A 55,910-nucleotide genomic window follows, 5' to 3' on the forward strand; every position below is an offset into this window, starting at 1 on the left:
GCTATGGACCTACAACAACGAACGTCCCAATATGGGCATCGGCGGCGTAACGCCCGCACAGAAACTGAAAATGGCCGCGTGAATTCTACTGACGAGCCCCGTTAAAAACGGGGGGATTACCGTATCTGTTTCGTTTGGACCGATGCTGGCGCTGAACAAATCGAAATTGTTGACTATCATTGAAGGAAAGAAGCCCTGACCAGTATATTGCCCCCGGTCCATCCCGGCGAAATCCTTCGGGAAGAATTTCTCATCCCACTCGGGATGAGTGCAGGCGCGCTTGCCAGGAATCTGAATGTCCCTCGCACTCGCATTGAGCGACTGGCGACAGAACAGATCGCCGTTACACCTGATACGGCTCTGCGCCTTGCAAAGTTCTTCCGCACCACGCCCGAATTCTGGATGAATACGCAGTCAAGTTACGACCTTAAAACGGAGGCAGTAGCCATTCAGGATCAACTATTAGCTATCCATGAACTGAAAGCGGCCTGCTTTACTATACATTTGATGCAGATCAGGCGATTGTTTTCCAGAAAGTCCCAATGTTTCACGCTAACAACGAAACCGCTCGGCATGATACGCGACAGGTTCTTTTGGTAGCCTGTGGTTCCCTCTTGTCAGGGAAGGGGCACCCCTCACCAGTGGATTGTTCGACTATATCCTGAAGGAGAGAACCACGGGCTACAGATTTCCCTTGAATTTGGTCGAGCGGCCGCAAACGTCGTGCTTAAGTTAATGTATTGGTGCCTGAATGAAGAATAGAACGTTCATTGCGATCATCATCGCTGTTGCACTTGCCGGAATTAATGTCCCAGTGCGGGCCGACGGTTTCAAAATCCACGAGCTGACGCCCATCAAGCAAGAGTTCTGGTCAATATTTGATGCCTCCGCGCATCATGCGGAAGAACCGACTAACTTCCGGATGTCCTGCTGCGGAACAGATGACGACCAGCATTTGATGATCGCGATCGATCGCCATGTTGACGAGCAAGGGCACGAAAATAGAACGGACGAAGGTTATCTCAAAGAGTTGGACGTCAGTTCCGAAAAGATCGGGTTCAAGGTCGAGAAAATTAATGTCTCCCCTGCAGTTGGACGACTTATCCGCCTTCCGAATGTAGGTGGCCTGAAGGGGGTAAATATTTTTGTCGTGGAGGGCGGAGACAGGCTCACAATTCAGTCTGTCGCGCCGACCGAGGAGACAGCTGAGAACAATGCGCGGAAGGCCTTGGGAATAGCAAAGAAGTCCATCATTGGGCGATGACCCGGTCTATAGGCCAGGCGTATTCTTCTATTGTCTTGTGTTAAGTTTTGGCCCAGCGGTCCGTATGCTGTGTCATCCTGCGCCTGAGCAATCACAGCGCTTGCAAACGATAGGCAGCTGCGAAAGCGGATAGGTCGTAGTGTACTTCCGTTACATTGCCGGCAGATCGCAGTTCGATGCGATCATCAGGGTGGGTGCAAACATCAATGATTACCTCACCGTGGACGAATGCATCAAAGGAAGCGTTAAGTAGCTGGCCGCCCCCTTCATTCAGGGCTTTTATCGCTTTGTAGAGTGCCTCGGCCCGAGCGGGATCCAAAATCATGATGTGACTCCAGCTTGGTATTGGCAGTCAGCAAAATCCTGCCCGTGACGCTTGGTGGTCGTCATGCACTAATCCAGACCAAAAGTTGTGCGGAATGGTAACCCTCGCTCTTGGCTTTATTACAGAGCCATTGGAAGGAGAGAACAAAAGCTTCGAATTTTCATCATCGAAAGGCGAACAGATGACTTACACGTGCAAAGTCATCTGTTTTGACAGCTCCCTGGTGCAGATGCTCGGAGCAATTCGCCTCAGGTTCGACCCAGACGTCTACGCAACTCTTCATTCTCAGCACGCAGCTTTGCAGCAAGTTCTTGGCGTAGCTTGAGGTTCTCTGCTTCCAATGCAACCAAGCTGGAAAGATCATCGCTGGAAGACCCCGCCGCTGGCGCGGACGCTTTCTTTGTAGCAGCGTTCTTCCAGTTATAGTAGGTCTGCTCACTCACTTTAGATTGCTGCAATGCAGCCTTGAGAGTGGTCTTGCCATCTTTTGTTGCTTTTTCGATCGAAGCAAGGATGGAGGCGCGCTGGGCCGGCGTATACTTGTTGCGCTTGCTTTCTACCGGTGGTGTTGCAGCGGGTGCTGCTTTTGAAGCAACTTTGGCTGCTTTCACTGGTCCAGATGCGGCCCGGGTGGTTTTAGCGGCAGGCGCTGCAGCCGCCTTCGCGGGCCTTGGCTCAGCTTTTTTGCGTGGCACACGGGCTGTCTTCGGGATGTCTACAGGCTCTGCGGTTCTAGCCTCAACTGGTGTCTCATTTACTGCTGCAATGGTTTCGTCTGCCATGGTCTGCTTCTCCAGATCGATGTTTGGAAATTCATTTAGGCGTCAAAAATACAGGTCAATGGTTGATGTAACAATAAGGCCGCGTACATCATGTGCCCAAGATGAGATAGACTTGCTTTCAGGGCATACCGATCAGGTCGGACATTCTGTTGGGCGTTGAAAATCCACCGCATAATATGTAGCTACTGCTAAAGCCCTTTGACGCGCGCGGAGCGCACCTTTAAATCTTCTCTGGAAAGCTACTCACGGATGAAAAATCCAAACCGTAATATTGTCGTTGAATATAAGAACAAGCGTGCTCGCAAGGGCTCGTCATCTTTGTGGGGAAATCTGGATCTGAAGTCGATTGCCCGGCAAGTGGAGGCCGATGCGTCCCAATCTCCCGTGGAGGTTCGGGCCCAGCCTGATCTGCCCAAGCCGATCGAGCATAGAACTAAGAACGCCACTACAAAAGTTGTGGCGCAAGCCGAGCCGGTCATCGAGCAGGTTGAAGAGGCACTGAGCGAGCCAGAACTTTCCAACATGGGCGCCTCGAAACCGGAAGAAGCATCCCTTGCAACGGAAGGGCTGCAAACGGCAAACATGGAGGAAAATTCTGTTGTCAGGGAGAAAAAGCCGTCTGTTCGACGTGGTATGAAAAAAACAGCTCCGCAGAAACAACAAGCGGCAATTCGGGTGTTTGCCGAGCCTGATATTCAGGCTGAATTGTCAGCTCTGGAAATCGAAAATGCCGAACTGAAACGTGAATTGGCCGCCAGATTGGCCACGGAGAACAGGCAGTTGCTTAAAATGCTCCAACGATTGGAAAAGCAATAGAGAAATGGTCGCTAAGACTGCCCTGCCAGCCTCGATAACTGATATGTTTAAGCGTTCTGGTGACATGCGTAAGGACCCAATGGTTGCCAAAAACAACTGTATTTTCACGCTTAAGCTGACAGCATTTCTGTGTACTGTTGCGGCAGGTAAAGGGAGGTCGATTACTATGAAGTCACTGGGGGAACGTCTCGTTGCGGGGTTGAAGAGTTGGCGATCGCGGAAGAAGCCGGCTTTGCCGGAGGAAATGCCGGATGCTGGACCTGAAGCCAGCGAAACTCCTGAACAGCCTGATCCTATATTGCCAACGCGATTATCCATCAAAGTTACGACCAAAGATCCCGATGAAGTGAGTGACAAGGCAACCCGGCAGGCTGAACGGGCACCTCTTCAGGAGGTGGTATCGCCTACCGAAGATCCGCCGGCGCATGAAGAACCGTCAGTGGTTGTGAAATCTGAGAGGAAGGAGGAGCGAGCGGATGAAGCCATTACTCTACCTCCCGTTCCCAAATCGCCGCAAAAGCAACGGCGCGTGAGAAAGCCGGGTCCAAAGACCGAAGACGGCCCGGTGACAGACGAAGAACTGGAAGAGCTGGAAGCGGAAAATGCCCGGCTTAAGCTCTTATTAAATGAGCAGTTGAAAGCGAAGCAGGTTGGTTCCGAAAACTGACAAGCTGCTAGACTTCGGATGATTAGGATTAAGACACAGGGAGTAGCGATGGCTGTTACATTGTTGCATGGAAGTGGAAATCTCATTTGCGACGGCGTTGATGTGGGCGGGTCGAATTCAGCATCGCGAGCCCTGAAGATGGTCCGGATGTGACCAGGCGCGGAAAAGTGTGGGGAAATAAAAAGGCAGTTGCAGCAGCCATGAACGCCAGCAAGACAGAACTCGCCCTGCCTGAATCCGGTGGCTTGCTTCTCCTGGACCTTCAGGACCTGGATCGCGACGGTGGGGCGCTGTTCACTGTTTTGCAACCCGCGACCGTCTGATGACTGCCCAGTCGTAAACCTCTATCGATCAACGAAAGTCAAAGATGATCGAAATTTGACTTTATGGTAAATACCGCTCCGAATATGCAGGAGCGGGGTCATGCATGGTCGTCTCGAATATCATAAATCAAAAGCGTTAAACGCGCTTCTGACCACTGAAGCCAATGAACAGGCGAGATCAGCGCGGGATCACCGTTTCCACGATTGGTTCGGCGAACTGTTTTCCGTACGATACGTCATTGTGGTGTGCACGTGCTGTTTTGCGACGTTCATCTTCATCGCTGAAATCATCTAAATCCCCGGCGCTCTTCCCGGACCGCCGCGCTATGCCGCGCAATGTTCAGGCCGGGAGTCCGTTTCTGATCAAGAATATTACCTACCCACGATAGGGACAACGAGTGGAATGATAAAACCAATGGTAAGTTCCTGACGGGGCAGGAATGATGCGTGAAGCGAGGAGCGGTGATTCCGAACAGCGCTAAACCTGCCATCTTTGCTTGGGAGTAGAGTAGGGGTAGCTCTCGCGAAAATCGATACTCGTCAGCTTTTTTGAATGATAGGTTTCAATCAGATGGTTGATCGACAAGCCGACCTTCGTAATCCTGACCACCATAGTAAATACCAAGAATGCGAACCGTCTGACTTGTGCGATCAGCGGTGTAGGCGATCAGGACACGACGGCGGAAGCCGAGCGTGCGCAAACCTGGCAGCAGGTCGTCACGCGCTGCACCACGCTCAGGAAAACTTTCCAGAGCGTCGCAATGGGAAACGATTTCATCAACAAAACGTTGACCAGCTTCCGGCGAACCCGTCTCTGCGATATAGGATTCTATGGCCGCCAATTGATCAAGCGCCTCGGGGGCGTATTCGACAGCGAAACGTTTCACGGGGTGGCGGTTTTTCTGCTGGCGCGCCTGACAGCTAGCTGGGTACGCAGTTGCACAGAACTAAGTGCCCGACCCGGATCAGCGTCGAGGGCGGCAGCAGCCGGAACGACTTCGTTGCGCAGCCAGGCTTCAACGGCCTTGTCGCGTGCAGCAAGTGTGCGCAACCCGTCACGGAACACTTCGCTTTCGGTGGCATACTCGCCTGCTGCAACTTTGGCCTTGACCATTTCGGCCATTTCATTGGGCAGGGTAATGCTGAATTGTTGTGTGGAGCGGCGCATGGTGCATACCTCCTTTGTAGGATTTAATCCTACAGACATCGATTAGATGAATCAAGACGAACCGAAGTCAAAACTGCAGTAGCAAACCAGACAGTGTCATGAACCTGCTTTTACAGCACAGAATGTGGAGCGGCTCACCACATTGGGCGTTTTGCTCCGATGCCAACCAAAAAAATTGGAGCTTCGACCAGATTTCTGATTTGGTCCGCTATTGTCAGCACGTGATTGATGGATGACCGGTGCAGCTTTGCGATTGACCTGCAGAAATGTCGCCCAACGCTGATGCTCGTGTAGCATCGATTTTTGTTTTAGCCCGAATTATTGAATCGCCTACGAGGTAGTTCCAATGCGAGGACTTCATTTGCGAAGAGAGCGTAGCGAACGGAGCAGGCCGGAGGAACCCGCGCTTTTAAATCGCGCTGTAGGGTTGCCGGAGGCCTCTTTCGGGTGGCGGCGGTTTTTTCGACTGCTAAGCGCTCATAACTAACCGAAATGGTAAAATGGAAACCGGGGCAAGATGCCCGTTTACGGATACGAAGGCCGTTAAACGCCGCTTAGAATGCAGTAATACCCTCGATATTGCACTGATATCGTGATGACACCGAGAATGAACGAAAAATTTAGGGTTGTCGGACGAAACCAAATCGGTAACATGGCGCCGAAGTGATGCTTGACCTTTTCAAGGAGATTTCTGTCCGGACCATAAAAGAAAAACCGCTCCCGAAAAAATCCGGAAGCGGGGTGCAAATTACAAACATTCAGTTTCTCATAAATCGCACTCCCAACTTCCAAAGTCAAACAAAAACGCTTTTCGGCGAACGGGAAAGCTTTGCCTGGTCCTCAATAAGGAGACGAGGAGGATGGGGGAAACCCTACAAACCACGCGGCAGGTTGGCCGCAAACAGACACCACAACGAACCGAGTTTCGACGGCTAGCCCAGTCCACGGAAATCGGATCGGTGACACGTGGCCAACTGATCGGCCTTGCGCAGTCTCTTCCTTGCCTTGGCCTCATCAATGGCGTCGAAGCGCACTTGCTTGTGACCCTGATCAATACTGCTCCAGCCGAGAGCTATGACAAAGGCGGACGACCGATCGTGTTCAAATCCAATGCAGCACTTGCCTTCGAGGTCGGCCGATCCGAGGGCCGCGTCAGCCGAATGTTGTCTCGACTGTTTGACGCCGGTGTCATCACCATGCAGGACAGCGGCAACTACAAGCGCTATCCGGTCCGAAATGCGGACGGCAGTATTGCCGACGCTTGCGGTATTGATCTACGCGTTCTGATTGCGCGCTTCGCGGAGCTTGACGGAATGGTCCGGCAAGCAAAGGCGGAAAAGAACGCACTCACTGCAAACCTGCGTCGCTATCGCGGCGCCGTTCGCAATTTGCGTTACGCGCTCGCCTCCGTCGAGGACTTGCCTGTGCGGCTGCGCGCCATGATCGAGAAACGTTTTGCGCGTGTTCTCGAAGCAGTAGGCATCGCGAGCAAGGCATCAAGCGCTGTTTTGCGACGCGCGACAAGCTTGATTGAATGGATCGTCGAGCGGGTGATGCAGCTGCCTCGCCGTCATCAGTCTTCAGATAGAAACGAAGATTCGACATGCCGATATGCCGAAAACGACATGCACAAACAGATTACAAACCCCTATTCCCTTGAAGATAGTAGTGATGAAATGCGTTCGGCTTATGCCGAACAACTCGGTATCTTAAAAACCGACTTCGCCAGTAAGAGGGCTTTCGAAAAAAGCCTGGGAGGCAAATCGAGCCTAGTCAATCAACCGCAACACCCGCCACAAACGTTAGTGGCCCTGCAGGATCTGTTACGGGCAATACCGGCGCTGAACACCTATGGAATATCGCGCCCCCGCACCTGGACTGATTTGGCCCGTCTCGCCCCGCAAATCTGCCGCATGGCCGGGATTTCCGAAGATGCACGCCGCCGTGCGGTCGATCAGATGGGGGAACAGGCCGCCGCGATTGCTATCGCAATCACGCTGCAGAAGTTCGACGAGAGGCAAGTGAAGTCGCCGGGCGGCTATTTGCGGGCCATGACAGAGCGCGCCGCTGCCGGCGAATTGCATCTTGCCCGCTCGGTTTTCGGGCTTGCTGCCCGACATGGAATGGAGGGTATGCAGTGAACTTTCGTTGCATTTTCTCCGCCGCGATAGCCCTGCTACTGACTGTCGGGCTAGCTGCCGCTGATCAATGGTCGGGTTCCGTTGCCGGAACAGCCCGCGTCATCGATGGCGATACGATCAGCATACGACAACAGCGCGTGCGGATTGCCGCAATCGACGCTTGCGAAAAGAAGCAAAGCGGCTTTTTGAACGGCAAGACGTGGCCGTGCGGCTTGGTTGCGCGCAGCTACCTTCGCAAAATGATCGACGGCAAGCATGTGTCCTGCTGGATCATTGACGTCGATCGCTATCACCGTTCCGTCGGTCAGTGCTTTCTGGGGAACACGGATATCGGCCTTGCAATGGTGCGCGCGGGTCAGGCTGAAGCGACGTTGCGCTACTTGCCGCGAAACCACGGCATCGACATTGCCAAATATGGGTATGCCGAGAACGAAGCACGCGAACGTTTGCTTGGAATATGGGCGGCCGACGTAGAGAGCCCGCATCTATATCGACGGACCCATGCTTCCAGATAAGCCTTCCAGCATAGCCAAATTGGCGAGGTCGAATAATCAGCGCGGACAACCGTTCTGGTTATTAGTATTTGCCGTTATTACACAAAACCCGTTGAGAATGCGCTCTATCCGGCTATCATGCGTTGCACAATCGGTACCGTGTCAACGGTCTATGCCAACGAGACGAGTTGCCATATTGGCGCATAGAGCACACCTCTAATTCGGTTGCTTTTGACGCTCGTTCGCACGTCGACGCAGTTGCCGCAAACCCGGAAGCCTGAAAAATTTCCCCGCCTGCGGCTCCTCGCGCGACAAATTTTTCGGCCCTCGGCTTCCTTCGCTGCGCTCCGGCCCAAGGGTGCAACACCGCTTACCGCCGTGCCTTGGAACGATCATCGCAACCACATAGAGGAGTGAATACCATGGCCAACGAAATCACCAACTTCATCCAGTTCGATAGCGAAGACCTCGACACCGCATCCGGCAAAGGTCGCATCTCCACCCTGACTGACGACATCGACATCGAGGTCGTGCCTTTCAATTCGGACAACCCGGACGCCCCTACGCATCGCGTTTTCGCCAAGTCCCCGCGTGGCTTCAATATTGAGGTCGGTGGTATCTGGAGAAAGGCTAAGGCCGATGGCGAAGGTTTCAAACGGAACCTCTCGATCCGCCGCCTGAACTACAACGCCAACCTGGGCCGCTTCGGGGGGCAGGACGACCCAAGCCTTCAGGCCGTTCTCGAATGGGAACCGCGTAATTGATAGCGCAACAGCGCCCGGCTGAGTGCCGGGCGCACTATACCGAAAGTCGCGGAAATCCCTTTGTTTTCTGGATTTTGTGCGCATTTTGTGCTAAGGGTTGTCACAACAGGAGTTTTGAAGATGAACTTTCATGCCCCCCGTCCGGATCGATCTCCAGAAGCTGTTGCCAAGCGCAAAAAGGCTACGGATCAGGCGCGTGCTGCAAACATGCGGCAGGGCTATGTCCACGACCCACTGTTGGAAGTAGCGACGGCGGCCTACGTCGCGGGCGATATCACACGCGACGAATACAGAGAGCGTGTTGTCCGCAAACCGCAATAGCTCACGCTTATCCTTTTTAATTTGATGCCGCCTGCCTTGGGCAGGCGGCTTTTTATTGGTCTTCGTCATGGCTGAAACGGAACCCAAAGGCTCCTATACCTATCCAAACACATCTGACGATCCCGACCGCAGGGACGTGCTGCGTAATAAACTTGGAATCCGGTCTTATAAGGAACTACGCGTCGAAGAATATCGCGCGACAGCTTTCCGGATGGCTGAAATTGCCGAAGGAGACGGCCCGAAAGGCGCGTTCGACGCCCAACATCTGAAGGCCATTCATGGTCATATTTTCCAAGATGTTTATGAATGGGCCGGTCATACGCGCAATGAAAGCCCTGTTGTCGATGGCCAGAGGGTGGAGCCGATTGGCAATTTGTCGAAAGATGGGAGCTCATTTCTTCACGGTTCGCGCATCGAGATGGGCTTGGACGAAGCCTTTAGACCGATCAGGAATCCGGAAATATTGCGTGGATCGTCGGTCGAGCAGTTCGCCGAAATCGCCGGTAAAGTTTTGGCAGAGTTGAATTATGTGCACCCCTTCCGAGAAGGAAACGGACGGGCCCAGGAGGCACTGTTAGCATCCCTTGGTCGCGAATATGGTCATGATGTTGACTTCACCGTCATCACCAAGCCGCGCATGATCGAAGCGTCGATCGCGACGACCAACGACCCCTCCAGTCCGGCTATGAAACATGTCTTTGAAGACGCGATCGATCCAAACCGGCAGGAAGCCTTAAGAGCTGCTTTCGTCGATCTGGAAATGCGCGGTGAGAATGCTTTCGAGCACAACGTGCGCAGCGCCAGGCCGGGCGAACAGATTTCAGGTCAGGTTCTCGGTCACGATATCCGCGTTGCCAGCGTTGTTACCGACCACGGGATTGTCGCAGTCGATCGCGCCGACCTTCCAGAGCGGTTGCCCGATGACAATAGCGAAATCACATTCACCGCTCGTTCTGACTTCTCCCGCCTGTCGCGTCCGGATCAGGTCAGAAATGCAGATGGTCCGGCAGTCGAACGAATGCCACCAGAGCAGAAAAGCGCAGCGGTCCCATCCCGGCTTTCAGAGCTGTCGACGCACAAGCAGCCCGAGCGGGATTCCGACGACCGCGAACGATAAACGGTACATCTTCCGCGCAGAGATCTGGTCCGTTTGCTTCGGTGGGTGACATTTGGGCCGCCCCACCCGTTGGCTGGTTGACGGACAAGCTGCGATAGCCCCTCCCCAATGCAACCGCTTCGCGGTCCTCCACTTCCGTTGCGGCCAATAGGTGCATGGGCTCGTCTCGGCTATCTCCGTTTTTTGCCGTCAACCAACGAATGGAGACGGCCATGAACAACGTCATCGACACCTATCAGCGCATTACCGACCTCATCATCGAGCAGCTGGAAGCCGGCACCAAGCCTTGGGTTCGCCCGTGGCACGGAAATACCCGCCCGAGCTCCGTCATCCCCCGCCGATCCAGCGGCGAAGCCTATCGCGGCATCAATGTTCTCATGCTCTGGATCGCGGCGCAGATGAACGGCTACGAACAGACCACCTGGATCACCTATCGTCAGGCGAAGGATCTCGGCGGTCAAGTCCGGAAGGGCGAACGTGGATCGCTTGTCGTCAAATTCGGCACCTTTACCCCGAAGGATCAGGACGCCGATGACGACCGTTCGATCCCTTATCTCAAGGGCTACACGGTATTCAACGTAGAGCAGATCGAGAACCTTCCTACCGATTATTACAGCCCAGCCGAACCGATGCCGATGGCGCTCGTGCCTCACAATGAAACCGTCGACATGTTTGTTCGCCAGACCGGAGCCGTCATTCGCTACGGCGGCACGAGGGCTTGCTATCGTCCTGGACCTGACGACATTCTGATGCCCGACCGGGAGCGTTTTTTAAGCGATGTCCACCTGTACTCGTCGCTTCTGCACGAAATTGGTCATTGGTCAGGCGCAAAGCATCGCCTTGATCGCGATCTGGTTGGCCGCTTCGGCACAAACGCTTATGCACTCGAAGAACTCGTGACCGAACTCTCCGCAGCTTTCCTTTGCGCTGACCTAGGCGTGGCCCATGATCCTCGCGAAAACACAGCCGCTTATATCGAAAACTGGCTGGCCGTCCTGAAGGCCGACAAACGCGCCATTATCACTGCAGCAGCCAAAGCACAGTCGGTTGCCGATTATCTCCATGAGATTGCAAGCGGGTGATCATGTGAGGCCGTTTACGCGGTCATCTATTTCTCAGCCAGGCTCGAGCTCTTGGAGCTTGCATCAACTTGGTTCTGAAGTTCCGCCATTTTTTTTACCAACGACAGCAGATCGCGTGTCGTACTATGTGGAAGATCGCTGACAAGTTTTGCTAGTTCGACACGATCTCTGGCTTCTTGCTCGTTTTCACCCCAGAGATGAGGCGCTGCCGCGAAGAGCATATCGATTGGCATGAAACCCAATACTTCGCAGATGTGTATCATGCGCGTAACGTGCAGTTTTGAGAATGCACGTTCGTAACGACCATATACCGGTGTAGACAGGCCCATGAGTGGCGCAAAATCAGCCTGTTTGAGACCAGCCTGTTCACGCGCTTCTCTTAAATATTTTGCAAGTCGTTGGTCTATTTCTTCAAACGTGCTGATACCATCAAAGCCGCGACGTCTGTAGATGGGCTTATCGATTTCCGGATCATTGGTTTTCTCCAATGAATGTTCTTTTGCGAAATCAGTAGATTCGTTATTCACCGTTTAAACCCCTTAAACTCCATGCCACCTAATTGAATATTATGAATTATTCTCGTTGGTTTGGCACTGTAGAGTTTGATGAAACGGAATTCATCACCAAACTTTTCTGCCCCACGGATGCAGAAAGCGACCTCTTACGGAAAAAAATGAACTAGAATATGTTGACTAACGTGTTTTCGCCGCGGCCATTCGCCAGTTTCCTGGTTTTCCCTCAAAGACTGCTTCGATCAACGCTGTGTCCTTCAGCCAACTGAGTGTAGCTGACAGTTCGCAAGCCATAGTTTGCTGTTTGATATGAATGCAGCGGATAACATTAGTGATGGAATCTTTGCCGTAGGCGGCATAATTCCAGTTGGAAAAGCGAAACAGTTCTTCTTTGGCAATCTGGTTGGTTGGCCATTCGACTGAAATGGCGGGCGTGCTAACTTGACTGTTAATGGATGAGTTGATTGGCTCAATCGTGTGGCCAAAGCCGTTAGCAGCTAGATAAGGCGCTAAATATAGACCGACTCCGATCCCGACAGCCAAGCCTAGAAGAAAGCTGCGACCAAACACGGTCAGTATCCGTTTTCTGTTAGATACTGGTCGATGGCGTCTCTAAGGATAACCGACATCTTAAGTCCGTTGTCGTGGGCTGCCTTTTCAAGTCGCCTTTTGGTGTCGTAATCAAGTGAGACATTTACAAAATGCTTACTTTCTCGTTCACGGTTTCTACGAAGTTCACGTAAGCGATTTCGGGAATCTTCCCGCTGGTTTGCCTGTTGGGTATCGTTCGCCCTTCTTTCATCTGGCGTGACGAATTGTGATTTAGGACGAGCCCTTCGCGTTTCCAGTTCTGTTGACGGCCCTGTAGTTTGCTTTTGTGCGTTTTCCGCCGCTGGGAGCGCAGCAGCATTGGGGCCATTCTCCTCTTCTGCTGATGGGCGTCTGCGGGATGCGACGGGGAAGTCCGACAGTGTGACCTTGCTTTTAGCCATTCACCGTCTCCATTACATTCTGGTCCCTTAAATAGTCGAGCTCAGAAACAAACGCGTTGACTTCGGTTCTGGCCTTACAGATAGCATCCGTTAATTCCAACATTTGCAGTGTTCCCAAGCCGCTGCGGATCTCGCGATAACAGTTGCGCTCGATTAGCTCAGTTTCGAGCAGCGTCGTATTGTAACCATGTTGGCTTAAATTCTCTACGAATGGACGAATGATACGATATTCTTCAAGGTGGCGATTAACGATGTTGATGCGTGTCCGCACAACCGTCTGAGGAATGACACGTTGGTTGTGATCTGTTCGCGTGGCAATGGTTTCCGCGGCTTCGCCTGCTGCCTTTATTTCATCCTGTGCAGGCTGAATGGGCGTAATCACGATATCAGAATGATCTATTATCGTATCCATGACCACGCTATCGACGCCGGGAGCATCGATAAGTACGGCGTCGTACTTTTCCGCCTGTGAAGACATAATCTGTTCGATTGAGTTCTGGCGAAGTGCGGTCGTCAGAGAAATCGATTCAGGTAAGTTGCCCTTCGCTTCACAGCGCTTCCACCACTCGGCCAGGTTCTGGCGGGGATCTGCATCGATGAGAAGGACTCGTCGACCTTGGAGTGCGAATTCACCTGCTGTCAAAATGACGGTGGTCGTTTTACCCGCACCGCCTTTGCCACTAACTGCTGAAAATCGAGCTGTCATGAATTCTCCTTCAAACGAACAGAGCATGAACGTTTACCCACGTCCGGTTCAGGCCATATCAGACTAACGAGCATTTGGATCGAGTGGTGATCGTTAGTTATATTGAGTGAGGAACAGACTATGATATTTTCACACGATGTGGCAACACACTATGACCAATGGATCACACGGTGTGTTCACACCGCTTAACCACATGACATCGTCGTGTGGTTTATTTCCCTAGTTCCTTTCTCGCTGATGATGAACCCCGGAGCCGCGCAAGAGCCGTCTGTGCCGCTCGCACGCAGTCCGGCAAGGGCGAAGAGCGTAGCGTCCCTTGCTGGCGAGTACGAGGGGTACACAAAGGCGAATAAAGCGGTCTGGAGGTGAACCCTGGTGAGCGTAGTTCCTTTTGAAACGCCGGGGCGCAGCCTCGGCGTAAAGGTGAGCGAAGCGAGACCAATTTGGACGATCTTTATTGATTTCCTATTTATTATGTTAGGCAGGATACGGAAAAATGTGCTACATTTTATCCAGTTAATCACGAAACACGTCCGCGATTGATTATTGCTACTCTGTGCTGGAGCTGTTGAAGCTTATGGATGAGGGAATTACCGATGGTGGGGCGGCAGTGAAAGCCAAGCCGCAAACCATTCATAGCCGCGTTTCGGCGGACGAATATGATGCAATCGATGCAGCCGCAAAGGCGGCTGACATGACGATGAGTGCATTTTTTAAAGCTGTATTCCTGCAAGGGGCAGGAGTGAAGCCAGTCTTTAATGACGAAGACCGGGCGCTTTTGTCTCTCATGCTAGAAGACATGCGTATGATTGGCGTCAATCTCAATCAGGTAGCCCGAGCTCTGAATAGTGGAAAATTGGTATCTGATAGCGAAATCCGCATGGTGGTCGGGGATGTGCAGAAGATGCAGGTCGGCGTCCTCAGCGAGTTGCGGCGCGTTACCAAGCGATCCGGATACAGGCATCGCAGCAAGGAATAGCAGTCGATGGAGTTTTTTCTCGGAGCCTTTGAGAGTGAATGGGAGCAGCATCGCGCGGCGCTGTTGCATGAGCTTTCTTTGGGTTCGAGTGCTGCGAGTGGCGCGGAAGAAGAAATGCGCCGGAGGCTGCGCGAACTGCAAATCGCAGGAGGTGCCGCTGCAGCAGGTAGTGCTTCAGTGCCGAAAATGCGCACGGGATCCTCAAGGGCACAGAGTTTCCAGTTCTTTGGAAGTACGGCAAACAAGCCAATTGCGGCAGCTAGGCCGATGGAAGCGCGTCTGGCCGCGGTTGCAGCAGGCAGTCAACCGTCCGTGGTAAAAATGGCATCGTACGGTGGCGGTGCGCGGTTCGGCGCGATGGTCAATTACGTATCTCGCAGCGGGGAAATACACGTCGAAAAGGAAAATGGTGAGCGCCTTCATGGTCGCGAGGAGCTTGCCCGATTGCGTGGCGAATGGGAGCCATTGTTTCAAAATCGTGCTGAGAGCAGGGATATTGGAACTTTCCATGTGACGATCGAAGCTACTGGTTTCGAAACAGAAGAAGCTTTGCACCAACTCATACGCGACAGCCTGGCGAGCGGATTAAGTAATCGCAGCTTCGCTTATGCAGTTTCGCAGCCATCACATGGAGTTTTGAAAGTTGATGGTCTGGTGGTCTTGCGCAGCGCGGAAGGGGAGCGGTTGACCGGCGACCCGAAGGCGGCTGACATTATTCAGAGACGTTACAACGTAAGCGCGGTGTCCGAGCTGGCGAGGGCGCGGTTCCGTTTTACGGGGTATGGTAATGGCGTGGAATATGGCGCTGCCAAGCTGCGAAATCTGGTCGAGGAACATAAGGGAGAAGTTCGCGATGATAAGGGGCGGGTGATCTCCGATGCGCGTTCCGCCGGCGACCTGGTGCAAAAGCAGTGGCGTCGGGAGTTGCATAGCCGCAAGGGCAGGGATGTGATGCATGTCATCATGTCTGCCAAAGCTGGCACCAATGTTCAGGCTTTCGAAGGCGCTGTTCGGGATTTTCTGGCCGCTCAGTTCGAAGGACACCGCTATATATTTGCGATGCATGATCCGTTCAGTGATCCGAAGGAGATGGGGCAGGGCGGAAAGCGACCGCATATCCATGCCCATGCCATTATCGCTATGCGTTCGGATGCCGGTGATCGGGTAGAAACCTCGCCACAGGTTTTTCGCCAATGGCGCGAACTTATGGCTGAAAAGGCGCGTCAGCACGGAATCGCTATGGAAATGACGGACAGGCGCGAGTTTGCAAATGCTCCAGCCTACACGCGCAATCAGGTGCGGCCGGTTAATCGCGAGGGACGAACGGAACATGAGGGGACGAGTGCGGCGGCTCAGTCGCGTTATGATGCCAAGCGGTCAGGTCGGCGGAGCGTGGCGCGAAGCGTGCGCAGCCGTGAATATACCGTAAAGGTAACTCAGAGTTGGGAGAAAATCGCAATGGCAAGCGGCAATCATCAGATTGCTCATACGCCATGAAGCAACGAGATGTAGTTGTATCAACAAGTTTGCATCAATGGGAAGCCAAAACTTCTAACATCGTTCATGCAGAATTCGGGTCACATTACCGCACCAATTTGGTAAAGTTGCAAAACATCATTTTGGAGGGTGAAAAAGTGCGCGAAATGTCGAGAAGCGATTTTGAGGCATATGAGAAAGAAGTTGAAACAGCTTTGTTCCGGCTTGGCCGCAATCTCGGACCGGAAGAGAAAGACGATCTGGATCAGGTAGCGCAGTATACGCGCGAGCATGTCAATCTAATGCGCGAGCATATGGAATTGACTGAACAGCGTGGATTGACCGTTGAAACCCCATCTCGTGAAAGCGAGCAAGATAGCTCGTCAATGCAGATCGCTCGCGAAGCCGATTCCGAAATTGCCAAGCCAGCGCATGTTATCGTGGAAGCAGAGCAGGGTCGGCCATCGGCAGATAATGCCAACGAACCTCGTTCAAGCATTGATGACGAGGAGAAAGCAGCTGCAGCATCCTATCAGGCCGAAATGGATCGTTCATTCCCGGATGAGATCACGAGCCGATATTATATTCGTGAGGATCACGGGGGGACGCAGCGAGTCTTTGCCGATTCAAAGGGTGAGCGCGAAGTGTTCCAGGACAATGGAGAGAAGCTGCGCGCTAAATCGTTCGATGCTCAGGGGGTTCGGTTGATGATCGAAACAGCAGCGCATCGAGGCTGGACGAGCATCGAAATAACGGGGAGCAAGGAGTTCCGCCGAGAAACTTGGCTGGAGGGCCAGGCGCACGGTATTTCGGTCAAGGGCTATCAGCCGACGGAACTGGATTGGCAAGATCTGGCGCGTCGCGAGCAGTCCTACTTGCGCAATGAAATTGTTCCGATCGAGGGCAGGGCGCTGGATGCGGCTCACCGGGATCAGGAGCAATCTGCAGGATCGGATCAGTCGAGCAAGGTCGATAGAGAGCCTCAGAATGCAGATAATTCTGGAACGTCCCACTCCAAGACCGTCGACTATAAGGAGGGTGTGCAGGGCATCCTCGTTGATACAGGCGAAAAGCCTTATCAGGATAATGAAAAAAATGAGCCTTCGCCATTTGTCGTTATTGAAACGGCCAATGGCAATCGCACTGTATGGGGTGTCGGATTACCGGATGCGTTGCATCGCGCCGGCGCTGAAATCGGCGATGAAATTCATTTGCGGTCCACTGGGACGGAACGCGTTTTGAAAACCGTCATTCAGGAAGTCGACGGTCAGAAGCAGCGTGTCGAGCAAATGGTCGATCGCCGGGCATGGGAAGCGAACGTGCTTGAAGAGAGGGATCGGACAGATGGAAAAGTTGAAGGTTCCAAACAGCTCGACAATCAGGTTAATATGGAAGTGAAGGGCGTTGCTCGCGATGGAGAAACCATGCGCACCGATCGACCTCAGCAACAAGTTCCGCGATTGCAGGAACTAGAACAAGAGCAGCAGCAAAAGAAGGAACGCGACGAACACGAGCGTTAAACGACCATGCGACACGATTACATCTACAATTCACCTCCCGATCCGAAGGCCGACGATGCTTTTGCAAAATTCTTTGCAATCTTGTTTTGGCTCGTGCTTGGACTGGTTGCAATCGTGTATGTTGCTACTGTCATTCAAGGTTGGTTTAATGCCGCCTTCGCATGGATTACTGATACCATCAGTTTCCTTGGAGGATTCTTGCCGTTTTGACGGCAAGGAGAATTAAAAATCAGCCGGGCGCTTTTGCGCCCCGGCTTTTTCGTAAGGGTTAGGCCATCAGACTCATAAACAAGGAGCGAGGCGCGTTGCACCATAGCGAGAAAGTTGGCGGCGAGCAGACCGATCCGGATCGGGAGTCCTTGCGCGTCAACGACGCCGTATATCTTGGTTGTCAGCCCGCCGCGCGATCGTCAAATGGGTAGCGGCGGCTCGATTACGCGGCATTCAAAGTCTGTCAGGTCATATCGGCTCATGCTGAGCCCTGAATCAGAATCGGGCGCGATATGCAAGCATCAAAGCAGTCAGTCAGCAGACGACCTCTTCTCTGTCGTTCCAAGATTACCGACGGCATCCCGGAAGCTGCCGTTCCTTGGCGCATCCAAACTTTTGCTTGCTCGGACCCGTCAGCCAACAATCACCTTGTGCAGAGGCGGTTATTAGAGGGTGCCACGCTTAGTTGAAACGGATCTTATTGAAACTCATGGCACTTGATGTCCGTCATGGTCTGGAAAAAGTTTCAATCGCCCTTGCCACACCAGCCACACCGTCGCTTGGGTTTGAATACCGGACCAGCGCGAAAATCGCCGGTAGGCCGAGCGCCATTAACGTCACAAAGCCCTCGCCGATCTGAAGATTGTGGGTAGTCCTGTCCGGGTTCTCATAAGTAACCTCGCCTGCAGGCTGACCGCGTCGGTCGCTGAAGCAAGCTACGATCGGGATGTTTGCAGCTTGGGCAACTTGGAGTTCGATCCCCAATCCCGTTGATGGATAGGTAAGTTCCGCAATAACGAGATCAGCTTCTTCAACCATTTCGCGATCCCACAAGTAGCAGAGCCGAGCCCTGTCGCTGAATGGCTTAGCTGCGAGTTGAGGGTCGCTGTCGACTAACGCATATTTAACCTGTGAAACGCTTTCAACGCTTTTGGCAGCATTCGCCAGGCGATGGATGAACGAGGCGTATTCTTGAAAGCTATCACGTGGAACGTGTGTCAGGGCACATGCGATATAGATTTTCATCTCAGCTCGGGCTCCGAACATTTGGAGCCTGAAATTCGTGTCCAGTAAGCTCCGCTGCGATTTCGTCAATGAACTGTGACGGCGACATCTGGATGAACTCGCTCAGCAGCCAGTTGTATTTTCCCGCCAAATGTGAAGCAAGCTGCAGTGGACGGTACCTGCATAGTTCACTCAGGTGGTGCATGGCGGCGAGCACTAGTGTTGGCACCTGCCGCTCGATACGAGCAGGCCCAGCGGCCCGGGCTTTTGCATACCAGAGGGTCTCAGCGCCGTTGATATAAAATAGGTTCCAACTCAGAGTTCTACGAAGGGCTGCAATGTTGTTGAGGTCCGCCGCACTTGGCCTGCTTGCACTTGCAACTGCAATATCATTCGCGGAACGTATGAACCCAGGCTGTGCAGGATCAGGTACAAATGTGGGCGCCAAGCGGTTGATCGTGAGTCGCGTTTGATGGTCCTTCGACATGCGAAATCTAAGAAACGAACGGTGCGTTACTGCGTCAAACGTGAATCTAGGATCCAGCATGGGCATAAACATCTGTACCTGCCGCGGATATGACAGACAGTAAGTCCGGTGAATGAACGGCAAGTTGAAGAAAATCTCTTGCAACGTGTGTGTTTTGGACATCTCCGGTTCTTGATAATAACTTGACAGGGAGGGCAGCACTCCTGCGCCGAGTATCCGGACCCCCTCGGTTGCGATTGATTTCCGTTGGTTTGGAGTGGCTCTGGAATAGCCGCCAACCCCATGACGCTCGATAAACGGCAAATTCTTCGCGGCCAAAAGCGCCTTCGCGGCATTCATATAGCAGTAGTATAGTAGCAAGGGCGCAGATTGGAGTGGCAACCCTTCCGAAACTCGATGAAACTCCCTGGCCTGCTCCCAGTAAAATGCCGCGGCTTCCTTTTTCTCGCGCTTGAGCCATAGGGCAACGAAGGTCCATGGTGACTTGGTTAGGACGGTCCTTGACCCAATGATTTGGTTTATTGACGCCTTGTGAGGGGCAAGCTCCCGTCCCTTGTACTTTACATTTGGCATAAATAGCCCCTCTCAATCTCCATGCGGAACCCATTAAAGAGAACCCCAATTATTCCAAAGATGCTTGAGCGCATTAAGGTAGGTTTGGCAGTCGGCAGCATTCCAATGAACGGACGTGGCGCCGAACAGATTGTGGATACCGTTCGCACACTTGAAGGCTGATCGATCCGAGCTATTGATGTAATTGAAAGTCTCGACGAACGAGTCACCACAGCTCCTGCCGAATTTGCCGGCCGGGACGTTACAAAGCATACCTTCGATGAAATACGACGGAGCGACGCCGTCTTTCAGCAGGTTTCGGTCGATGAGATAGTTCCGCATGTTTTTGTAAATGCGGACGGTCGGCTTGAACCAGTTCGCGGTAGACTTGTGTTTCGATGTGCAGTTGTCGCTGTGTTGGGCCGGAAAATTTACGACCCGCGTTCCGTCTTTCAGGAAAAAGCATATACCGTCAGCGAAGCTGTCCTCTGAGGTCGTGTAGCGGTAATAGTATTTGAACCGAGCGCACGGAAGCACGTCGCAATCGCGACGCGTACCATTGCCTGGAATGAAGATGGCCTTCGAGCCTACTTTCACACCGCCTCCGTAGTTTTTGACCAGCCAAGCAGCGACCTCCGCTTTGAAGTCATGCCAGCCGTACTGCGCAGTCCCTGGGTGCATCTTCTGAAATAGCGCGTGCTGATCAACCGCGAGCGTGTGGGCATCGTGGTAGAAGGTCGAGTCCAACCGGATGATGATATCTACGTCGCTGTCGCGGTAGATGTTCGTATCGTTGGAGTAGCTGCCTTGTAGCCGCGTCTCGAACGCCTTGAGGTAGTACGGCGAGCTGCTATTTTCGAGCACGCCCTTGACGCTCGCATACGTTGACGCGGATTGCGTGACCGACCCTTGTTTCGACCAGGTATCAAGCTGACTTTCCGGCACTGCCACAGACGGCCTCCCTACAGCATCTTTTTCAAGGCCGGTTCAAATTCCCGGTACGATTCACGGCCACGCTGATAGAGCTGGTCGAGCTTGTTGAGGTCCGCCTCGAACAAGTCGGTAGCCATCTTCGGCTCGGTGTAGCTTTTGCTGATACGGACCGTTTCGACTTCATCGAACAGCACTTGGCGGAGCTGGTTCATCGACTTGGTGTTGATCTCCAACACCTTCTGCAGAAGTCGCACGGTGAAGAGGTAGCCAAACCAATGCGCGAGCGTGAAGTAGCGCTTTGGCACCGGATACTCACCGACGCCGATGCTCACAACCTTGATATGATCGCGAGGCACCTTGAACGCTTCAGCAGCGTCAGCGATGGCGTACAGCGTCGGATTGTTCGCGCAGAAGCCGCCATCGGCGAGCAATATCCTTTGCCCGTCGTGCGTCTCGACTTTTTTTCGACAGAAGAACGGATACGCGGAACACGACGCCTGTACCGCATCACCGACCTTGCACCCGAAACCGGCGACGAAGTTTCCGTGGTCGCCGTGCGCCTGATTAACCGATGTTTTGAAGATCATGGGCGTCTCAAACGCCCATCTCGTCGCGACAATGCCGATATCAGTTTTCACATCGGCGAAGGTGCCTTCCTTGAAAACATCTTCAGCGAGTTCGCGTAGCGCTTTCGACTTGGTCCAGGGAAACCACTTACCCATCACGTTGACGACGTGACCTTTATATAGCTCGTGGATTTCATCGACCGGCTTCCCGAGAGCGAGCAGCGCCGCAATGATCGAGCCGGTGCTGGTACCGAAAATGATGTCGAAGCGTTCGTGGATCGGGCCGATCAGCCCTTCGATGCCTTTGAGCACCCCGAGCGTATAGAAGCCTTTGGCCCCACCGCCGTCCAAGCTCAATATTCGACATGGCTTCTCGGCCGAAAAATCTGCCATGGGCCGTTCCTGTACTACTGAAATTGCGAGCAATGTGACACGAAATCGCTTCTGCAACTAGTGATTCACGACAATCCGCGCCGCTACCCACTGAATCTGTGGAGCCCCGCGATCAGCTTTGCAGCAATGGGAGGATGAGCAAAGCGGGACAAACAGAGTTACGAAGACTGAAAGGCGAGCTAGCCCAACCTCAATGAGTTCTTGCCATTTTTGGAGATAGTGAAGTCGGAGAGCGCAGGCGGGAAAGTCCTCGTATCGACTGGTATGCTTGACCAGGGGAAGGGCAGCTTTCTTGGGGGTGGTCGCCGGAAACGGTCAGTCGGCTTCCCACCCCATCTCAGTCGTTCGCGTTTATGGGTTCACGGGCTAGTTGGAAATGGTCATCAGCCCAATATCCTCTGGGTCCGGGACAGTAGCGTTGAATATGTCGAGATAACTTTTCCGCTTTCGAGGGGATGTGCCAGAAGCATCAACTTTCTCGTTGACAGCCTTCAATAATCGTTCTGCGCTCGGTTTAAGTTTCGCTTCGACTTCTTCTATCCGATCATCGATATTACCCGGTGGGATTGCTGATTTCTTGTCTATGCCAGTTGATGGCAATTTGACGTTCAGATTGACCGTCCTGGTATTTTCTTGGTTCCCGTCACCAGATTCAGGAATCGACGGGGAGGCGGTTATGCTGGCTTTCGGCCGAGTTTTCTCATCTGACTGAGGACTGTAGGGCAGGGGGCTAATTGTCTGCTCAGCGGCCCGTTGCCCGTCTTGCGCGTATTCGCTCGTGAGTGCTGAAACCGGCCTATGGGGCAAATATTCAATCGTCGGCACATCAGGAACGTGCGATTGCGAATAAGCTTCAGCAGATTTGAAGGGTTGGGTGTTGAAAAATCGCAGCTTGTCGCCATAGATCGGTCGTTGACCTTCGACGAGCAAGATCATCTTACTTTCTGGCATTTGCCGCACTTCTTGCGGCATCATCAAATCGCGTTCCCGGATTTGCTCAACTTTTGTGCGCCGAGGTAAACCGAGAATTTCAATGGTACGGGATTCCGACTTGTAGCGGATGGTTCTTTTTCCGAGTGCCCGGGATGCATATTCCGCTGTCGCCTGGTCGTTGGCACCTAGCACCAGCTGATAACCACAGTTGCCGAGAAGGGAGTGACGCGAAGTCTCGCCATAAATCTCGTCGAGATTCTTGAGATCCTGAATGATGATAGCAAGCTTGATATTATAACCAGCCACATAGGGAAGCTTCGTCATAATCTCATCCATCTTTTTAAGCTGCCGAAATTCATCCAGCAAAAAATAGACGGGAAGCGAATTGGGATCGTGTTCCAGTGTCAGAATGTTCATGACCTGTTGCACGAACAATGTGAGAAGTGGGCGCAAGATCGTAATATCGGTAATATTGGGTGCCAGATAAATAGAGATAGGCCGCCGTTTCATGGCGGCGATATCCATGTCGGTTACTTCTGTCGCGGCTACTATGCGTTCATTTCGGAAGGGCCTGAGCGCGTTTTGGATATCGAGGAGCGCGGATGCTGCGGCGCGCTCTGACAATGCCAGAAATGCGTTGAAGCTTTCGACGGTATATTTTGAAAGGTTTGGCTCTTTTTCCTTGATGAATTTGATTTGCGCCTGAAGATCAACACCACTGTTCACGAAAGAAACGACTTCGCCGAGGTTTCGGCGTCCATGATAATAGGGGCTCTCCAGGACATAGCTGATAATCCCGGCTACGACCTGTTGGGCCAGGCCCTGCCAAACTGAGTTTTCAGAGCCAACATTTTCGGGAACCAGAATGCTGGCGATATTCTGAATATCCGTTGTGCGATTGCCGCGCTCGGGTCGCACAAAATCCAGAGGATTATAACGATTTGTCCTCTCCGAGCCGGGAGCAAAGAGGAAGACCTGACTGCCATTCTTCTTGCGATATCCGGCTGTCGCCTTGAAAATTTCGCCCTTCAAGTCGGATACGATCATTGAACCTTCATGCATGAGAGCGTTTGGAATGACATAGCCCGCACCCTTACCCGATCGTGTAGGACCGATAATCAGATGATGGCGACTGTCTGCCGCTCGCAGCACATTTCGACCGAACCGACCGAATATGTGCCCTGTCTTTCGGAACCACTTGCCGCGACGAAGGCCCATGACGTCCTGAAAAGCTGCATCCCCCAAGGGGTTTTCGTGAGCCCTAAGACCGAGATAGCCCGCAAAAACGGCGGCGGCGATGGCAGGTAACAAGGCAGCAATGGCAACACGTTGCAGAGTTGAGTTGGACGCGTAGGCCCAGACTTGCTGAAGCGGAGCAAAAGGATTTTCGGTGATGGTGATATTCAAAATTCGGCTGTCTTTATAGACTACCCCGAGTACGACCCCATAAGCCAAGGTCCAGACAAGGAAGGCTATGCCGGCACAAAATATCAGATAGACCGCTTTGTAACCCTTGCTCATGGCTCCTCATTTCGTGCAAAAAATATCTCAGATACGCCACGTTTTCCGCCGTCGCGACGCAACTGGATGACGATGGGGATGACCATCCGGATATACGACATGAGATCATGCTTCGAGTATCCGCCAGATAGCCCCGCTTGTTGCATCATCATGGCGAGCTGTTCATAGGCACCTTGCGGCGTATCGGCATGAACCGTCGACATAGAACCCGGATGACCAGTGTTAATTGCGCGAAGAAAAGAAAACGCTTCGGCGCCGCGGATCTCACCGACGAACAGACGGTCAGGACGCATACGAAGGGACGATTCAAGCAAGTGCTGAATTGTAACGTCAGCAGTGCCCTGCCCACCTTTCGAGGCTACTAGATGAACGCGGTTCTCTTGGGGCGGTAACAGCTCGCGGGTGTCTTCCAGCGTGATAATTCGTTCCTTTGGATGGACAGATTTCAGGCAGGCATTCAGAAAGGATGTCTTTCCCGATGATGTACCGCCGCTAATCAGGATCGAAACCCGTTGCGTGATGGCCGTGTTGATGAAATCGAAAATTCTGTTTTGCTTCAGATGCTCGATCAGCAGTCGGTCAATATCACTAAGCCCACCAACAGCCACGGAAACCTTGTCCAGAGAACCGCTATCCCTGTATTCTTCCAAGCTGAAATTGCTAACGACCTGCTTGCGGATCGATATCGAGCCGCCATCCGGTGCAGCAGGTGGAAGAACCACCTGAATGCGCTCCCCAGTGGGAAGCGCTGCGCTCAGGATTGGCGCGGATTTGCTGATGAACTGATCAGTTGCACCCGCAACGCGCTCACCGATATTCTGAATCTCCGCCGATGAAAGCGCATGTACCCCGTGGAACTCCATGTGATCGGCACCAAGTCGCTCGATATAGACGTGACCTGGTTTGTTGACGGCTATTTCCACTACCTTTGGATCGTTGAGAAATGGCCGCAGCGGCTCAAGTGCTCGATCTAAGAAGTAATATCTGCTTTGTGTGGCAGCTGCCGCACTATTTGCCCCTGCGTTCACGTTGAATTTCCTTCATCGCTTCTGTTACGGGATCGTCGTACATCGCCGAAAAATCGAGGTCCTGACGCACGAATATGAAGATACGTTCGCCTTGATGGACGCTGATTGTTGGTTTGATACGCAAGTTCTCGCTCAGAGCGGTATTAGCCATTTGAGAGAATGTTTCGGTGATTGTTTCGCGGGCTAGTTCTTCACCCCGTTTCGCATCATCGTTGTTACGACCGAAGGCTTCGCCGCTGCCGAAACCAGTCAGATAGCTAGCGCCCGCGCCCACCACAGACAACATGATGGACGCGCCGAACCGTTCACGCCATTTTTTGTCGACGATGCCGGTCAGGCCGGAACGGCCAAGGCTGTCAGTTCCCACGGAGTTCAGGCGCACGCTTACACCATCATTCCTAAGCAAGCGTGTCCAGACTACGAAAACGCGGGTCTGGCCTGTTATGACGTCGCTTTGATATTCACCAATGAGGCGGGTGCCGGTCGGAATCAGAATGCGACGACCATCAAAACTGTAGACGTCTTCTGACGTGATGGCGCGAACCTGGCCTGGCAGATCGCTTACAATCGAGGTTTCGAGAATACCGGGTATCATCGTGCCTTCCGGCACAACCGCGTCGATGCGCTTGATTTTCTTAGCCTTGGCATTACGGTCGGCCATTGCCGAGGCCGTCGCCAGAAACTTGCTGTTTCTGTCTTCGCCAGCAACAGCCGGTGTTCCTTCGCCACTATCGCCACCAAGTCCCCCATTTGCTCCGCCTGATCGCGCTTGATCCATCTGAATAAGTTTGGATTTGAACCGGTCTGGAAATTCTTCAACGATCTCCGGCGTAGGTGCCTGATCGGGTTCCTTCACCGCGACTGTCGGCGGAGGCGGGGGAGGGACATTAAATGTCGTGGTGTCGACTTTCTCCGGCTCCGGTGGCGGTGGAGGCGGCGGGATATTGATGATGTTGGGCTCGGGCGCAGCAGAAGGCTGATCCTGGTCGCGCACGAAAGACGGCGGTCTGAATGACGTGGTGCTGAACTCCTCGTCACCGCGCACAAGATCGCGCGGCTTCTCCGAAGGTTGTTTGAGAACAAAATAAGCCATAGCTACACCAGCAAGCAGAAAAACCGCCATCGCAGCCGTCTGATTCCGCTTTGCATTCTTGTTGCTGACTCCGGCGTCATCGGCAGCCGCCAGTACTTCCAGTTCGGGAGACTGTTTCATCAGTTGCCGCTCCTTCTCCGCTTCGTTGCCACTTGATCAGGCGCAGGACCCATGATGTCGGGATCGGGTGCGCCAAAATCCGGCTTTCTAAGGTTGAAGATGCAGATCAACTGATCACCGTCGCGGAGGGTGTACTGAGTTGCAGTGCCATCCACGACCAGATATTCGCCTTCCTTGCGGAAGTTACGCAATGTTTCTGAAAAATCGCTGTTCACTGCAAAGATTGCTGGCGTCCGACCAGTGAATTTGAAGAAGGTTTTCTTGCCGTCATCAAAAACCATTGACGGCTTCAGTTTCGTATCTCCCGTAAAGGAATAGTCGATATTGACGTTAGCCTTGTCGATTTTAGAGATATTCGGGTTGGCAGCGCGATATTCAGCCTCTTTGCGCATCGCTGCATTCAAATCCTTCTCGGGGTAAATGAAGCGCACGCCAAAGACTTGTCTGCCAGCATCTGGCGCGTAGTCGTGCACCTCCAGAAAATAGATGCGCTTGGTCGTAACAACGTTCATGTTGGTGACGACATTCTTAGCCGTCGGCTTAACGAAGAGGATGTTTCCTTTTTCGGTTGGAGCAACCTGCCAGCTCTCTGTGTCGCCAAGCGAAATGGTCTCAAATTTTTCATCCTCATCGAATATGATCATTGTCGATATGCCGTACGTCGCAGAGATTTTGACGACATTGTTGGGCTGATAGACGACACTGGTCACACGTGAATCCAGCGAGCCAGCCCTAGGCGTCTGGGCAGCGTGGGCATGCGAAATGAGGACGGTCGAGAACGCCGCCGCAAGAAGGAAGCGGTTTCTCATCCCTTGCTCCCTTCCGTGACGGTTTCCTGATCCCGCCTGTAATTGTAAACCTGGAAGCCGAGAGGATTTTCAAACCGCCATTCGTTCGTGGCTGGTTCGTCCGTATAGCGATAGCGCACGACTGCAATATAGTGTCTGGTGATCGCATCGGTATCGGACTTTTCAGTCGTTGAAAAACGGACAAGAGCGGTGGAATCGTTAGGGAACGTGACAGACTTCACATCGACAAGCACACGCTTGTTTTTCCCGTAGACCTTGGCCGGGTTCTTCGGGTTGGCAGCGCTGTATTGTTCCTGCAATTCGCGAGCGGCATCACCTGTCGATAACAGTGCTGCCGTGCCGAAGTTTGTATCAATCGCGTAAGGATCATAGCCTTCACGTGTCCTGATATATCGAACGACGTTGGCTTGGGTAATTGCGCGTGAATCCGTCAGATTTTGCGCTTTTGTCAGCCCGCTTTTGGTTTCGATGTAGCCCGTAGCCTTGTCTACGACGACAATCACAGGCTCGAACGACTTTAACGGAACCAGCATAACGAGCGCGAGCAACGCGAAAAGCGCGACGAGCCCGAAGATGATGGTTACGAACCATGCCACGGCCTTTGAACGTTTTGCTTTCCGGACGATTTCGTTCTCCCAACGATCACCGTCCTGAAAATAACTTCTCAATGCAGCTTCTTTGGAATCAGTCATGATCTAGCCCTTTACCTCTTATGAACCTGCAGCATCAGCGAGGCAGGCTGTTGCTGCTTATTCGGTTTTGCATTGCTTCTTTTGCGCCCTGGCTTGTTGGGGAAATCGAACCCCCACCGCCGCCGCCGCCAAAACGATTGTAAAGCGACCTTCCGCCGCGATAGCTCGCACCGATCCCCTTGAAGCCAGCTCGCGCAATTTGCATTGGAGCGGTGACACCGGTCATGCGAGCAATCCGTGTTGCGGCGGCGCCGATACCAACGGCCAACCCTCCTGCAATGCCCTGAGCGAGGACCTGGATGTTCAAAAGGACAAATGCCCCGGCAAAACAAAGCAGAAGGAAGGCTGAAATATCACTGAGTGTAAGGCGTCGCTCCGTGGCGGCAGCGGATACCTTCGTCAGTTCAGGGTCCATTGCAGCGATAAGGAAGGCGGCGACGACAAATACGAATAACGGGATCAGTGCATATAGAAGAACTTGTTGGAACCACGCCTGCCCAAGACTGCGCGATTGTTCAAACAACATGCAAGCGATGAAGATAGGTGCAGTTCCGATCAGTACCCACAACATCACCTTGGCAAGAACAAGTATTGCGAGAGCAACAGCGATAAAGATTGCCACACAGGCCATAATGAGAAAGCCGACCATCGAGGGCAAAACTGAAAAATAGCCCGACTGCTCTGCAAACGCGGAAGCCGCCTCGTTTGCAGTCTTCCAGATCATGGAAAGACCATTTGTCGGTTCGGTAATTCCCGTTCCGGTGGCGGTCAGGATGGCGCGACCTACATCTTCAGGAGTATTGTTCAGCCACTTGTAGAAAAAATCGTTGAAGTATCCCCAGTTGCTGATCAATGCCAGAATGAAGACCATGCGGAATACGCGAGTAACAATTTCGGCCACACTAATCCGCGAAGTCCCCATTATTACTTGGATACCGTAATATCCAACATAGGCGATGAACATCACGTTGAGCAGCGGCGTGATTTCAGAGCCAATAATATTGTAAGCCTGCGATGAAAAATTCTCGCCGGAATTATCAATTCTCTCCAAAAGATCGCTCAAGAAATCATGCATAGCGGCCCCCGATTATTCCGTCGCTATCGAATTGATCGCAGCAATGGCGGTCGCTGGATCGCCATCAACAAAGGCCATAGGTCCACAATCTTGCCGAATGTCTTCGGCAAATGACGTGAGATTTGCGGGACGTTTGCAAGGAGCAGTCTTTTCCTTGACCGTTCCGCAGCCGGCAACGCCGGCTGCAATGGCGGTGAAGATAAATAACTTCAGGAAGATGTTAGCGATGTTAGTTTGCACTGTACGTCAACACCTTCTTGGAATTGGAAATGTCGGTGAGGCGGCGCTGATTATCGGCCTGTAACGACGACACGGCACCGTTCATGACGCCGATCAGTTCATTGATGGTCAGCCCTGCTTGGACTTGCAGCTGCGTGTTCTGGTCGATGGAACCTTTAATGTCCTTTGCCTGACCGATACTCTGCCCGGCCTGTTCAAAAGCGCTTCGGCGCGTCGTTACCGCCTGTTGCGAACCATTTACGAGTGCGGCGACACCAAGCACAGTGTTGACCATCTGTTCATAGGACTTGTCTCCGCTGAAGCTGCTATTTGCTTGTCCCGACAAGTTCTTAACGAGCTGAAGCCCGTTGATGAAAGTGGATGCCACCTTGGCGATGTCACCGCCCATGCTACCCAAATTTGGGACTCCGCCGGACATAAGGCTGTCAAAAGAGGGCATTGAAGATACGCTGAAGCCATTTCCGACGGCCAGGTTTTGCATCTGGTTCGCATCGCCGCCGCGATCACCGGTAACGGCCTTCAATGTCTCCTCGACCGTTGTCAGGATTTCCTTGTTTGTCCCGAGGATTTTGTCAGTCGTGACGGAGGTTTGTTTTGCCACTTCATAATTGGCAGCGTCGATAACTGGGACACCACCTGCATAAGCTGCCATGGGAGCGAACGATGCGAGAACCACGGCAATCGCTGACGCCGAAATGATCAGTCGTTTCATGATTATCTCCCTTATTGAGGATCGAGGTTCAGTTTGATGTTCACCTCGCGTTCACGCTGTTGAACGCATGCCATTTCTTCCGGATCCCATTCGAGGCCGGTACGGGGATCGCAGACGCTGGTCGTTTTTCGTGGCTTGTCGTCTTTCTTTTTGAACGAAGCCGATTGAGATGCGCCCGAAATTCCACTGGCTGAAACTGCATTGCGGCTGTTGAGCAGGTGGGCAAACGAATTGCTCAGCACAATCACCTGGTTGACCATTTCGAGGTTCGCATTTCGAGCGCCGGCGTTGTGATCCCAACTGTCTTGAATTGTGCCGGACTGCATACCGCCGAGCTGCGTGAGCCATGAGGCGACGTTGGCGGTACTTTCCTGTGTTGCCTGCGTCGTTGCCATCGAATTGATGGTCGAATCCCGCATACCGGAATATGCTGTATCGCCGCCGCCGTAGTTCATGGGCAGGTCCTTTGATCCGCCGAACGCCGGTGTCCATTTCTGCGTGATATTCCGGACGTACCCCTGCGTTTCCTTGAACGGGGGAATGCCGCCGTATTTTTTAACGTTGCCAGCGCCAGCATTGTACGCTGCAAGGGCGAGGTTGGCGTTGCCGTTGGAACGCTTGAGCTGCTGTTTAAGATAACGAGCACCACCGCGCAGGTTCTGTTCAATGTTATGGGGATCTACGCCCAACTCTTTAGCGGTATCACGCATCAACTGAGCCAAACCGATAGCTCCCACGCCCGATTTCGCGCATGGATTAAAGCGGCTTTCCTGATAAACGAGCCCTAGAAACAGATTCTCGTCTGCACCCTCTTCGCGCGCCACTCGTTTGACCAACCCGGAAATTTCCGGATTGGCTTTGGCGGCTGCAACGGGATCGTCCTTGCGCCCCGGTCGGTAGACGGCACATGTTACGCTCTTGTTGAAGGAAAACCGGTCTTTATCCGTCTTCTCGATCTCGGACGTTTTTTGATCACGAACCGTTCTTTCGGACAAATTCGACCCGTCAATGACAGGAACGCCACCAGCCAATGCTGACAAAGGCATGGTCGCTGACGCCAAAAATATGCATAGAGCAGTTTTCTTATGCATCATTCCTCTCCCATCCGCAGAATTCAGCCAACCAGTTTTCAGGCTCATCGCCATATCGTTCCCGCAGCGCAGCACATTCTTCGACGGTCTCTTTTCGACCCGACAGCACTTTGACGAGATCAGGCATTTTCGAGAGATCGAGACGGGCAATGACTGAGTCATTCCCGTGCTTGACGAGAAACGTGCGCTTCTCAGGCGGGGTGTTTTTGATGAAATTGAATTCTTTAACCGTCAGGCCAAAGCGTTTGATGTAGCTCTCTTCGTCAGCGCGCGGGTTCGGGAAATGAATATTCGTGGCCGATTGCTCAATTAGGGTGTGAGATGCCTTTGCTTTGGCAATATCCGCTGCCGACTGAGTTCCGAAACCTACAATTCCGTTGAGCTTACGGATGGTTTTCATCTTATCGATGATGAAATGACTGAACGTTTCATCCATAAGAAGCTGCCAGCCTTCGTCCATGAAGAACATGACGGGATCGCCGTTCAGAAGCTCATCGAGACGGTGATAAAGGTACATCAGTGCGGGGGTTCGGATATCCTCGTTGCCGAGGATGCTGGTCATATCGAAACCGAAGACACTACGCCCGGAGAATGACAGCACATCGTGCTGCGCATTGAACAGCCATGCTTTTTCGCCGTCGATCCAAGGACGCAACCTTGACGCCAGGTCGTTCGCATCTGCTCGCGATCTGCCTACCAAGAGGCCCGAAAGGTTTGGTAAGTTGCGCTGAGCTGCCGGCTCTTCCATGATACGGGCAATTGCCCGTTCCAGCGTGTCAGCGTCCTCCTGGCTGAAGTCGCGTTGATCGCTAGATCGCAACATTGATTTCAAAAGGCGAAGCAGAAAATCACGATTAGGGCCGGAGTTTTCCAGCTGAAGCGGATTGAATCCAGTCGGTGTTCCCGGTGAGAGAACTTCGTAAGCTCCCCCCATGGCACGCACGAAAATCTCGGCACCTCTATCCTTGTCGAAAAAGACGGCTTTAGGGGTAGGGCTGATGCGCATCGCCTGCGCCAGCAAGAACGTCAGGGCGACGGTCTTACCGGAGCCAGTCGGGCCAGTGACAAGGAAGTGACCAATATCGCGACGATGAAAGTTGAACCAGTATGGGGTTTGCGAGGTGGTCTCTAGTATCGTGATCGGCAGACCCCAATGAAGATTGTCCGATTGACCGGTCGCGAAATTGTGCATCGATGACAGGCCGGAGAAATTTGCCGAAGACAGCATGGCCTTTCGCGCACGATAGCTATGGTTGCCGGGCAATTGTGCCCAGAAGGACGCTTCAAGGTTCACATCCTCGCGCAGCCAGTTGATGTTCATGTCGGTCAGGCAGCTACCAAGCTCGGAAACTGCTTTGCTCAAACCTTCAAGGTCGCGAGACAGGCAAAGCAAAGAGAAATGGTGAATGCCAAAAACAGCCTCCTGATTCATGAGACTGTTAAGCGCGAAGTCGATATCGCTTTCGACTGCACTTCCGGACTCATCGGACGCGGCAATCTGGCGCTGAAGCCGCGTGATACGCTCCTGCGCAATGGGTTTGTCGGAAATTGTGAAGCTTTGCGTCAGGATGAACTCATGATTCACCTGCAGCAGTCCGTCCAGCATTCCGGGACCGGTGTATGGCGGATATTCTTTGATAGAGAGCATCGCGCCATAACGATTGTCCTCATCGGTGGCGGCTTGCGTTTGCATCGCTCGCTTACCGAAATGCAGGCGTGACGTTCCGACGTAATTTCGAATTCCCATCCGGGGAAGGCGCATTTTGCGCGGCACGCCGCAGGTCAGAATGGTGTTTATGAACTCGCACGGTTCGGAATATGGCTCTCCATCGCGATAGGTTATACCGAGCTCGCGCGCGCCATATTTCTGCAGCTCGCGCGTCATGTTGAAAACAAGCTCTTCGAGTTCGGTCACGGTTTCACGCGTTTGCTGATCTCGAACCTCAGCGCCGCCAGAACGGGTAAATGCACGACTTACTATGTCGCTGAGGCCGAGTGCGCCACGCATATTAGTGCGCACGATCGAGAGATAAATTTCATTGGCGAACATGCGCTTATGGCGCAACTGGCGCATATAGCGGTCATTCAGCTGTTCGCAGAACGCATCATCGAATGCGCCGCCGATTTCCGAGTCAACCTGTCTGCGTATTACTGTCGACCAGACAGAAAACCGGCTCGATCCAAGCGCTCGAATGATCGTATTCTGAACATTCGAGCGCATATTGAGTTCGGCTTGATCTTCGGTTTGGAAAAAGAGGCCGTCAAGTTTGATGACCGACAAGAGTGCGCCGTTTTCCAAGCCGATCACTGTATCCGACATATGCCTCAGATATGGGATATGCGAAGCCATAGGCCGCTCATTATGAGCGACCTTGCCAAATCCGAGTTCTTCTCTGACGACTTTCAACATTAGCTAAGGTCCGTACGAATTTGTTCCCCAGAAGGACTTGTTGCGTGTGCGAGGCGTTTTGCGCGCGGTGACTTCAAGCACATCGAGAATTTTGTTGTCCCAAGCGCAAAGGGAGAACAGAACCGCATAGCTGATCGGGGCCAGGAGCAGGGTCCAGAACGACTTGCTGACCAGCCATGCTATGATTGTGATGCCGATAACGACGACGACTGCCATATACGGGACACCCCACATGGTGGGAGATCGGGTTAACCCGATTACCAACGGTGTCAGCTGCGGCTTTACATCCTCGTAATCAGCCATCGCTAGTTTCCAACCGTGCTAATCAGCTCGTCGACGATTGATGGAGCACCGAAAACAAGACCGATCCCGAGGATCACACCGCCCGCAAGAAACCAGGACAGTCGGCCAGCAAATGCGAGGAAACCGAGCGCCATAACAGCGATGATCGCAAACAGACGACCAATAGGGCCGCTAATGAAATCAACGATAGCTTGAAATACTGTCTGAACCGGCGCGAAGGCACCATTAACGCCACCTGACTGTGCCAACGCCAAATCCGCCCCGACAATTTGCGCGGCAGCCAGCAAACCAAGGCAGACTGCCAGCTTTGAAGCGCTGATATGCCAAATTTTATTCTGTTCGTTGATCATCCTTCTCTCCTTTAAAAATGCATCACGCCACCAACGAAGGTGCCGGTTTTCTTGACTGCAATGACCCCGGATTGAGTTTGGCTCGCCATGACCGCCGAGGATCTGCGACCGCTCGCAACGAGCTTCTTTTTCGGCGCTGGCATGGTTACGCCAAGCTGGTAATTGACGACCTTTGCGACGTATCCGACGGTTTCCTTGAACGGTGGAACGCCGCCGTACTCATAGATGCGGCCTTCGCCTGCGTTATAGGCAGCGGCAACAAGCAGGGGGTTTTGGAACTCGTCCAAAAGCACCCGGAGATACTTAACGCCGCCTTCAATATTTGACGCCGGATCACAGACGTCGCGGACGCCGAAGCGCTCAGCGGTTCCCGGCATGAGCTGCATCGGCCCGCGTGCGCCTTTGTCTGAATTGCGGGAACGATCGAACTGGCTTTCTGCCCAGGTAATGGCGGTAGCAAACAGAGCGTCGACTTGATGCCGGCGAGCAGCCTGTTCGACCAGAGTTTTGATTTCCTCTGGTGTTAGCGGGGAGGGGCCGCATTCAGGAGTGGATACAGCGGCCTGCTTAGTAGAACGCAAATCACCTAAACGGGCAGATTCATCCTGAAGTGAGATAGCCGGCTTGGTAATATCGGTGAGAGAACCAGGGGCTATAACGGTGCTGGATACATTGCCAATATGGTTATTCGTATTAGTGCCGTTCCCGCTTTTATCTTCCGCAGAAACGATGCCATCAGAACCCACGACAAATTCTTTGCTTTCGCTTGTCCAGCGGCGGTTGAATACGGTCAAATCCGAGCGTGATCCGGATGCGTTGTGAGTTGCGGCCTCGGCGTCGCCATCCTGCGCGAAAGGCGCAATTGCGCCTCTTTCTTCTGCGCAAGTGGCGGCAATCCCGAACGGGATGAACAATGTGGCGCTTAGCAATAGCGCTTTGATTGAAAGCCTCTCCATTCTAGCCCTTTAGCTCCTGTCGCAGACCTCACATGCGCTGTTGAGGTTGCAGCGAAAACCGATTAAGTTCATAATAGCATGATACCGATTTGGCTAAGTGATACATGCTTTTTCGCAAAGCATAAACCCCCTATGGACAGGGAAAACGAATAAGCAAGACGGTAAGGGCTAGAAAATGAAGAGAACCATCGCAATCGCAATGAGCAGTTGTATGTTGGCAACAGCCGCAATCGCCGCGCCTGCAATCAACAAGGACTACATCAAGGCGCTGGCATCGCCGGGGAAGACCGTGCTTGTCATTGAGTATTATAACGGCGACGGAAAAGTTACGGCTCGGAAGGGGTTTGCATCCGCCTCGGGCTATAAGGCAACTTCACCGACCGAATTTCGGGTTGATGATAAGACCCTTCTGAATCTGTACGGGCTAGAAGCCTGCAAAGGCGAAATGGTCAATCGCAAAGATGATTTTGCTGGTTCTTGCACTGACTACGCCAAGCAACAGCTGCAGATCATGTTGCAGTCGCCGAAGGTTCTCTTTTGTCGGGCATTTGTAAGTGAAGAGAGCGCACCCAAACAAAATGTGACGTGCTACGGCTATTACAATTACCCCGGGAGCCTGGACACGGTTGATATGCTCGAAGAGCAATTGCTCTCTCTTGGCGCGCTCCGCATTGCGAAATCGAAAGATGGGAAGCTAGAGCGTCCCGATCTGGAGAACGCGCAGAAGATTGGAGAAGACGGCTCCTATGGTATGTGGGCCGATCCGCGGGTGAAGGCCCAATGAAGCCAGCCCTATTATCGCTCTGCATGGTCCTTTTATCGACGACGGCTTTTGCAGCCCCGGAGGGGTATTTCGACCTCCAGCCGGGCGTTACTTTGGAAACTGGCGATACGTGGGTTTCAGAAGGCCAGCGCTATCGCCTCTATGGTGTTCAGTCATGCCTTCGAGGAACTGCTTTCACTGATACGACCGGAAACAAGAAGGACTGCGGTGAGGCGTCGCTTGCCGTATTCGCCGCTTATATCAAAGACACCAAACCGGTGTGCGCTCCCGTAGCGCAAACTGCCGATACTTCTTATGTCATTTGCTACGCCACAATCGGCGGAAATCGCCTCGATTTAGCGACGGTGTTGATTACGAGCGGCTATGCCTTTGCCGCGCTCAAGGCTGACGGGCTTCCCTACTATCCAGCATACGCAGTGGCCGAACAGGAAGCTCGTGAGAAGCGGGCAGGCCTCTGGCAATTCGAAGACGTTCAGCATCCTGCCATCCTGTTGAGCAAATCGGCAAACGAACGGACGAGGAATGCCCAACAATGAAATATCTGATCGTAGCAATGTCATTTGCCCTCGCATCGACACCAGCATTCGCAGCTGATGCTATTAAACGCGCGCCAGCTGCCAGCGTACCGCTTCAGCCTAGCCAGCCGGCACCGCTTCCAATCTTCAAGGGTCGTGTCGCGGTTATTGATGGTCGGACCCTCTGGTTTCCCACTTATGCCCAACGAGTTCGGCTCGCGGATATTGACGCGTGCGAATTGCCTCAATGGGCGCTTGATCCGAAATGGACGACCAGGGACGTCACGAAAGCACCGCCGCCTGCACCCTGTGGCCCCTTTGCCAAAGCTTGGCTCAAAAGAACGATCGGGGCGTCCGCCGTCTCCTGCGGTATCGTCGGCTATGATGCTGAAGGCATGGCACGAGCAAGATGCACATCACGGGGACGCGACCTAGCTCTCGAAATGCTTCGCGTGGGTTGGGCGAGGGTGGATTCACCCTACCTCAGCCACCCTCAATATCTAGGCTATCAGCGTGCCGCCAGGTCGGCGCGATATGGCATGTGGGCGACCTATGTTCTGGATATGAAAGAGTGGCGGCGCAAAGCCGTCGACAAAACGCTCGATCGTCAGCCAATCGCGGATTTCAACCTGCTCGTAGAGCGCAAAAGCGAGATCTCTCCTCCGTTTGCCGACGCGCGCAGAAAACCAAGAAGGACAGACCGATAGTTGGCGGAGATCGCTCATATTGCGCTCAATTTCGCGCGCGATCCCATGGCCTGCTTGTTGCTGGCCATCTTGCTATCGTTTTTGCTTATCATCCCGTCGTCGAAAATCTGGTGGGTCCACGGCATAATCGCGGCCCTTTTCCTCACCATATCGCTGTTTTTCCACGAACAACGGCAAATGTCGCTCGATGCGTTCTTGATCGGCGTCTTTGCCTATCCAGCGGTATGCCGCGACATACCAAATCAGCCTTGGTCTATCGAGTTGGAATTTACTGGTTTTCTGCGTTCACACTTATCGCCCTATGCAGCTACGCGGCCGGAGATCTCATCACACGGTCCCCTTTTCACGCCCGAGACATGTTGCCTACCGGGTTGGTTTCAACCGCTACAATATGAGGATGACCTGAAATGAAGCAGCTTCTGTTTGCACTCGCTGGCCTTGGCACTATCGCCGGGACGCCATCCGCTGCAATTGCGCAAGACACGGGAGGCACGCCATCTTGGGGTTGCCAGGTTCTTTTGTGCGCAGCATCCTCAAACCCTTCGTGGCATGGCGTCCCTTATTGTGTCCCGCCAATGACCAAACTGATCAAGGCCATGGCAAAACCGGGTTTCTCATGGCCCATTTGCCACGAGGCAAAGTCTGGCAAACCCGGATATCAACCTTACGAGGATTGTCCATCTGGTTTCAAGGAAGCCAGCAATATGAGTGATCGCGGCGCAAGGCTGTCGAACCGCTGCGAAAAGACAATCAACACCTGCACCAACAAGATCAGGGAACAGAACAAAGAACTTCAGCAATACAAGGATGTTCAATATCGAGACATTGGCAATTCGGATCGAGGAAATAGTTGTCGAAAGGTCGTCTCCATTGCCCGGCCTATGCGAAAAGACCCTTACTTTTTTAATATTCCTGATTATCAAGGTCTTAAGGGGCGCTATTGGTTCAACCTGAAACTTTGAGGAGCTCTAATGAATCAGAACGCACTTCTCGCACTGGCTGCTAGTGTCGGCATCGCAGTCGGTGCGGGCGGTACTTGATTCGCAGTCTCCAACTCTACGAGCAACGCAAAAGCACTGGCTAAGGCCGACATAGTTGCGGCCATCAACGCCGACCCGACACTTTGTCCCGTTCCAGATGAACCAGTGTCGAGCGCTAAACTCGATGTACCAACTCAAGCTGAAGCACTGATTGCCGTGAGGAAACTGGAAGAGAAAAATCCGCTTTTGTGGGATAGGAGTGAACTGGAAAGGCTTTCCGTCTCACTAGCGAATTGTTGGCCTGTTGACGGTGTCAACGGCATGGTCGAATGCGTTACCAACGTCAAAAAAAAATCCGTCAGCGCAAGCTATTGCGAGGACGGTTGGATTTGCCAAGGATCAATCATCTGGCGAATGGATTGCGACAGACCGCAAATAAATGAAGCCCGCGAGCGGGCTTCCATCACAGTTAGATATTTTCGACACTCTTCAAAACTGTGGCCACTTCGTTTTTCGCGAGGGTTAGCCGTCCTGAGATAATTGAGGCTGCGAGATAGACCAGTTTGCCGATTGCGTCATCTACATCTTGCGGCTCATAATCAACGATCCGGCGCGGGTCGTCAGCCAAAGACGATAGTTCCAGCAGTCGTTTCGTCGGGCCAGCGTTAGTTTCTGGAACGCCGCCGCTTTCGTTGTCCCAACTTATCGCATTCCCAATTGCATCCATAATGGCCTCCGAAAGTCATTTTCAGAAGATGAGTTAAGCTCATAAGTGCAATTCTCAAAACTGACGCATAGTTGATAGCAGCAAGAAGCATACTCATTAGAAGATCGGGTACTTCTTACTGTACGATGCTCAGTTTCTTACCTCCATGCACCAATTTCTGACGAAACAGCCATCCCAAAATCTAAATGATAAAAACGTTGATTAAGGTATCTTGCACGCTAGGATACGAAAAGAAGCGAAACGCAACGAAATTTGAGCCGGTAAGAGATTGATAAAAAACGGAAAGTTTTTTTTCGTTCCACCGAAAGATGGGAGCGATTTCAAGGAATTGTTCAAGCGTATTGCCGCTGAGGGCGCAGGTCGCCCGATCGGCAGCGACGGCGCTCGCACTGGTCCCTGGACGCCGGAGCTACTTGCGGAGGCCATAACGCTTGTCGATCCCAAGCGCGTCGGCGTTGATCTACGGACTGTACAGCTCTGGTTTCAGGAGAATGAGAAAGGCATAAGCACTACCAACATCGGTTTGCTGGCGAGAGTTCTAAGCTGCGGTGACTCGGCTGCCAGAAGTGAATGGATTATGGAGCTTAGCGCGGCTCAGTCCCGGTTGGTGGCGAAAAGACGCGAGATGAAGAGGGCCGAAAGTGTCTCGCCGTCTGGGCCAAACCTTGATGCAGACCGGATAGCAACATCGGATTCTGTAAGGGATAATGATGACAAGCGATGGAAGCTTCCCAGACAGTCTGAGAAGCTTCTCAGCGAAGGTTCTCCACTGAATCTGTCTGCTTCTGTTTTTGCCGGAATGTCCGCCCTTGGATTCCTTTCGTTCATCATAGGCATTCACAACGTTAAGTTCACCCGATCCGATGGCGTCATCAAGCAGGTCGGCTTCCTTTGGGCGGTGAACTGGACATTAGTGTTCATGGTTTTCCTTCCGCTGTTCCTGGCCTTTGTTTTTGAACTGGTGAATTCGTGGAAGCACGAAAAACGTAAGGGGCTTGTCGATGGCGCAATCGAGGACAGCGACAGCGCATGGAAGCAAATTATTGATGCTTCATCCGGCTCATTCTGGGCAGTATTCCTAATATGCTTGTTATTTGCGGGTGTTTTCCAGTGGATTGGCGTCTGTTTGATGCCTCTCATCAAAGGCGGAGGTAATTACGCGACCGATTGGGGCACAATCGCGATAGTCCGGCCTGAAATCGTAACGATACCTGTTGCGATCTTATTCACGGCGCTCGCCTACCTCTATATGTGCCTATCGTTTTATCTTTTTTTCGCCGGTCTTATTCTGCTTCATTCTGTGATCAATGACTTTTGGAAAATCCGCAGCGCAGCAAAATCACGGTCCCTCTTGGACGCGGGCGATCTAAGCGATACCGGGTTTTGGGTTATGCTGTGGGTTTTCCGCTGCACACTCTTAGGTATGCTGATCGCTACCGTCATGAAGCTGCAAAGCTCTTATCTGGCGTCAAATGGCCCAAGCATCGTTGCATGGGTGATTAGCGACCTTTCATCGATCCTATTCGATCGTACAGACGTGCACAGTCGCATTAGCTATCGGATGCCGACACACTTCAGCAGCCTGCTCATCGCAATATCAACCTGTTTTGTTTTTCTATATGGTGTGATCCGCGCTGGATCGGGAAGTCATTTTAAAGTCGCTCTCTGGAAAATGACCGCAGTTGTGGCGCTGCTTTTCGCAAGCTATTTGTCTATCGACGCGTTTTCCGGCTTTACGGTCCTGATGTTTGCCGGGCTCCTAATCGCTATTTACGGCTTATTTGATCCGGCCTTTGGGTGCGGGCGTGCGAGTGAGGTTAGCAATCAAAGTGTTTCATAGTTGGCTTGATCAATGGGATGAAAAACGGGCACGACGCGGAGAAGACGCTAAAAAGGCAACGATCGTCAGTCTCGATGCAGAACGCGCGTTTCCGGGCGCTGCGAATGTTTCCAATATCGAGGAATTCTGCAAGCTTGGGGTGCAGGCAGCTGCCACGCCATCGTACTTCAGAGCGCCACTCGGTAACGATAATGATTATGAGCGGGCAGGGGATTTCCTCAAATTTCCGTCTGACATTTCAACAGACGTTGAGGAAAATAATGTGGTCTGGTCGAAGATCACCGATAGCGGCACGCGGGACAAGGTACTGGTGATATTTCATCATTGGAACGCACAATCCCGCAACCGACAGATAGCGGGTTACTTGTCCAAAAAGGGCATCACAGTCGTTGAGATTGCTATGCCGTATCATTTTGAAAGGAGCCGTCCGGGGGCCGACTACGCTGATTATATGCTAAGCGCAAATCTTGGCCGAACGATCCAGTCACTACGGCAGGCCGTGTGGGATGGACAGAAGCTCATTCGTTGGCTGAAAAGCGAAGGATATCGAGAAATCTCCGTACTCGGAATGAGCCTCGGTTCATGGGTCGCAGGACTGGTCGCCGCTCATGATACCAACGTTAGGAAAGCCTCGCTGTTTCTCACAGGCGGTAGTCTGGCCGAAATGGTCTGGACCGGGCGAGCAACGCGGGCCATACGCGAGAGCTTTGAGCCCACGATAGACCTTACTCATCTGCAAAGGGCTTGGGCACCGCTTGATCTGGGGAACTACGCCTACAGTCTCGCCCGTCCTGATCTGGATATTCAGATCGTCTTGGGAAAAAGAGACAAGGTTGTATTGCCAGAAGTGTCAATTGCTCTGTTGGAAAGTCTGAATAATGCTGGCGTAAACCCGGATGTTCTGCAATTGAACTGTGGTCACTATTCACTGGCAATTCCGCCGTACATAATTTTCGCCGGAATTAATCTAAAACGGTTTTTGTCGCAGTCTGACAGTTCAGATCGTCAAACATGACCTACCAATTGTGAATATCCATCATCAAGGCCAGGGGGTTTGTCCTAATCAAGGGGATCAATTTCACCATTCTCGGAGGGGAATTAATGGTCAACTGCCTTTGAAGGCCCTGCTTAGTACGAGCTGCGTTGTATGGCGTTGGTGCATAGATCGTCGGTCAGTTTCAGAGTTTCTATAACATTGGCTTGTAATGTTCAGTTTCGTTAAGAATTTGGATCAAGCCAATGCCTTTTAAGCACAACTCCGCTCGTCGTCACCGGATACCCAAACAGAAGTTCAAGGTCACGAACTGGGCGGAGTATGAAGCAGGCTTACGTCAGCGCGGCAGTGTTACTTTCTGGATCAGTGAAGCAGCGATAGCCGGGTGGATTGCACCACCGCGCAAGACACGCGGTGGTCAACGTCGCTATTCTGATCTGGCGATTGAAACGACGCTGATATGTGGCAAAGTGTTTAACCAGCCTTTGCGTCAGACAGAAGGTTTGCTGGCCTCGTTGTTGAGGCTGCTTAATGTTGAACTGCCGGTGCCTGATCACACAACATTAAGCAGACGCTGCGCCGATCTTGTTGTTTCCAGCTTAACCCGGCGTACCAGGATGGATGGAACTGACGAACCTCTTCATGTGATCGTCGATAGCACTGGTATGAAGATATATGAAGCAGGACAATGGCTTGAAGAAAAGCATGGCGCTAAATCTGCCCGCAAATGGCTTAAGCTGCATCTTGCTATTGATGCAGATAACAATCAAGTCATTGCAGAAACACTCACTGATCAGAATACCAGTGACCTCAGCCAGGTTCCTGATTTGCTGGGTATGATTGATCGCCCGATCGCTCGTTTCATGGCAGATGGCGCTTATGACAGCGATCAAACCTATCAAGCTTTACGCAGCCATAGTCCCGGTGTGAGCATTATCATTCCGCCACGAATACGAGACTTACAAGATGCCTCGTATGGCCCACCCGATCAGCGTGACTGGCATAGCCGCACAATTGCTCAACTCGGTCGGATGGCATGGCAAAATCTCACCGAGTATGGGAAGCGAGCGAGCGTAGAAAACGCCATAGGCAATTATAAATCAACAAACGGGTCAACGCTGAGGTCACGCAAACTCGCCAATCAGAAGACTGAAGCTAAGCTTGGATGCGGCGTCCGTAATCGCATGCTGCAGACACCACGCCCGAAATCCGTCCGCGTGAAAGTTGAAACCACATAAGCCAGCATCAAAGACCGGAATCCGTGTGGAATCTGTTCCATGCACCAACGCCCCTCGTGGGCATGGAGGCGCGAGCCACGGCGACGACCCTGTTTCGCAGGCGTCAACCGATCAGCCCGAGTACTCGCAATCCAGGTGAGAGCTGTTGAGCCGCCAACCCCAAATCGGGCTGCGGCTGAGCGCTCCGACGTGCCATCCCATGACACAGCCAAAACCCGGCTACGAAGATCGTCGCTGAAAGCTCGGGTCGCTTTGCCATGGACTAAATCATCAATGGGGCAATAGAAGCAGAGTTCGGCCAACAAGGGAATCCTTATCGCGATTCCGCGTACAACGGACGTGCTCTAGAACCCCCAAGTTCAAAGGCCGCAAAGGACAGTCGCCGGGTGCGACTGTCCTAAAGTGAAGGGTTACGGGGCTCCGTTGGTCTTCACAGAAAGCTATCAAGAATCGGCGTCCACTCGCCATTCTGATTGTCGAACTGCGGAATATGCGCGAGGCTATGAAGTAGCTTCACATCTTCGCCCAGTGTGGCCTGCCAGTCCTTGGCTTCGGTGAGGATGACGCCGATGCCGACGACCTCGCCACCTGCCTTGCGCACCAACTCGACTGATCCCTTGAGACTTGAACCCGATGCCACGACGTCGTCCACCACGACCACGCGTTTTCCCTCGAGAAGCGGGATTGCCTGACGATCGAGAAGCAAACGCTGCTCGCCCTTGGAGGTGATGGAGGAAATCGTCTGCACCAGTGCATCGCCGAGATGGATTTTCGGCGACTTCTGCAACACGACATAATCGTCAAGACCAAGCGCGCGCGACACTTCAATCGCTACCGGAATGCCGAGCGTTGCAGCACCGACGATCACATCGGGCCTCAGCGGCGCCAGCTTTTCGGCCAGCGCTTTGCCCACATGTTCTCCGAAGCGAACACCGAGATCAATGACCATCATCAGGGAAATGGCGAAGTTCGGATTGATCGGCACAATCGGCAGATCGACCTTGCGGCCTGCCACATCGACGGTCCAGACCTGTCCATTGCCGGAAAGTTTCGTGCTGTCTTCAGTCATCGTTTTATGTCCTTGGTATTCAGCCGTGATTCAACCAGCAGACCCACGTTGCGCCATGTGGTGCGCTTGCGCTTGGTGTCGAAGCCATAAATGGCGAGCGAAAGCGAAATGGCATGCGCCATGCGGATTGCCTGCACCAGAAGCGGAACACCGCGCGCCAGCGCAAAACGCAGGCGCATCGGGAAGGAGACGTCATCGATTTCCATGCCGCGGGCGCGCTGCGCATCCGCGATACGTTCGAAATCCTCGCGCAGCATTGGGATGATGCCAAAGGTCAGCGACAGTACTAGCGTTACCATAGACGGCAGACGCGCAGCGCTTGCGGCTGCCAGAATGGAACCCGGCGTGCTGGTTTCCATTACAAAATAGAAGGCAGCCGTGGTCGTCACCAGCCGCGCCGCCATACCGGCGGCAATCGGCAGTGTATCCACGAAGGCCATGCCTTGCAGCACGAGATTGAGAATCCAGCTCGCCATGACGAGCAGCGTCAACAGCATCGCACCCTTGAGATAGCCGCGCAGGCCCGGCACCTTTACCAGCACAAGAAAGCCGACCGTCACCAGCGCCAGCGGTACGCCATAATGCCAGCCGGGCACCAGCCAAGCTGCAAGCATGACCAGAAAAGCCGCGACGAGCTTCACGAAGAAGTTCAAATCGTAGAAGATTTTCATGCGGCTTCTCCCGTCTCGACGACACGCGGTTTGGGCCAGGCCAGTGCGCCATAGGCATCGGAAGCCCAGGACGTATCCACATCGCCATCGAAAGTGACATGGCCGTTATCGAGGATCATGACACGGGACGACACATCGTCCACCAGTTCCAGATCGTGCGAGATCAGCATCACGGCACGGTTTTCGCTGAGTGCGGTTTCGAGGAACAGTTCCAGCATACGGCGACCGTTGAGATCGCGTGCCAGAAGCGGCTCATCGAGAATGGCAACCGAAGCGCCCGCCGCTTCCGCACAGGCGAGACCAAGCAAGGCCTGCTGCCGCGAGGAAAGCGCGAACGGGTTGGTTTCCTCGTGGCCGCCCAGACCATATTTGTGCAGGCATGCCGTTGCGCGGGCGGTGATGGCATCATCCTTCGGCGCGCGGGTTGCCGCTGTGATGGCGAAGACCACCTCTTCCAGCACCGTCATGTTGAACAGAATCCGGCGCATGTTCTGCGGCAGATAGGCAACCGAACGGGCACGCTTGGCCGCCGTCCACTTGTCGGCATTCTCGCCGCCAATGGTGATAGAACCGGCAGCAATTTTCTGAAGGCCCAGAATGGACTGGAACAGCGTGGTCTTGCCCGCACCGTTCTTGCCAATCAGACCGACGACCTCGCCCGCCCGTATCTGGAAATTCACGTTTTCAAGAACCGGCTGGCCATCACGGCGCTGAAGCTGCGTCTTGATGCCCGACACGGAAACGAGCACCTGACCATCGGCTTTGCCACCGGCAAGGCGCTTGCGCACCGCCACAGGCGGCAGAACACCCGCATCTTCCCAGGCTCCCGCATCATTGATGATGGAAGCAAGCGGCACGACAGGCGCAAGCTTGCCTTCCTTCACCAGGCCGACATCAGTGATGACGGCCTGCAAGGAGGCAGGATCCTGTTCGGCGATCAGCAGGGCCGGAATTTCCGCCCCGAGCTTTTTGAGAACCCGCACGAGTCGATGGCGCGCCGCCGGATCAAGACCCGTGGTCGGCTCGTCAAGGATCAGGAGCTTCGGCTCGGCAGCCAGTGCGGCGGCCATGGCCACCATGCGCCGCTCGCCGCCCGAAAGGGTCAGCACGCGACGGCCACGCAGGGCGTTCAGTTCCAGCTCGTTGAGAAGATCGTCAATCCGCGTGCGGACGGCGTCTTTGGCAAGGCCGCGATTTTCCAGCGGAAAGGCAATCAGGTCTTCGACGCTGAGATCCCAGAGCTGGTCTTCCACATTCTGCGAAACCACACCGACTGTGCTGAACAGCTCATCCTTCGATATGGAAGAGATGGGCTTGCCGTTCAGCGTCACATCGCCGCCAAAAACCTGCGGGGTAATCAGACGCGGCACAATGCCGGATGCAGCGTTGAGCAGCGTGGTCTTGCCACTACCGCCCGCGCCGCAGACCAGAAGGCGTTCGCCGTCACGGATATCGAGGCTGGCCTCGGCGATTGCCAGAACGGAATCGCCAAAGCTCACTTTAACATTCTGCAGTTGGAGCACTTTTCCGGGCCCGCTCTCAGAAACGCGTGAAACCGGACGGATGCGCGCCCTTGAGAATCTTCAGGGCCGGAACCACCAAAAGCGGGGTGCCAATCAGCATCGGAACGATATCGGAAAGACCGAGATACATGACGGCCCACCAAAACGGAAAAATGCCAAGATAGGCAAGGCTTGCCGAAACGGCGGCAACCATCAAGAGGCCAACAATAAGGCAGGTCGCTGCAATTTTAATCAGCGTTGCGCGATTGAAAGTCGTGGTCTTCGGATCGAACAGTATGCCGGGGATCAGGCCGGTTAGGCCAACCATGATGCCGTCGATGAGTAGCGAATGCGCAGGAATAAAGGTGCCAGCGAGTAGCGACCAAATGATTGTGCCGAGATAGCCGCAGATGAAACCGCTCTTGCGGCCCAGCAGAATACCGACTAGCGGCGGCAGGAAAGCAAAAATGCGCCACTGGATCACACCCGGAACCAGCTGGATCGGATTGGCGTAAGCCCAGAGAACGCCCGTTGCCGCAGCGGCAACGATGGAAAGAACGATCGGAAACAGTGTATTTCCGTCGTTATGGATGGTGGTTGAGTTGGACATTGTCTTATTCCCGTAAAGTGTCTCCCGTCTGCTTATAGCAAAAGCCATGCCGCTTGGCTGTCGCTGCGGGCGAAAGAGACTTTATTGTAATGGCGTGAGGCTATCCTGTCGGCATTTCTGTAGCGATAAAGCACTTCCGGCAAAAACACCCGGCCTTCCGAAGAGTCAAGCGGAGTCACGCCTGCAAAGCAAAGAGTCACATCATACTGGACGTTGCCAGAAGAAAACCATTCTCAATGGTTGTCTCACCATCAGGAAAAGGGTCGTTGGCGTCATCCTGGCGATCTCTGCCGTGTTGTTGTTATACGATCTAAGCTGCACAGTTGTTATGTCCGCTACTCCTCAACCTAGGCGTTTGCAATGGCTGGAAGGGCTTCTTGACAGCATGTTTTTCCATTCGCGCGCGTATGGAACGCGGAACATCACTTCCACATGCTTCGCATCCGTGCGCCGACATCAATGCGGACATTGCGCGCGCTGGCATCGCTTGCGGTTGCTGCTACTTTTGGCCAGTTCGTCGTCTCAAATAAATGAAGGAGTGTGGCGGGAATGAATCGCGTTCGCGAAGCATAAACATGCCGGTCGCCCTTCGCATTTTGCCCATAGGTAAAAAAACGTCTGCACTCTCGTTAAAGTAACAGTGCCCGGGCGCAAACAGGAGCCCCCCGACCATCGCGAGCGCCATGAGGAGATTGGTCTCGGGTCCGACGATCGCTGTCACCGCGATCCAGGCGATCGCGGCCATGAGCCCGAGCAGCAGCGCCGATTGCACGAAATTGAGCAGGCGGTCGCTGGCGGAGGCCGCGGTCATCGCGTCTTGTAGCCTCCGAGTTCGCGCCGGTCCTGATCGCGTACCAGCCAGTGGACAGCGCCGAGCGCAAGCGCCGCGCCCGCGAGTGCGGCAATCTTGGATGATTCCGTCTCGCCGAGGTCCAGGATGATGAACTTGCGCGCGATGGCGAGGAGCGCGATCAGCACGATCGTGCGGACCTGGAGGATCCCGAAGCTGCGTTCGGTCGCAACAAGAAGGGAGCGCTTGAACTCGAGCGCGATCACCACGGTGAAGATCATGCCGAACACCACCTGGAAGGTGGCGTAATCGAGAGGGTCGAATGCCCCCAGAACCAAGCGGTTCACGACTTCGCGCATCAGCGCCCAGACCGACGCCACGACGATCGCCGCAATGATGACGCTGAGGACGAGGATGACAACTTGCTCGAACTTCTCGTAGAGCGTCATCGCCGACCATTGTTCACGGGTCAGCCCAGATCGTTGCAAGTCTTTCATGATTGCCTCTCGAAAGCCGCCCTGGAGAGACAAGCTCCCCGGGGCTTTGCCAGACGGTGCGATATCGCACGGAGCGGAGGGGACGCCGCAAACCGGCGACACCCCATGTGGCATATCAGCCGTTCTTGACCTCGATGCGCTTGACCTTCGCCTGCGCCTCGGGAGTCTGGGGCAGCTTGATCGTCAGAACCCCATTCTTGAAGGATGCTTGCGCCTTTTCGCCATCCACACCGGGAGGGAGCGGAATTGTCCGGTAGATCGCGCCGTAGCTGCGTTCGGAGAGGTAGTAGCCCTTCTTCTCCTCCTGGCGCTCGATCTTCTTTTCCCCCTTCACAGTCAACATGTCATCGTTGACCGTCACCTCGATGTCTTTCATCTCCATGCCCGGCAGCTCAATCGATACTTCGATCGCCTTGTCGGTCTCGACCACGTCGGATTTCGCTTCGCCGCTGCCAAAGGGCCATTCGAAATGACCGACCCGGTTCCAGAAGTTCTCGAACACATGGTTCATTTCGCGCTGGAGTGTCGCGATCGGGTTTTCTTCGCTGCTCTTGGAATCTGGCGCGCCGTCCTTGCGCGCCCAGGGAATGAGGTCTTTGATCTGCATGATATGGTCTCCTTCGGTTTTCAGGCGCCCTTGACGGCGATCCTCTTCGGCTGCGCTTCAGGGGCTCGGGGAAGCGTCAAAGTGAGGACGCCTCCACGCATCTCGGCTTCGATCCGGTCGGGGTCGAAGTCCTCGGAAAGCGTGAAGGCACGCTCAAAATCGCCCTCGCCATATTCGGCATAGGCAAGTTCGAGGTTTTCCGGCCGCACCGGGTCAACCTTGCCGCGGATCGTCAACACACGATTTTCGAGCGTGATTTCGACCGCATCGGCGGCGACCCCAGGCATTTCAAGCATCATGGAGACACCCTCATCGGTCTCGACGATATCGGTCAGCGGGCGGTAGATGCGGCCGCCGGCGGCGGTTTCAGGCGCGTCGGTCGGCGTCTTTTCGGCGGCTTGCGTGATGTCGGTGCTCATCGTTCCAGCTCCTCTCAGGCTGCCTTGATCTCGATTTTCTTCGGCTTTTTTTCCTCGGGCCGGGAGATGACGATCCGCAATACGCCGTTCGTCATCCTCGCCTCGACCTTGTCTTCCGAGGCCGCGAACGGCAGGCGGATCGCGCGTGAAAACCTGCCGTAACCGCGTTCGTTGCGGTGCCAGCGCGCACCTTCGAGAACCTGGGGCGCCTTGCTTTCGCCCGACAGCGTCAGGACGTTGTCCTTGACCGCAATCTCGATATCGCCCGGCTCAATGCCAGGGAGTTCGGTAGTAACGGCGACGACTTCCGCACCCTGCCAGACATTCACCGCCGGGAACGCCGCGCGGGCCGGCGGCCAGAAACCGCGGTCGAGATCGCGCATCATGGAGCGCATCAGCGCAAAGGGATCGCTGCGGCGCAGATATCTCGGGTAGAGCATTACTGGCCTCCTGTTGCTGATCGATGCCCCCGAACCGTCGGCATGGAGGGACCGGGCAACGGTGCCGGCCGGATGTGGGTTCGGAGACCGCCCATCAAGATAGGCGGTTCCATTTATTATGCAAGCATATATGATGCGTGCATTGCGCTTTGGATGGAGTGCGGTCTATCCTGTGTCTCATGCAACCGGAGGAAGGATACCTATGATCTCTTCGGACATCGCGCTGATCGGGACGACGATCCACCGGGTCGCGCAGCTCATCCAGCAGCGGATCGACCAAGACATCCGCGACAGCGGCCTGACCCGCCTGTCCTGGATGGCGGCGGCGCATGTCGAGGATGCGCCCGGGCTGACCATCGGCGATCTGGCCGACCGACTTGAGGTCGGCCCGGCCACTGCGGGCCAGCTCGTCGATCGCATGGTCCGGGGCGGCTGGGTCGAGCGGTCGCCCTCGCTCGACGACAGGCGGTCGCAGATCGTCACCGCAACGTCGAAGGCCCGGGCGATGCTGGAGGAACTCGCGCCGCGGCAATCGGCGCTCGAACATGAAATCCTGCAGGATCTGTCGGCAGACGAAAGGCGCATCCTGCTGGCGCTGCTCGAGCGGATCAGGGCGCGGCTCGGGCGCCAGTGAAAGGGACAAGCGGCATGGAAAGGAAGACCGAATATAACATCTGGTACTGGGTGGTGGCTTTCATAGCCGTGCTTTTCATCCAGAACCTGATCGCCGGCTGGCAATCCGTCGCACCGATCAGCTACAGCCAGTTCGAGAGCTATCTCGAGGATGGCAGGGTCGCGTCCGTCGCGGTCGGCGCGGACACCATCACCGGCACCTTCACCGACCCCGTCGACGGCAAGAGCCAGTTCGTCACCACGGTCGTGGATCCCGCGATCCTGCAGCGGATCGACCGCTCCGGCGTCGAGATCACGGGCGTTCCTCAGAACACCTTTCTCGGCACGCTGATTTCCTGGGTGGCGCCAGCGCTTGTCTTCTTCGGAATCTGGATGCTGCTGTTCCGTAAGTTCGCCGACAAACAGGGTTTCGGCGGGTTCATGCAGGTCGGCCGCAGCAAGGCCAAGGTTTACATGGAAAAAGAAACCGGCGTCAGCTTCGCCGACGTGGCCGGTGTGGACGAGGCCAAGGCCGAGCTCGAGGAGGTCGTAGAGTTCCTCAGGAACCCCGCCGAATACGGAAAGCTGGGCGCACATATCCCCAAAGGCATATTGCTTGTCGGGCCGCCGGGCACCGGCAAGACGCTTCTAGCGCGCGCAGTGGCAGGCGAGGCCGGCGTGACCTTCTTTTCGATCTCGGGCTCCGAGTTCGTCGAGATGTTCGTGGGCGTCGGTGCCGCGCGGGTGCGCGACCTCTTCGAGCAGGCTCGGAAATCCGCGCCGGCGATCATCTTCATCGACGAACTCGACGCTCTCGGGCGGGCGCGCTCCTCCGGCCAGATCGCTGGCGGCCACGATGAGCGTGAGCAGACGCTGAACCAGCTTCTGACCGAGCTCGACGGCTTCGACCCTTCGGTGGGCATCGTGCTCCTGGCCGCCACCAACCGACCAGAGATCCTCGACCCCGCGCTGCTGCGTGCGGGACGCTTCGACCGGCAGGTGCTGGTGGATCGGCCGGATAAGAAGGGACGTGTGCAGATTCTCGGCGTTCACATGAAAAAGGTGAAGCTCGCCCCGGACGTCGATGCCGAGAAGGTCGCAGCGCTTACTCCCGGCTTTTCCGGGGCGGACCTCGCCAATCTCGTCAACGAGGCAGCATTGCTCGCCACGCGCCGCAAGGCTGATGCGGTGACGATGGACGACTTCAACAATGCCGTCGAGCGCATCATCGCAGGGTTGGAAAAGAAGAACCGCGTGCTCAATCCGCGCGAACGCGAGATCGTGGCGCACCACGAGATGGGGCACGCGCTGGTCGCGATGGCTCTGCCGGGGGTGGATCCGGTGCACAAGGTCTCGATCATACCGCGCGGCATCGGCGCGCTCGGCTACACCATCCAGCGGCCGACCGAGGACCGCTTCCTGATGACCCGCGACGAGCTGGAGAACAAGATCGCCGTGCTGCTGGGCGGGCGCGCGGCCGAGAAGATCGTCTACGACCACCTCTCGACCGGGGCGGCGGACGATCTGGTCAAGGCCACCGATATCGCCCGCGCCATGATCGCGCGCTATGGCATGGATCCCGATCTCGGCAATGTCAGCTACGACAGCGAACGCCCGGGCTTCCTCGGGACCGGCGATCAGGCGTCCTGGCTCAACCGCCGCTACAGCGAGGCGACGGCCGAGCGCATGGACGAGAAGGTGCGCGAGGTGGTGGATGGCGTCTTCAAGCGCACCGTTGCGCTTCTCGAAGCCAACCGGGATCTCCTTGAGCAATCGGCGCAGGATCTCCTGCAACGGGAGACACTGGACGAGCCCGATCTGGTGGCAATTGGGTCCAAGGTGAAAAGAACGGAAGCGGTCGCTGCGTGACACCGTCACTGACGCAGATGATCGGCGGACAACCCTGACTGGATAAAGAAACGGAGAGGAAAAATGGCAAACGGAGCTTGCGATATTTGCGGTCGCCCGGCGACGGCGCGCGTGCGCGCCTCGGTGAACGGCAAAGTTCAGAACATGGAGCTGTGCGATCAGCACTACCGCGAAATGGTGCGCCGGTCGGGCCGCAGCGCATCCCCGCTGGAGTCCCTGTTCGGACGACATTCCCTTTTTGACGAATTCTTCGGCGATAGCGGGTTCGGCAGCCTGTTCAGCGACAGCCCGCTGCGGGGTGGCGCACTGGGCGCCACGGGCGCGGGTGAGGACGACGTCGTGGATGCCACCTTCGGGGAGGAAGCGCCGCGCCGCGGATCGCGGCGCGGCGGCGGACGCACCATCGCCGATCGGCTGAGCGAACAGGGCAACAAACTATTGCAGGATGCCGCACAGAAGGCTGGAGAATTCGGGCGCAGCGAGGTCGATACCGAACATCTGCTTCTGGCACTGACCTCGTCCGACGTCGTCAAAACGATCCTGGAACAGTTCAAGGTCGATGTGGACGACCTGCGGCGCCAGGTTGAGAAGGAAGCGAAGCGTGGAGAGGCCAGGACGGAGGGCGAAATCGGCGTCAGTCCTCGCCTGAAGGACGCGCTGAACCGGGCCTTCATCGCCTCGAACGAACTCGGCCATTCCTATGTCGGTCCCGAGCACCTGCTGATCGGCCTTGCCGAGGAAGGTGAAGGCCTGGCCGCGTCGATCCTGCGCAAATACGGATTGACGCCGCAGGCGCTGCGCCAGCAGGTGACCAAGGTCGTGGGCAAGGGTGCCGAGGAGGGCCGCGTGGAGGCGCCTTCCAGCACGCCCGATCTCGACCAGTTCAGCCGTGACCTGACGAAGCTCGCCCGCGAGGGCAAGCTCGACCCCGTCATCGGCCGCGCCCGCGAGATCGAGACGACGATCGAAGTGCTCGCCCGCCGGAAAAAGAACAACCCGGTGCTGATCGGCGAGCCCGGCGTGGGCAAGACCGCCATCGTCGAGGGACTTGCACAACGGATCGTCGCGGGCGAAGTGCCCGAGGCGCTGCGCGACAAGCGGCTGGTCGAGCTCAACATCAACTCGATGGTGGCCGGGTCGAAGTATCGCGGCGAGTTCGAGGAGCGAGTCCAGAAGATCCTCAAGGAGATCACCGAGGAGAAGGACAGCCTGATCCTGTTCATCGACGAGATCCACACCATCGTCGGCGCCGGCCAGGGCGGTGGCGAAGGTGGTCTCGACATCGCCAACACCTTCAAGCCGGCGCTGGCGCGGGGCGAGCTGAACCTGATCGGTGCGACGACGCTCAACGAGTACCAGAAATACATCGAGAAGGACGCGGCGCTCGAGCGACGGTTCCAGCCGGTTTATGTCGAGGAACCCACGGTAGCTCAGGTCATCATGATCCTGCGCGGCCTGCGCGACACGCTGGAGGCGCACCACAAGGTGACGATCACCGACGAGGCCATCGTCGCGGCGGCCGAGCTTTCTGATCGCTACATCACTGGCCGCTTCATGCCCGACAAGGCGATCGACCTGATCGATCAGGCAGCCGCTCGGGTGAAGATCAGCGCCACGGCGCGCCCTGTGGACGTCCAGGAGCTGGAGGCCGAAGCCGCGCAGATCAAGCGCGAGCAGGACTATGCCGCAGCCCGCAAGCAATTCGACCGGGCAGCGGAACTGAAGAAGGAACTCGAGCAGAAGCAGAAGGAGCTTGACGAGCTTCTGGAGATCTGGAAGCGCGACCAGGCTTCGGCGACCGCCGAGGTGCGCGCCGATCATGTCGCGCAGATCGTCTCCAAGATCACCGGTGTTCCGGTCACGGAGCTGACCGCCGAGGAGAAGGACAAGCTCCTCAAGCTCGAGGAGAAGCTGCACGAGCGCGTCATCGGCCAGGAAGAAGCGATCCGCGCCGTGGCCGATGCGGTGCGCCTTGCGCGTGCGGGTCTGCGCGAAGGTTTCGGTCCGACCGCGACCTTCCTGTTCCTCGGACCGACCGGGGTTGGCAAGACGGAACTGGCCAAGACGCTCGCCGAGGTGATCTTCGGCGATCAGGACGCGATGATCCGTATCGACATGTCGGAATATGGAGAGCGTCACGCGGTGGCACGGCTCGTCGGCGCGCCTCCGGGCTACGTCGGCTATGACGAGGGGGGGCAGCTGACCGAAAAGGTCCGCCGCCGGCCCTATTCGGTGGTGCTGCTCGACGAGATTGAGAAGGCACACCCGGATGTCTACAACATCCTGTTGCAGGTATTCGACGACGGCCGCCTGACCGACGGCAAGGGCCGCGTGGTGGACTTCACCAACACCATCATCATCGCAACCTCGAACCTCGGTTCGGACATCATCCAGCGCAACCTCACGAAACGCGGCAGCAGGGAGTTCGACGAGGCCAAGCAGAAATCCGAACTGATGGAGGTGTTGCGCGGTCATTTCCGGCCAGAGTTCATCAATCGGATCGACGAGATCATCGTCTTTCATTCGCTGAACCAGTCGGAGATCCGCCAGATCGTCGAGTTGCAGCTCAACCGGGTGAAGCGGACCGCCCTTACCCAGGGTGTCGAACTCGAATTCGATGTGAGCGTCGTGGATCACTTCGGCTCGGTCGGCTTCCGTCCCGAATTCGGCGCCCGCGAGCTGCGCCGGCTGATCCGGTCGGAGTTGGAGACCGAGTTGGCTCGCGAAATGCTCTCGGGGCGGATCGAGGATGGGGACAAGGTCCGCGTCGCTTGGTCAGCGGACGAACAGAAGGTCGTGTTCGAAAAGATCGCAAAGCAAACCGGTGACGACAGCCCGGACGATCAGGCCGAGGCCGGGATCGACGAGTCCAGCGAAGTTGCCGAAAACAAGGCGGACGCTCCGACGCCCGATGTCCCGGTCGACGCCAAGGATAAGGAGCAGTCTAAGGACGATAAATCTACCGGGTGACGTCGTGAAGGACTGGCCGGCGCGACGACGGTCGCGCCGGGCCATTTCGTCGGAGGGTTACAGGAAGGATCCACGGCATGAAAGTCATCAGAGCATTTCGCAATCTTGACCGGCACGGGCAACAGCGCGCGCCTGAGGTCATCGAGGAAGAGGTGCGGCAACTTGAACCTCATCTTGTACGCTTCAGCGAGGATCTCGTCCGGCTCGAAGTCGTCGCCTCCCAGACGAGGGGCAAAACGCGCATCCAGGTCAGCCTGCGCCTGCAACTGCCCTCGGGCGTGATCGCGGCGCAGGAAGAGGGGTTCGAGATCGAGCCTGTCCTGCGCAAGGCTTTTGCCGACCTGCGCCAGCGGGTTGACCGGCATGTGGCGCGCCTCAAGCACGAGTCTGAATACAAGCGTCCAGCCCGCCGGCGCCGGATCGGCGCCCCGCTGCCGTCGGCGCGGGATGCGGCGGAAGCCGACCGGCGCCAACTCTTCTTCGACCTGATCGAGGATCATCTCGATACGGTCTACGACACCGTCAGGCGCGAGTTGACCTATCTCGAGTGTAGCGGGTCTGTGCCGGCTGGCTACCTGAGCGTTGGCGATATCGTCGATGCGACGATCCTCAACGGTCTCAACCGCTTCGAGCGGCGGCCGACCGAATTCTCCGTCCGGGACTGGCTGACGCAACGGGCCTTCGAGACCGTCGAGGCCGAGGCGCGCGCCGCGCGCCGCGTAGCGCCCGAGGCGCCTGCCGGGGAGCCTACCGAGTCTGATGAGGAGATGTTCGAGTTCTACCAGCCCGACGACGTGTTGCTGCTCGAGGAACTCGTCGCCGACGACGGTGGGGACGACCCTGAAACGGCTGTCGCGAAACGGCAGGACGCGCTGGCCTTTCACCGGGCGATCGCCGGTCTGCCGGCGCTTTGGCGCAGGGTCCTGTTTCTTGTCGATCTGAACGACACCCCGCTTGAAGCAGCCTCCTTCGTTCTCGGCATTCCCGAAGACGAAGTGACCCGGATCGTCCAGTCGGCGCGCGATTATCTTCGCGATAAACTGCGTGACTCAGGTCAGTCTTCCGATACCGCTCATGCGCTTTTTGAGAGTGCTCATCAGAGAAGATTGCGAATTCCACAGCCCCTGCGGGATCGCGCTCG

60 protein-coding genes and 4 pseudogenes (1 of these 64 running past the window's edge) are annotated in these 55,910 nt (G+C 54.7%); 27 read left to right on the forward strand and 37 right to left on the reverse strand.

Annotation, left to right across the window (positions count from 1 at the left end):
- Positions 1-195: 195 nt before the first annotated feature.
- Positions 196-489, forward strand: a pseudogene (locus tag ACS5UA_RS19275) (HigA family addiction module antitoxin); the annotation flags it as partial.
- Positions 490-751: 262 nt separating this feature from the next.
- Entirely contained in the window at positions 752-1,264 is a 513-nt protein-coding gene (locus ACS5UA_RS19280; protein ID WP_121987201.1) for a hypothetical protein, read from the forward strand.
- 91 nt (positions 1,265-1,355) lie between these two features.
- On the opposite strand, the gene ACS5UA_RS19285 is transcribed toward ACS5UA_RS19280, so the two are convergent.
- Both ACS5UA_RS19285 and ACS5UA_RS19290 read right to left on the reverse strand, forming a co-directional pair.
- Positions 1,356-1,589: a hypothetical protein gene (locus ACS5UA_RS19285; RefSeq protein ID WP_273728751.1), complete on the reverse strand. Its 234-nt coding sequence runs from the start codon at positions 1,587-1,589 to the stop codon at positions 1,356-1,358.
- A 248-nt stretch (positions 1,590-1,837) separates the two neighbouring features.
- Entirely contained in the window at positions 1,838-2,371 is a 534-nt protein-coding gene (locus ACS5UA_RS19290; RefSeq protein ID WP_443101643.1) for a transposase, read from the reverse strand.
- 249 nt (positions 2,372-2,620) lie between these two features.
- Between ACS5UA_RS19290 and ACS5UA_RS19295 the strand changes: the two genes are divergently transcribed.
- The 4 genes from ACS5UA_RS19295 (at position 2,621) to ACS5UA_RS19310 (ending at position 4,472) form a co-directional block, all read left to right on the forward strand.
- Complete coding sequence (locus tag ACS5UA_RS19295; RefSeq protein WP_121987199.1) at positions 2,621-3,187, forward strand: hypothetical protein; 567 nt, start codon at positions 2,621-2,623, stop codon at positions 3,185-3,187.
- A gap of 4 nt (positions 3,188-3,191) precedes the next feature.
- A complete protein-coding gene (locus ACS5UA_RS19300) occupies positions 3,192-3,854 on the forward strand; it encodes a hypothetical protein (protein ID WP_443101644.1) in 663 nt (220 codons plus the stop codon).
- A 167-nt stretch (positions 3,855-4,021) separates the two neighbouring features.
- Positions 4,022-4,177 carry a hypothetical protein gene (locus tag ACS5UA_RS19305; protein WP_443101645.1) on the forward strand — a complete coding sequence of 52 codons (156 nt, stop codon included), beginning with the start codon at positions 4,022-4,024 and terminating at the stop codon, positions 4,175-4,177.
- Positions 4,178-4,277: 100 nt separating this feature from the next.
- Entirely contained in the window at positions 4,278-4,472 is a 195-nt protein-coding gene (locus ACS5UA_RS19310; RefSeq protein WP_443101646.1) for a hypothetical protein, read from the forward strand.
- Positions 4,473-4,740: 268 nt separating this feature from the next.
- On the opposite strand, the gene ACS5UA_RS19315 is transcribed toward ACS5UA_RS19310, so the two are convergent.
- Both ACS5UA_RS19315 and ACS5UA_RS19320 read right to left on the reverse strand, forming a co-directional pair.
- Positions 4,741-5,064 (reverse strand): type II toxin-antitoxin system RelE/ParE family toxin, encoded by a 324-nt coding sequence (locus tag ACS5UA_RS19315; protein ID WP_443101647.1) that lies wholly within the window; start codon positions 5,062-5,064, stop codon positions 4,741-4,743.
- Positions 5,061-5,345 carry a ribbon-helix-helix domain-containing protein gene (locus tag ACS5UA_RS19320; RefSeq protein ID WP_443101648.1) on the reverse strand — a complete coding sequence of 95 codons (285 nt, stop codon included), beginning with the start codon at positions 5,343-5,345 and terminating at the stop codon, positions 5,061-5,063. The genes ACS5UA_RS19315 and ACS5UA_RS19320 overlap by 4 nt, the downstream gene beginning before the upstream one ends.
- An 860-nt stretch (positions 5,346-6,205) precedes the next feature.
- Here ACS5UA_RS19320 and repC point away from each other — a divergent pair.
- The 6 genes from repC (at position 6,206) to ACS5UA_RS19350 (ending at position 11,264) form a co-directional block, all read left to right on the forward strand.
- Entirely contained in the window at positions 6,206-7,486 is a 1,281-nt protein-coding gene (gene repC / locus ACS5UA_RS19325; protein WP_443101649.1) for a plasmid replication protein RepC, read from the forward strand.
- 26 nt (positions 7,487-7,512) lie between these two features.
- Complete coding sequence (locus tag ACS5UA_RS19330; protein WP_443101721.1) at positions 7,513-8,001, forward strand: thermonuclease family protein; 489 nt, start codon at positions 7,513-7,515, stop codon at positions 7,999-8,001.
- Between the two features lie 401 nt (positions 8,002-8,402).
- Positions 8,403-8,744 (forward strand): DUF736 family protein, encoded by a 342-nt coding sequence (locus ACS5UA_RS19335; RefSeq protein WP_105545503.1) that lies wholly within the window; start codon positions 8,403-8,405, stop codon positions 8,742-8,744.
- Between the two features lie 120 nt (positions 8,745-8,864).
- The gene (locus ACS5UA_RS19340; protein ID WP_278520892.1) at positions 8,865-9,065 is read left to right on the forward strand and encodes an antitoxin VbhA family protein; all 201 of its coding nucleotides are present in this window, start codon (positions 8,865-8,867) and stop codon (positions 9,063-9,065) included.
- A gap of 67 nt (positions 9,066-9,132) precedes the next feature.
- Positions 9,133-10,182 carry a Fic/DOC family protein gene (locus ACS5UA_RS19345; protein WP_443101650.1) on the forward strand — a complete coding sequence of 350 codons (1,050 nt, stop codon included), beginning with the start codon at positions 9,133-9,135 and terminating at the stop codon, positions 10,180-10,182.
- Positions 10,183-10,394: 212 nt separating this feature from the next.
- Positions 10,395-11,264 (forward strand): ArdC family protein, encoded by an 870-nt coding sequence (locus ACS5UA_RS19350; RefSeq protein WP_443101651.1) that lies wholly within the window; start codon positions 10,395-10,397, stop codon positions 11,262-11,264.
- A 26-nt stretch (positions 11,265-11,290) separates the two neighbouring features.
- Here the strand turns inward: ACS5UA_RS19350 and ACS5UA_RS19355 are convergent, their stop codons facing one another.
- The 4 genes from ACS5UA_RS19355 to ACS5UA_RS19370 all read right to left on the reverse strand — a co-directional run bounded on the left by ACS5UA_RS19355 (position 11,291) and on the right by ACS5UA_RS19370 (position 13,474).
- Positions 11,291-11,791 carry a helix-turn-helix domain-containing protein gene (locus ACS5UA_RS19355; protein ID WP_182506095.1) on the reverse strand — a complete coding sequence of 167 codons (501 nt, stop codon included), beginning with the start codon at positions 11,789-11,791 and terminating at the stop codon, positions 11,291-11,293.
- A 165-nt stretch (positions 11,792-11,956) separates the two neighbouring features.
- Complete coding sequence (locus ACS5UA_RS19360; RefSeq protein ID WP_443101652.1) at positions 11,957-12,346, reverse strand: hypothetical protein; 390 nt, start codon at positions 12,344-12,346, stop codon at positions 11,957-11,959.
- A 2-nt stretch (positions 12,347-12,348) separates the two neighbouring features.
- Positions 12,349-12,768, reverse strand: coding sequence for a ribbon-helix-helix protein, CopG family (locus ACS5UA_RS19365; RefSeq protein WP_443101653.1), 420 nt, complete (start codon positions 12,766-12,768; stop codon positions 12,349-12,351).
- Positions 12,761-13,474 (reverse strand): ParA family protein, encoded by a 714-nt coding sequence (locus tag ACS5UA_RS19370; protein WP_443101654.1) that lies wholly within the window; start codon positions 13,472-13,474, stop codon positions 12,761-12,763. The genes ACS5UA_RS19365 and ACS5UA_RS19370 overlap by 8 nt, the downstream gene beginning before the upstream one ends.
- A 577-nt stretch (positions 13,475-14,051) precedes the next feature.
- Between ACS5UA_RS19370 and ACS5UA_RS19375 the strand changes: the two genes are divergently transcribed.
- The 3 genes from ACS5UA_RS19375 to ACS5UA_RS19385 are packed head-to-tail and all read left to right on the forward strand — an operon-like array spanning position 14,052 to position 17,449.
- A complete protein-coding gene (locus tag ACS5UA_RS19375; RefSeq protein WP_443101655.1) occupies positions 14,052-14,453 on the forward strand; it encodes a MobC family plasmid mobilization relaxosome protein in 402 nt (133 codons plus the stop codon).
- Between the two features lie 6 nt (positions 14,454-14,459).
- Positions 14,460-15,950, forward strand: a complete 1,491-nt coding sequence (locus ACS5UA_RS19380; RefSeq protein ID WP_443101657.1) for a relaxase/mobilization nuclease domain-containing protein — start codon at positions 14,460-14,462, stop codon at positions 15,948-15,950.
- Complete coding sequence (locus ACS5UA_RS19385) at positions 15,896-17,449, forward strand: LPD7 domain-containing protein (RefSeq protein ID WP_443101658.1); 1,554 nt, start codon at positions 15,896-15,898, stop codon at positions 17,447-17,449. The genes ACS5UA_RS19380 and ACS5UA_RS19385 overlap by 55 nt, the downstream gene beginning before the upstream one ends.
- A gap of 329 nt (positions 17,450-17,778) precedes the next feature.
- Here ACS5UA_RS19385 and ACS5UA_RS19390 read toward each other — a convergent pair.
- The 18 genes and pseudogenes from ACS5UA_RS19390 to ACS5UA_RS19475 all read right to left on the reverse strand — a co-directional run.
- Positions 17,779-17,856 (reverse strand): annotated as a pseudogene (locus tag ACS5UA_RS19390) (IS5/IS1182 family transposase); the annotation flags it as partial.
- A gap of 310 nt (positions 17,857-18,166) precedes the next feature.
- On the reverse strand, positions 18,167-18,685 hold the full coding sequence (locus ACS5UA_RS19395; protein ID WP_443101660.1) for a nucleoside 2-deoxyribosyltransferase: 519 nt from the start codon (positions 18,683-18,685) through the stop codon (positions 18,167-18,169).
- Between the two features lies 1 nt (position 18,686).
- A complete protein-coding gene (locus ACS5UA_RS19400; protein WP_443101661.1) occupies positions 18,687-19,724 on the reverse strand; it encodes a YaaC family protein in 1,038 nt (345 codons plus the stop codon).
- Between the two features lie 33 nt (positions 19,725-19,757).
- A complete protein-coding gene (locus tag ACS5UA_RS19405) occupies positions 19,758-20,654 on the reverse strand; it encodes a nucleotidyltransferase domain-containing protein (protein WP_443101662.1) in 897 nt (298 codons plus the stop codon).
- 11 nt (positions 20,655-20,665) lie between these two features.
- Positions 20,666-21,595 (reverse strand): patatin-like phospholipase family protein, encoded by a 930-nt coding sequence (locus tag ACS5UA_RS19410; protein ID WP_443101663.1) that lies wholly within the window; start codon positions 21,593-21,595, stop codon positions 20,666-20,668.
- Positions 21,596-21,961: 366 nt separating this feature from the next.
- Positions 21,962-24,049: a type IV secretory system conjugative DNA transfer family protein gene (locus tag ACS5UA_RS19415; protein WP_443101664.1), complete on the reverse strand. Its 2,088-nt coding sequence runs from the start codon at positions 24,047-24,049 to the stop codon at positions 21,962-21,964.
- Positions 24,046-25,077 carry a P-type DNA transfer ATPase VirB11 gene (gene virB11, locus ACS5UA_RS19420; protein ID WP_443101665.1) on the reverse strand — a complete coding sequence of 344 codons (1,032 nt, stop codon included), beginning with the start codon at positions 25,075-25,077 and terminating at the stop codon, positions 24,046-24,048. Before virB11 ends, ACS5UA_RS19415 begins: the two co-directional genes overlap by 4 nt.
- Positions 25,058-26,290 (reverse strand): type IV secretion system protein VirB10, encoded by a 1,233-nt coding sequence (virB10, locus tag ACS5UA_RS19425; RefSeq protein ID WP_443101666.1) that lies wholly within the window; start codon positions 26,288-26,290, stop codon positions 25,058-25,060. The genes virB11 and virB10 overlap by 20 nt, the downstream gene beginning before the upstream one ends.
- Complete coding sequence (locus ACS5UA_RS19430; protein ID WP_443101667.1) at positions 26,290-27,099, reverse strand: TrbG/VirB9 family P-type conjugative transfer protein; 810 nt, start codon at positions 27,097-27,099, stop codon at positions 26,290-26,292. Before ACS5UA_RS19430 ends, virB10 begins: the two co-directional genes overlap by 1 nt.
- A complete protein-coding gene (locus ACS5UA_RS19435) occupies positions 27,096-27,791 on the reverse strand; it encodes a virB8 family protein (protein ID WP_151610598.1) in 696 nt (231 codons plus the stop codon). Before ACS5UA_RS19435 ends, ACS5UA_RS19430 begins: the two co-directional genes overlap by 4 nt.
- A 34-nt stretch (positions 27,792-27,825) precedes the next feature.
- Positions 27,826-28,866 (reverse strand): type IV secretion system protein, encoded by a 1,041-nt coding sequence (locus ACS5UA_RS19440; protein WP_443101668.1) that lies wholly within the window; start codon positions 28,864-28,866, stop codon positions 27,826-27,828.
- Between the two features lie 12 nt (positions 28,867-28,878).
- A complete protein-coding gene (locus ACS5UA_RS19445; protein WP_443101669.1) occupies positions 28,879-29,106 on the reverse strand; it encodes a hypothetical protein in 228 nt (75 codons plus the stop codon).
- A complete protein-coding gene (locus ACS5UA_RS19450; RefSeq protein WP_443101670.1) occupies positions 29,096-29,818 on the reverse strand; it encodes a type IV secretion system protein in 723 nt (240 codons plus the stop codon). The genes ACS5UA_RS19445 and ACS5UA_RS19450 overlap by 11 nt, the downstream gene beginning before the upstream one ends.
- An 11-nt stretch (positions 29,819-29,829) precedes the next feature.
- Positions 29,830-30,909, reverse strand: coding sequence for a transglycosylase SLT domain-containing protein (locus ACS5UA_RS19455; RefSeq protein ID WP_443101671.1), 1,080 nt, complete (start codon positions 30,907-30,909; stop codon positions 29,830-29,832).
- A complete protein-coding gene (locus ACS5UA_RS19460; RefSeq protein WP_443101672.1) occupies positions 30,902-33,319 on the reverse strand; it encodes a VirB4 family type IV secretion/conjugal transfer ATPase in 2,418 nt (805 codons plus the stop codon). The genes ACS5UA_RS19455 and ACS5UA_RS19460 overlap by 8 nt, the downstream gene beginning before the upstream one ends.
- A gap of 3 nt (positions 33,320-33,322) precedes the next feature.
- Entirely contained in the window at positions 33,323-33,622 is a 300-nt protein-coding gene (locus ACS5UA_RS19465) for a type IV secretion system protein VirB3 (RefSeq protein ID WP_443101673.1), read from the reverse strand.
- A 2-nt stretch (positions 33,623-33,624) separates the two neighbouring features.
- Positions 33,625-33,972: a TrbC/VirB2 family protein gene (locus ACS5UA_RS19470; protein ID WP_443101674.1), complete on the reverse strand. Its 348-nt coding sequence runs from the start codon at positions 33,970-33,972 to the stop codon at positions 33,625-33,627.
- A gap of 11 nt (positions 33,973-33,983) precedes the next feature.
- Positions 33,984-34,928 (reverse strand): lytic transglycosylase domain-containing protein, encoded by a 945-nt coding sequence (locus tag ACS5UA_RS19475; protein WP_443101675.1) that lies wholly within the window; start codon positions 34,926-34,928, stop codon positions 33,984-33,986.
- 175 nt (positions 34,929-35,103) lie between these two features.
- On the opposite strand from ACS5UA_RS19475, the gene ACS5UA_RS19480 reads away from it, so the two are divergent.
- Genes ACS5UA_RS19480 through ACS5UA_RS19500 form a run of 5 tightly spaced genes read left to right on the forward strand, consistent with a single transcriptional unit; the run spans position 35,104 to position 37,896 of the window.
- Positions 35,104-35,712, forward strand: coding sequence for a hypothetical protein (locus ACS5UA_RS19480; protein WP_443101676.1), 609 nt, complete (start codon positions 35,104-35,106; stop codon positions 35,710-35,712).
- Complete coding sequence (locus ACS5UA_RS19485; protein ID WP_151610604.1) at positions 35,709-36,248, forward strand: thermonuclease family protein; 540 nt, start codon at positions 35,709-35,711, stop codon at positions 36,246-36,248. The genes ACS5UA_RS19480 and ACS5UA_RS19485 overlap by 4 nt, the downstream gene beginning before the upstream one ends.
- Positions 36,245-36,934, forward strand: coding sequence for a thermonuclease family protein (locus tag ACS5UA_RS19490; RefSeq protein WP_443101677.1), 690 nt, complete (start codon positions 36,245-36,247; stop codon positions 36,932-36,934). The genes ACS5UA_RS19485 and ACS5UA_RS19490 overlap by 4 nt, the downstream gene beginning before the upstream one ends.
- Positions 36,935-37,345, forward strand: coding sequence for a hypothetical protein (locus ACS5UA_RS19495; RefSeq protein ID WP_443101678.1), 411 nt, complete (start codon positions 36,935-36,937; stop codon positions 37,343-37,345).
- Positions 37,342-37,896: a hypothetical protein gene (locus ACS5UA_RS19500; protein WP_443101679.1), complete on the forward strand. Its 555-nt coding sequence runs from the start codon at positions 37,342-37,344 to the stop codon at positions 37,894-37,896. Before ACS5UA_RS19495 ends, ACS5UA_RS19500 begins: the two co-directional genes overlap by 4 nt.
- Positions 37,897-38,383: 487 nt before the next feature.
- Here the strand turns inward: ACS5UA_RS19500 and ACS5UA_RS19505 are convergent, their stop codons facing one another.
- A complete protein-coding gene (locus tag ACS5UA_RS19505) occupies positions 38,384-38,641 on the reverse strand; it encodes a hypothetical protein (protein ID WP_443101680.1) in 258 nt (85 codons plus the stop codon).
- Positions 38,642-38,909: 268 nt separating this feature from the next.
- Here ACS5UA_RS19505 and ACS5UA_RS19510 point away from each other — a divergent pair, with 268 nt between their 5' ends.
- The 3 genes from ACS5UA_RS19510 to ACS5UA_RS19520 all read left to right on the forward strand — a co-directional run bounded on the left by ACS5UA_RS19510 (position 38,910) and on the right by ACS5UA_RS19520 (position 42,713).
- Positions 38,910-40,481: an RcgA family putative transporter gene (locus ACS5UA_RS19510; RefSeq protein WP_443101681.1), complete on the forward strand. Its 1,572-nt coding sequence runs from the start codon at positions 38,910-38,912 to the stop codon at positions 40,479-40,481.
- Positions 40,471-41,496, forward strand: a complete 1,026-nt coding sequence (locus ACS5UA_RS19515; protein WP_443101722.1) for an alpha/beta fold hydrolase — start codon at positions 40,471-40,473, stop codon at positions 41,494-41,496. Before ACS5UA_RS19510 ends, ACS5UA_RS19515 begins: the two co-directional genes overlap by 11 nt.
- Positions 41,497-41,720: 224 nt before the next feature.
- A complete protein-coding gene (locus ACS5UA_RS19520) occupies positions 41,721-42,713 on the forward strand; it encodes an IS5 family transposase (protein ID WP_443101682.1) in 993 nt (330 codons plus the stop codon).
- A gap of 53 nt (positions 42,714-42,766) precedes the next feature.
- Here ACS5UA_RS19520 and ACS5UA_RS19525 read toward each other — a convergent pair.
- The 10 genes and pseudogenes from ACS5UA_RS19525 to ACS5UA_RS19570 form a co-directional block, all read right to left on the reverse strand.
- Positions 42,767-42,988, reverse strand: a pseudogene (locus ACS5UA_RS19525) (hypothetical protein); the annotation flags it as partial.
- A 155-nt stretch (positions 42,989-43,143) separates the two neighbouring features.
- A complete protein-coding gene (locus ACS5UA_RS19530; protein WP_247997191.1) occupies positions 43,144-43,782 on the reverse strand; it encodes a phosphoribosyltransferase family protein in 639 nt (212 codons plus the stop codon).
- On the reverse strand, positions 43,779-44,453 hold the full coding sequence (locus ACS5UA_RS19535; protein WP_443101683.1) for an energy-coupling factor transporter transmembrane component T family protein: 675 nt from the start codon (positions 44,451-44,453) through the stop codon (positions 43,779-43,781). Before ACS5UA_RS19535 ends, ACS5UA_RS19530 begins: the two co-directional genes overlap by 4 nt.
- Positions 44,450-45,952 carry an ABC transporter ATP-binding protein gene (locus ACS5UA_RS19540; RefSeq protein ID WP_235914826.1) on the reverse strand — a complete coding sequence of 501 codons (1,503 nt, stop codon included), beginning with the start codon at positions 45,950-45,952 and terminating at the stop codon, positions 44,450-44,452. Before ACS5UA_RS19540 ends, ACS5UA_RS19535 begins: the two co-directional genes overlap by 4 nt.
- A gap of 40 nt (positions 45,953-45,992) precedes the next feature.
- A complete protein-coding gene (locus tag ACS5UA_RS19545) occupies positions 45,993-46,565 on the reverse strand; it encodes an aminotriazole resistance protein (protein WP_021586547.1) in 573 nt (190 codons plus the stop codon).
- Between the two features lie 422 nt (positions 46,566-46,987).
- Positions 46,988-47,185, reverse strand: a pseudogene (locus ACS5UA_RS19550) (hypothetical protein); the annotation flags it as partial.
- A gap of 187 nt (positions 47,186-47,372) precedes the next feature.
- Complete coding sequence (locus ACS5UA_RS19555; protein WP_443101723.1) at positions 47,373-47,804, reverse strand: phosphate-starvation-inducible PsiE family protein; 432 nt, start codon at positions 47,802-47,804, stop codon at positions 47,373-47,375.
- 163 nt (positions 47,805-47,967) lie between these two features.
- A complete protein-coding gene (locus ACS5UA_RS19560; RefSeq protein WP_443101684.1) occupies positions 47,968-48,459 on the reverse strand; it encodes an Hsp20/alpha crystallin family protein in 492 nt (163 codons plus the stop codon).
- A gap of 20 nt (positions 48,460-48,479) precedes the next feature.
- Positions 48,480-48,878 (reverse strand): Hsp20/alpha crystallin family protein, encoded by a 399-nt coding sequence (locus ACS5UA_RS19565; RefSeq protein ID WP_443101685.1) that lies wholly within the window; start codon positions 48,876-48,878, stop codon positions 48,480-48,482.
- Between the two features lie 14 nt (positions 48,879-48,892).
- On the reverse strand, positions 48,893-49,318 hold the full coding sequence (locus tag ACS5UA_RS19570; protein WP_443101686.1) for an Hsp20/alpha crystallin family protein: 426 nt from the start codon (positions 49,316-49,318) through the stop codon (positions 48,893-48,895).
- Positions 49,319-49,520: 202 nt separating this feature from the next.
- Between ACS5UA_RS19570 and ACS5UA_RS19575 the strand changes: the two genes are divergently transcribed.
- The 4 genes from ACS5UA_RS19575 to ACS5UA_RS19590 all read left to right on the forward strand — a co-directional run.
- On the forward strand, positions 49,521-49,952 hold the full coding sequence (locus tag ACS5UA_RS19575; RefSeq protein WP_013651409.1) for a MarR family winged helix-turn-helix transcriptional regulator: 432 nt from the start codon (positions 49,521-49,523) through the stop codon (positions 49,950-49,952).
- Positions 49,953-49,966: 14 nt separating this feature from the next.
- The gene (gene ftsH, locus ACS5UA_RS19580) at positions 49,967-51,799 is read left to right on the forward strand and encodes an ATP-dependent zinc metalloprotease FtsH (protein WP_443101687.1); all 1,833 of its coding nucleotides are present in this window, start codon (positions 49,967-49,969) and stop codon (positions 51,797-51,799) included.
- Between the two features lie 63 nt (positions 51,800-51,862).
- Positions 51,863-54,769, forward strand: coding sequence for an ATP-dependent Clp protease ATP-binding subunit (locus tag ACS5UA_RS19585; RefSeq protein WP_443101688.1), 2,907 nt, complete (start codon positions 51,863-51,865; stop codon positions 54,767-54,769).
- 77 nt (positions 54,770-54,846) lie between these two features.
- Positions 54,847-55,910, forward strand: the 5' portion of a protein-coding gene (locus ACS5UA_RS19590) for an RNA polymerase sigma factor (protein ID WP_443101689.1). The gene runs 46 nt beyond the window's last position; the window shows 1,064 of its 1,110 coding nt (coding positions 1-1,064); the start codon lies at positions 54,847-54,849; its stop codon lies off the right edge, out of view.

The sequence above is a fragment of the Brucella sp. RRSP16 genome, from assembly GCF_052246815.1.
GTDB lineage: Bacteria > Pseudomonadota > Alphaproteobacteria > Rhizobiales > Rhizobiaceae > Brucella > Brucella intermedia.

Coding starts and splice junctions, on each gene's coding strand:
- ACS5UA_RS19280 (WP_121987201.1), top strand. CDS start 752: ATGAAGAATAGAACGTTCATTGCGATCATCATCGCTGTTGCACTTGCC.
- ACS5UA_RS19285 (WP_273728751.1), bottom strand. CDS start 1,589: ATGATTTTGGATCCCGCTCGGGCCGAGGCACTCTACAAAGCGATAAAA.
- ACS5UA_RS19290 (WP_443101643.1), bottom strand. CDS start 2,371: ATGGCAGACGAAACCATTGCAGCAGTAAATGAGACACCAGTTGAGGCT.
- ACS5UA_RS19295 (WP_121987199.1), top strand. CDS start 2,621: ATGAAAAATCCAAACCGTAATATTGTCGTTGAATATAAGAACAAGCGT.
- ACS5UA_RS19300 (WP_443101644.1), top strand. CDS start 3,192: ATGGTCGCTAAGACTGCCCTGCCAGCCTCGATAACTGATATGTTTAAG.
- ACS5UA_RS19310 (WP_443101646.1), top strand. CDS start 4,278: ATGCATGGTCGTCTCGAATATCATAAATCAAAAGCGTTAAACGCGCTT.
- ACS5UA_RS19320 (WP_443101648.1), bottom strand. CDS start 5,345: ATGCGCCGCTCCACACAACAATTCAGCATTACCCTGCCCAATGAAATG.
- repC (WP_443101649.1), top strand. CDS start 6,206: ATGGGGGAAACCCTACAAACCACGCGGCAGGTTGGCCGCAAACAGACA.
- ACS5UA_RS19335 (WP_105545503.1), top strand. CDS start 8,403: ATGGCCAACGAAATCACCAACTTCATCCAGTTCGATAGCGAAGACCTC.
- ACS5UA_RS19340 (WP_278520892.1), top strand. CDS start 8,865: ATGAACTTTCATGCCCCCCGTCCGGATCGATCTCCAGAAGCTGTTGCC.
- ACS5UA_RS19345 (WP_443101650.1), top strand. CDS start 9,133: ATGGCTGAAACGGAACCCAAAGGCTCCTATACCTATCCAAACACATCT.
- ACS5UA_RS19350 (WP_443101651.1), top strand. CDS start 10,395: ATGAACAACGTCATCGACACCTATCAGCGCATTACCGACCTCATCATC.
- ACS5UA_RS19365 (WP_443101653.1), bottom strand. CDS start 12,768: ATGGCTAAAAGCAAGGTCACACTGTCGGACTTCCCCGTCGCATCCCGC.
- ACS5UA_RS19370 (WP_443101654.1), bottom strand. CDS start 13,474: ATGACAGCTCGATTTTCAGCAGTTAGTGGCAAAGGCGGTGCGGGTAAA.
- ACS5UA_RS19375 (WP_443101655.1), top strand. CDS start 14,052: ATGGATGAGGGAATTACCGATGGTGGGGCGGCAGTGAAAGCCAAGCCG.
- ACS5UA_RS19380 (WP_443101657.1), top strand. CDS start 14,460: ATGGAGTTTTTTCTCGGAGCCTTTGAGAGTGAATGGGAGCAGCATCGC.
- ACS5UA_RS19395 (WP_443101660.1), bottom strand. CDS start 18,685: ATGAAAATCTATATCGCATGTGCCCTGACACACGTTCCACGTGATAGC.
- ACS5UA_RS19400 (WP_443101661.1), bottom strand. CDS start 19,724: ATGCCAAATGTAAAGTACAAGGGACGGGAGCTTGCCCCTCACAAGGCG.
- ACS5UA_RS19410 (WP_443101663.1), bottom strand. CDS start 21,595: ATGGCAGATTTTTCGGCCGAGAAGCCATGTCGAATATTGAGCTTGGAC.
- ACS5UA_RS19415 (WP_443101664.1), bottom strand. CDS start 24,049: ATGAGCAAGGGTTACAAAGCGGTCTATCTGATATTTTGTGCCGGCATA.
- virB10 (WP_443101666.1), bottom strand. CDS start 26,290: ATGAAACAGTCTCCCGAACTGGAAGTACTGGCGGCTGCCGATGACGCC.
- ACS5UA_RS19430 (WP_443101667.1), bottom strand. CDS start 27,099: ATGAGAAACCGCTTCCTTCTTGCGGCGGCGTTCTCGACCGTCCTCATT.
- ACS5UA_RS19435 (WP_151610598.1), bottom strand. CDS start 27,791: ATGACTGATTCCAAAGAAGCTGCATTGAGAAGTTATTTTCAGGACGGT.
- ACS5UA_RS19440 (WP_443101668.1), bottom strand. CDS start 28,866: ATGCATGATTTCTTGAGCGATCTTTTGGAGAGAATTGATAATTCCGGC.
- ACS5UA_RS19450 (WP_443101670.1), bottom strand. CDS start 29,818: ATGAAACGACTGATCATTTCGGCGTCAGCGATTGCCGTGGTTCTCGCA.
- ACS5UA_RS19455 (WP_443101671.1), bottom strand. CDS start 30,909: ATGCATAAGAAAACTGCTCTATGCATATTTTTGGCGTCAGCGACCATG.
- ACS5UA_RS19460 (WP_443101672.1), bottom strand. CDS start 33,319: ATGTTGAAAGTCGTCAGAGAAGAACTCGGATTTGGCAAGGTCGCTCAT.
- ACS5UA_RS19465 (WP_443101673.1), bottom strand. CDS start 33,622: ATGGCTGATTACGAGGATGTAAAGCCGCAGCTGACACCGTTGGTAATC.
- ACS5UA_RS19470 (WP_443101674.1), bottom strand. CDS start 33,972: ATGATCAACGAACAGAATAAAATTTGGCATATCAGCGCTTCAAAGCTG.
- ACS5UA_RS19475 (WP_443101675.1), bottom strand. CDS start 34,928: ATGGAGAGGCTTTCAATCAAAGCGCTATTGCTAAGCGCCACATTGTTC.
- ACS5UA_RS19480 (WP_443101676.1), top strand. CDS start 35,104: ATGAAGAGAACCATCGCAATCGCAATGAGCAGTTGTATGTTGGCAACA.
- ACS5UA_RS19485 (WP_151610604.1), top strand. CDS start 35,709: ATGAAGCCAGCCCTATTATCGCTCTGCATGGTCCTTTTATCGACGACG.
- ACS5UA_RS19490 (WP_443101677.1), top strand. CDS start 36,245: ATGAAATATCTGATCGTAGCAATGTCATTTGCCCTCGCATCGACACCA.
- ACS5UA_RS19500 (WP_443101679.1), top strand. CDS start 37,342: ATGAAGCAGCTTCTGTTTGCACTCGCTGGCCTTGGCACTATCGCCGGG.
- ACS5UA_RS19505 (WP_443101680.1), bottom strand. CDS start 38,641: ATGGATGCAATTGGGAATGCGATAAGTTGGGACAACGAAAGCGGCGGC.
- ACS5UA_RS19520 (WP_443101682.1), top strand. CDS start 41,721: ATGCCTTTTAAGCACAACTCCGCTCGTCGTCACCGGATACCCAAACAG.
- ACS5UA_RS19530 (WP_247997191.1), bottom strand. CDS start 43,782: ATGACTGAAGACAGCACGAAACTTTCCGGCAATGGACAGGTCTGGACC.
- ACS5UA_RS19535 (WP_443101683.1), bottom strand. CDS start 44,453: ATGAAAATCTTCTACGATTTGAACTTCTTCGTGAAGCTCGTCGCGGCT.
- ACS5UA_RS19545 (WP_021586547.1), bottom strand. CDS start 46,565: ATGTCCAACTCAACCACCATCCATAACGACGGAAATACACTGTTTCCG.
- ACS5UA_RS19555 (WP_443101723.1), bottom strand. CDS start 47,804: ATGACGCTCTACGAGAAGTTCGAGCAAGTTGTCATCCTCGTCCTCAGC.
- ACS5UA_RS19560 (WP_443101684.1), bottom strand. CDS start 48,459: ATGCAGATCAAAGACCTCATTCCCTGGGCGCGCAAGGACGGCGCGCCA.
- ACS5UA_RS19565 (WP_443101685.1), bottom strand. CDS start 48,878: ATGAGCACCGACATCACGCAAGCCGCCGAAAAGACGCCGACCGACGCG.
- ACS5UA_RS19570 (WP_443101686.1), bottom strand. CDS start 49,318: ATGCTCTACCCGAGATATCTGCGCCGCAGCGATCCCTTTGCGCTGATG.
- ACS5UA_RS19575 (WP_013651409.1), top strand. CDS start 49,521: ATGATCTCTTCGGACATCGCGCTGATCGGGACGACGATCCACCGGGTC.
- ftsH (WP_443101687.1), top strand. CDS start 49,967: ATGGAAAGGAAGACCGAATATAACATCTGGTACTGGGTGGTGGCTTTC.
- ACS5UA_RS19585 (WP_443101688.1), top strand. CDS start 51,863: ATGGCAAACGGAGCTTGCGATATTTGCGGTCGCCCGGCGACGGCGCGC.